The following is a 57,671-nucleotide window of genomic DNA, read 5'->3' on the forward strand; positions in this document are numbered from 1 at the left end:
TTTCAGCCGCTTCTTCAGAGAAGTTATCAAGGGCTTGTACCACTAGCGACCAATTTTCCTTGCCTAAGTGCTCATAGCTTTCAAAGGGGCCAAAAGCCGCTTGCCATTGGCCGTCTTTTTTATGAACCAAACGAGACTCAATTTGTTCTTCCATCGCCAGACCGGCCAATTCGTCCGCTGTAATCGGGTCGACAAAGTCTTTAAACCCTTGGCGAATGACCACGGGCTTTTTTTGCCAGTATTGATCGAGGAATTCTTGTTGACTCATTTGCTTTAAATTTAAGGTATACATAGTACTCTCATTTTTCATTTAGTTATTATTGCTATTTCAGTGATTTAAACTAACGCTAAGCCACCGACATGCCGTCAATTTTATGCCAAAATCCATGATACTCATTTATACCATCAAGCTCTTTTCTCATAGGCTTAACGAGTTGTTCTCTGAAGTTATCAAGCTGAGTAAAAGCATCAGTGCTATCGGCACGAATTCGGACAGTATCAACCCCATTACATCTAGGGCTGGCATTTCATTGATGAGATTATACTGGTAACCCGACAAAGTTTGAATACCATTAAAAAGAAAACTTATTCGGCATCACAGATTTTATTAAATTATATTTTAACCAATCACCACTCCGCTCTACTGGCATTAACTAACGGGTCATGCCTTGTTTTAGGAAAACTATAAAGGTTGATAAATAATAGTCATTAATGGCGCCCCGGCGACAAAGGGCATTTTCAGCGCATACATAATTTGCACAGCAATTAAGTCATGAGTTACAACGAAAAATTTATCCTTATCCTTTTTCGCCGAATTATAGACGTTCTTACTGCCTTCACAGACATAATTGCATGGCCAGTATTATCCAGCGGAACATGCTATTCCGTGAAATAACATGTTCCGATAAAAGTCATCTCGCTTGTTTCATCACGTTAATTTTTAAAGGTATATTTGATAGAAGTGGAGCTATAGTTTACAGTGTTGTTACGGAATAACTCATCGGGGTTATCATCCACTATGCAATAATAAAACAGTGCTAGCATTAATCCGTAAGGGATATATCGGATTGAATAAGTAAGCTGGATAAACGCTATAATTAAAGGTTAGTCATCTTAATGAATTTATCCCAATTTGAAATAAAAAACATCATCTATTCTTACGGAGAGACTGTTGTGGCTCGTGCTATCCCTAACGATGACGAGTTTGGCGCTTCTTCCGTTATTATTAAATATCAAAATACTGATTATCCTTCTGCAGAGTTAGACTCTCGCTGGAAAAATGAATTTAAGATCTTACGTTCTATCAATTCTAAATGGGTCATTAATGCACATGCTTTAATGAGACAGAAGAATTGCCATATTTTAATATTAGAAGATTTTTCGTCAACAACCTTAAGTAACCTCATTGCGACAAACGCCTTAACTTTTACTCAACGTTTACATATCGCATGCCAGTTAACCTCAGCCTTAGCAGATGTTCACCATTTTCAATTAATCCATAGAAATCTTAACCCTAGTAACATTTTAATAGACCCCACAACACTGCAATTAAAACTGTGTGATTTTTCCTTAGCCACTCGCCTTAGTCATAAACAAATAAAATTACTGAATCAAGAGCTGTGGGGGAAATTTGAATATATCTCACCAGAACAAACAGGACGTACCAATATAAAGGTAGATTATCGTAGCGACTTTTATTCGTTAGGTGTCACCTTGTATGAATTGTTCAGCGGACGTTTACCTTTTACTTCGCAAAACGCGATGACTTTACTACATTCCCATATTGCTCGAACACCCGCACCGTTAACAGAAATAAAACCAGGTATCCCATCGGTAATTGCCGCGATAATCACTAAACTCATGGATAAATCTCCAGAGAATCGCTACCAAAGTGCTTATGGTTTACAAGCTGATTTAGACAAATGTCTAGAGAAATGGCAGAAAAACAACGCAATTGACAATTTCACTTTAGCGGCAGCAGATGTTTCTCTTCATTTTAATCTATCTAATAAACTCTATGGCCGTGAAAATGAGCTGGCAACTATTTTAACTGCCTATCAACGCGCCTGCACAGGACATACCGAAATAGCGATGGTGAGCGGTTATTCCGGTGTCGGTAAATCAGCGTTAGTACATGAATTTCAAAAAAATATTATTGCCACCGATGGTTTATTTATCATGGGTAAATGTGATCAATACAACCGTGGACAACCTTTTTTAGTAATAATTGAAGCACTACAACAATTACTACAACACTTGTTAAGTGAAAATAGTGAAAAACTCGGCCAATGGCGGACCAAATTGCAAGTCGCCCTTGGTAATAATGCCGCCATTATTACTGAATTATTACCCGATTTAGCTTTAATTATCGGCCCTGCCCCGACACTAACCGTATTACCACCAGCAGAAGCTGAAATACGCTTAAACATGGTCTTTATTGATTTTGTTAATGTGCTGTATTCTAAAGAACAACCACTGGTTATATTTCTTGATGACTTGCAGTGGGTGGATATGCCGACATTAACCTTATTGCAACAACAAGTGAATGAAAGTAATAAAAAGGGCTTATATATCATTGGTGCCTACCGTGATAATGAAGTGGATGAGGCACATCCACTTACTATTGCCTTACAAAAAATAGAGCAAGCAAACGCATTAACAAAAATACATCTCTCTCCGTTAAAACTAAAACACGTGCAGAGATTGCTGTGTAATACACTGCAGTGCGATTTCGACCATGTATCGGCATTGGCTGAGATATGTTTCAAAAAAACACAGGGTAACCCCTTTTTCTTCAACCAATTATTATTGTCAATGTATCAAGAAAACACCATTAGTTATAACCATAAAAAAGGCAATTGGCAGTGGGATATTGAAGAAATAAAAAAACACTCAATGACTGATAATGTTGTTGATTTAATGATTGATAAATTTAAACAACTTAATAGTAAAACACAGTTACTTGCGTCTATCGCCTCACATCTTGGCCATAACTTTAGCCTCCGACAATTATCTTCAGCATGTAAATACGACACGTTTACCACAGCAAAAATATTATGGCCATTACTCGATGCGGGTTTTATATTGCCACAAGATGAGCATTATCAATATACAGAAGATGAAGCTAGCCTAAATCAATCTCACTATTGCTTTTTACACGATAAAGTACAACAAGCCGCTTATCAACTTACACCAGAAGAAGGTCGCGAACAATTATTATTGCATATAGGTAAACATTGGCTTGCAAACATTACTGAAGAAGAGTTAGAAGCTAATCTATTCACTTTACTGCGTGTACTTAATGGTGCCATCAATATCATCGATAATAATGATGACTTAAAAAAAATAGTCACCTTAAATTTAAGGGCTGGATTAAAAAGTAAAGATGCCGCGACTTACGATACAGCGGCCAGTTATTTACGTATTGCTAAGGCGTATTTACCCATTGATGCATGGCAAGATAATCCTCAGCAAACATTAGCCGTAGAGAAAAGCTTAATCGAAACTGAATTTTTAACTGGAAACATAGATACCGCAAGAACTTTATACCTTAACAGTGTTATCAGTGCCCCGACAAATAAAGAAAAAATAGCCTTTATTTTGGTACAAGCAGACCAATTTCAATCGAGAGGAAGTTTTATTGATGCCATTGAAGTCTTAATGGGCGGCTTAGCCATATTGAATGTTGACTTTCCATTAAACGAAACTGATGCCGAAAAACAGTTAGACGCTACGTTTAGCACGACACAAAAATTGCGTAACCAATATACTGATGGACAATTATTAACCGCAGAAAAAATGACTGATGAGCATTGTTTACTGCGCATGGAAATACATAATGCTTTATCCACCGCTTTTTACTTATCTGGCTTCGCCCGTTCATACGCCACTAACGCCTGTAATATGGTGCAATTAACCTTAGAGTACGGCCAATGTGAACTTAGCTCGATTGGTTATGCCGCTTATGCCACAGCAATGTCAATGATGGGTGAAAAGTACCCAGTTTGCTACCAAATGAGTAAACTGTCAAAAAGTGTTTCAGACTTATGGGCAAGTAAATATCACCGTGCAACCATTTATCAATATTTTGCTTCAAGTTATCAACATTGGTGTGAGCCGATTGAAAATACTTATGCTTTTCAAGAACAAGTTATTACGTGGGGCGAAGAAGGCACCAACCTTGTTTTTGCTGGTTACTGTGTTTTATTTAAGGCCTGCAATAAATTTATTAAAGGCGTACAGCTAGAAGTATTACAAAAAGATATTGAATATGGTTTAGCTTTTTTACATAAAAAACAACAACCTGCAACAGTGAATTTTTTACTATTAGGAGCTTATCAATCGTTATTAGCTTTGCAAGGAAAAACACTTGCACCCAATTCATTAAACAGTGAATCGTTCAATATAAATCAATATTTCAATGATAATTTCCATGCCCCTTCAATGGACATAGCCTTTTATACTTGTGCAACTCTTCGTTATGCTTACCTTATGAATGACAAAGTATTACAAGCGCAATGTCTTAAAAATATTGATATTGTCTGCACGTTTTTGCCAGACACGCCAATAATGACAGAAAGCTTGTTTTACCAGGCTTTAATTTTACTGGATGACACTAGTGCTAAAGATAACGCTAAAGGTGTTATTAAAAGTAAACAAAACGAAGAGAACCTAGTCAAAGCACAAAAAATTTGTGACCACTTTCAAACATGGTCAATAGATAGTAGCAAAAACTATCAGCACAAATACCTGCTAATCGCAGCGGAAATAGCAAGAGTAAAAGGCCAAGATAGTTTAGCAACAGAGCTTTACACTAAAGCACTGGATGCCGTTGAAATCGCCAATTTCATTCATTGTGAAGCCCTTATTAACGAACGTTACGCAAAATATTGGGCTGATTTAGGACAAAAACGTATCGCCGCACATTGTATAAAAGATGCATACTATCTTTATGCTCGTTGGGGAGCTACGGCAAAATGTAACCAGTTAGAAGTTCAATGGCCACAACAACGTTTCAATTTAATCAATGGTACTTTTGGCTCTGGTGGTAGTTTACCATATTCAATACAAAGCACATTCGCTGAGCAGACTCGATCAATTGATTTAAACTCACTGCTAGAAGCTAATCAACTTTTATCTAAAGAAATTTATGTCCATTCTTTATTAGAAAAGATGATGTATGTACTGATGGAAAATGCCGGCGCACAGACAGGTGCGATTATTATTAACGAAGAAGAGCAGTTGCAGCTTGAAATAATTGGCTCTATCAAAGATTCTTCAGCCTGTATTGACAGCCAATTATATAATATTAACCTTGATGATGTTGATGCCGCAGAACAACCATTATTACCCGATACTATAATTCGTTATACGCAAAAAACGATGAAAACGCTGATCATAGATAACCCTGGCGCAGATCCTCGCTTTATTAATAATCGTTACTTACGAATGAATAAGCCAAAATCGGTACTGTGCTTACCTATTACTGGCCAAGGTAGGTTAATCGCTATCGTTTATTTGGAAAACAATCTCATAGAACACGCTTTTACTAAAAAACATAAAGATACCGTTGAGCTTATTTCAGCACAAGCCGCTGTTTCCTTAATTAATGCCAGACATTATGAAACGTTGGAAAATAAAGTCGCTCAACGTACTAAAGAATTACAAATGTTGGCGATTAAAGATGGTCTTACCGGTATTTTTAATCGCCGTGAATTTGATACCACCCTAGACAAAGAATGGGGTCGTGCTTCTCGAGAGTTTGGTTCATTATCATTGATGATGATTGATATAGATAACTTTAAAGCCTATAACGATAATTTCGGTCATCTTGAGGGTGATACCTGTATAAAGTTAATTGCTCAAGCGTTAAGTTCAGTAGTCGCGCGTAAAAATGATTTTGTCGCTCGTTATGGTGGTGAAGAGTTTGTTATTTTAATGACAACATCAGATCAAAACGAGGTTGAAAATCTTGCTCAACGTTGTATGAAAAAAATTAGGGCTTTAGCCATTCCTCACCAGTTTTCAGACACTGCCGAACATGTCACCATTAGTATTGGTATCGCGACGATAAATGTATTACCGGATGTACATGCCACTACGTTAATAAAACTAGCAGATTTAGCCTTGTACCAATCAAAAGAAAATGGTCGTGATCAATATAGCTTTTCTTCAGTACCATCAATGCTGGTTTAAGCTGATTTTAGTTGCTAGTACTAAATAACCTGAACTCTGGATAAGCAGCAGTAATCTAAGTTATTAAGCTTCTTTCTGCCAGTACCAAGGTGCTGGCAGAAAAATACAAATATATTAGTCGCATCCCAATAACCAGTGATAGCTCAATTGAGGTCCTTATAGCAATTTGACTAACTAGATGATTATTCCTACTAATTAGTCAAGTTGCTATTAAATACTTGTCCTACACACCAAGACTAGATACTGGTACTATTTGGGATCATAGAGGGTAGCTGGAAAGTATAAGGCATTGCCCGCGTCTTATTACGTTTGCAGATCTCTATTTCAATACTTGCCAATTCGCACTGAAAATCTGCCACAGCCTCTGCCACGTTTATATCCTTAAAATAGGCAATCCGAGGATCTTCATTATATTTGCCAAACACATCATACTGGACACCGCTTAACAAGTATTCAAAAGACAAGGTATATAAAGCAATATCAAGCGGAGGACACCAGGCTAATAAGTCATCAGCCGTATTCATTTCAGTATCTTTACCTGGCGGCTTTTGGTAAAGACAGCCTGTGACACTTGGTGCAAAAGACATCAATGGATATTGAGCATAGTTTACTGCGGCGTGTTGAGGTCCAGCAAGGTAGATAATATGCGAAACCAACTCGACTAGGTAATCAAAACTATCAATTTTATAAGGCTGTTCGCTATTACCTGTGGCGGTTAAACCATCCAAACCTTTAAAGTTTGCGTACTTAGGAGAGACCAAGGCTGAAATAAATGCCTGTAACTCAGTATCATTGGCGACGGAGCTATCATCATTTTTATAATATACCGTTAAATATTCACCAACAAAGTTCTTAATTGCTTTCCATAGAAGTAAGGTATCGTCACGGAATTCAAAGGCTGGCAAGCTGTTTTCATCAACACCACGGTCTTTAAATAACTGTGCTGGACTTTGAGCATCCCAATGCCACGCTTTTCTTGCTTCAGCGATCATATCAAAAGATGACTCTGGCGTTAAACCAACATTACAAGCGGTAACGCCACCTGGAATAATTAAACTATGCAAAGCATCGTTATTAATATTAAGGGTAAAACGGAAATGTGGTATCAATAACGTTAGCAATGGATGCTGTTTTGATAATTCCCGATGAGCAGCAATAATAATGCTATCCATGATCAAATGACATGCGCCAAGGTGGGCAACATTTTCATGTTGTATGGCGCTACAAATATTAACGATTTGTTTGGCTACCTGCCATTTAAGGCCATTTATGTCATTAACATCACTACAATCATTAGGGGTAAAAATAGGGGTATTTATCGTGTCATGTTTTTGGTCTAATTGAAGAGCGATGGGTCGCATAAAACCGTCAGTTTCAGGATAACCTTCGGCACTGGTATTACTCCAATAAAAAACAGCAATGGGTGCGGTTACGTAGCGCTGTTTACCGTGTAGTACATTACTTTTCTTGCCAATTAACATAGTATAATCACAGACGTACAGTCTTTTTTCTGCTACCGCAGTCTGTAAATTAATGCTGCTATCACCTATTACTGACTGTAATATACTGTCAGTAAGTGGCATTTTTTCAACTAATGAGGTTAACGATATTGAACTTTTTGTCGGAGAGTTATCATCACGTACCGCTATTAAATTAGTCGTATTAAAGCCTGCAGTTTGTAAATAACCAAAAAACCAATCTTGCTGGTAAGGCTCTTTATCACTTGCCATCCAAGGCTTATTTTTAATTGAAACCGTTAATGGCGGTGTTTCAAATGATTGATAAAGATCGCGATAATCCTCGATAGCGGTAGCTTCAAGGTGGTCGCGTTTCCCGCTCTTGTTTAATAATTCATACAAGGCAGATTTCAACAATGCGGTTGGCCCATCCACTTTAACCTGCTGCATAACCTCCTCTATGCCCTTGACCATTTTTATCAAGTCTTTAGGTATATTCACTGCTCCTTCTATGGCAACAGGCAATTTACTCAAACTGTGCATAAAACTTTTTAAGTTCTTATTATCTTGCTCAGGATGAAAAACACTCATCTCTGTTTCTAACCTGGTATAACTTTCCTGTATTTCTTTAAAAACATCGGTATCAACATCACCAATTAATTCCTTTTCCAGCAGCTGGAGAACATTCGTTTTAAAGTTTTCCGTAAGTTTCAAAACAACCAATAACACACCTGCTGTATATTTAAGTGAAAATTCTTCACCCTTAGGAACATCAGCAGAAAGTGGTACGCCTTCAAGATATGAAGTCATATAATTATATTTAGTACGTGCTATAGAAAGTTGAAATTTTCGTTGCTCTTTTAACTCAAGTGAATCATGTTGAGGTAGGCTAGGTAGGGTTAAAATCGACATTATGCATCCTTGTTTTTATTTTACTTTCGTTTTAGGTTTTAATCTGCACTATACAAATTATATGAACTTTATGATAAAAACAAATATATTATGAGGTTGGCGGCATTAAGTCATTTAATATAAAGAAGTGACCACATAGAATGACATGGTCAAATTAAACTCATATATACCCGTTACCATTCAAAATGCAGGATTTTAGTGGCCATTAAAATGACTTTAGACAAGGAATATGATTTAAACAAAGTCATGCTATGCTTTGATTATTTAACGCCGTATAAAGTCATGGTAAACCCATCGAAGAAGGGGTTGAGCAACATCACTTTATCGTTGCTGTGATTTATAAGGACGCTACATGAATGGAGCCTACTAGAGAATGCAGACGGTTCAGGAGGTACCTTATTAGATAATGCAGGAGCAATTATCCTGAGCATATTCTCCTGAATAACCATTATTTCATCACAGCGCCTTGAATTTAAATTGCTCAAGCACTCTGAAACATGCATATTGAATAGTAACGGGTATCAGTTATGCCAAGCTAGCGGCATATGCCCGGGCTTTGGCTAAATCATCTGGGGTATCAACACCCTCAACCGGTACATGGCTATTGGCTACCGCCACGTGAATTTTCTCCCCTTGATAAAGCACTCTAAGTTGCTCAAGGGCTTCAACTTGCTCCAATTCACTGGTTGGCCAATTAACATAATCCTTAATAAAACCGGCACGATAAGCATAGATACCGACATGTCTTAGATAAAAATCGCCGATGGCACGAATGTTTTCCTCGGTACTGGCATTAGCCGTTAAAAAGCGCTCTCTATCATAAGGGATAGTTGCCCGCGAAAAGTATAAGGCATAGCCGTCTTTATCAACTAGTACTTTAACCGCATTGGGGTTAAACGCTTCCTCAACGCTGTCAATCTTAATAGCCAAAGTCGACATACGAGCAACATGACGATTTTGTTGCTGGTTTGCTAAGTTATTGGCTACTTGGGCAATATTTTCTGGAGGAATAAAAGGTTCATCACCTTGCACATTGACGATGATTTCATCATCACTAAACTGGTATTGTTGCATAACTTCAGCCAGGCGCTCAGTGCCCGATTGATGATCGGCACGTGTTTTACACACTTCACCACCAAAGCTGCGAACGACGGCAGCAACTTCATCATTGTCCGTAGCAACAATTACCTTGCTGGCACCACTTAATTTTGCTTTTTCCACAACCCACTGGATCATAGGTTTACCATGAATATCCGCTAACACCTTGCCCGGTAAACGCGAAGATTGGTATCTGGCTGGAATGACCACGATAAAGTCAACCTTGGTTGGCGTATTGTGCGGTGAACCGTCACAAACAGACATGGCTAATTACCTTGCTCTGTTTGCTGGTCGGTTTTAATTTCGCGGGCTTCGCCTTCCAGTAGCACAGGGATATCTTTATCGATGCGATAAGCAAGTCGGTCAAAATGACAAATAAGCTCTTGCGCTGCTTTATCATAATCCAACTTACCTTTACACACTGGACAGGCAAGAATTTCCATTAATTTAGTATCAAAAGCCATGTTAATTTCTCTTTGGTTAATTATTTAATAGATGAACAACGCTTATAGTAGCGGCTATAGTAACGGCTATAATAGCGCTTTAATTTTATCGGTGAGCAAACCTCGGTCGACGTCACTAAAGGTGGCGTCAACAGGTAAATACCACCAATGACTCTGACAAAAACCTTGGCATTTAACCGCATCTTTTTCAGTCATTATTAGCGCTATAGTATCATCAAAGTCACTAAAGTCAGCTAGGCTAAAACTATGATGGTCAACAAAACCTTGCTGCTTGTTCACCTTGAACTCGTTTGTTTTTAGGGTATCAAAAAAGCGTTGCGGCGAGCCAATGCCAGCAATAGCATTGACTATTGGATTTAACTTAATAAAATCTGACAAATTAATGCACTGGCCCGATTGCAAGTTACCAACTTCAGTGGCAGCCAAAGTCATTGCTAAGGCTTGATTAGTATTACCCTTTTTTCTTGCCGCCTTACCATTGTAAATAACTAAATCGCTTGTTGATAAGCGCCACTGTCCTTCTCGTAAAGGACCTGCTGGTAATAATAAACCATTACCAAATAAGCGTTGGCCATCAACGACAATCAATTCAAGGTCACGGTCTAAGCGATAATGCTGCAAGCCATCATCACTAATAATAATATCGCAGCCTTGCGCAATAAGCAGCTCAGCACTGGCAATACGATCGCTCCCCACAGCTACAGCGACCTGACAACGTTGCTGAATAAGTACGGGCTCATCACCCGCCTCTAAGGCGGTTGACTCGGCGGTAACTAAATAAGGGTATTGTGGTGCCTGCCCGCCATAACCACGTGAGATAACCCCTGGGGTTAAACCCAATGAACGGGTAAGTTCAACCAAGTAAATAACCACTGGGGTTTTACCATTACCACCGACACCGATATTACCGACGACAATGACAGGTTTAGTTAATTTCACCGACTGAGTTAAGCCGACGTTAAAGCTAAGTCGTCTTAGCGTACTGAGTAACCAAAAAAGTCCGGATAAAGGCAGTAATAACGGCATCAGCAAGTACTTGGCGGGATGGTTGTTAAACCAAACCTTTTCAATTAAGCGCATAACATACCGGCCCTACTCAAACTGAAAACTATGCAATTTCGCATAGGCACCTTTTTTCGCTATTAAGCTTTGATGATTACCTTGTTCAACAATTTGACCTTGCTCCATGACAATAATTTTATCGGCATTTTCAATGGTCGATAAACGATGGGCAATTACTATTGAGGTTCTGTTTTTCTGTAAAGCTTGTAAGGCATCTTGAATATGACGCTCAGATTCTGTATCGAGAGCACTGGTCGCTTCATCCAAAATTAAAAAGGGTGCATCACACAACAAAGCACGAGCAATGGCTACGCGTTGTCTTTGCCCACCAGACAGTAAGGCACCATTTTCACCAATATTAGTATCAAGGCCATGTGCCATATGGTCAGCAAACTCCATCACATGAGCACTTTTTGCAGCCGCAATGATTTCAGCGGCACTTGCCTCAGGTTTACCATAAGCAATATTATTGGCCAAGGTATCATTAAACAAGACAACCTGTTGAGATACATAGGAAAACTGTTTACGTAAGTCCTTTAATTTAAACTGTTCAATATTAGTATTATCTATTAAAATCTCACCACTAGTGGCATCATAGAAGCGTAATAATAATGCACTAGCTGTTGATTTTCCACTGCCTGAACGACCAACTAAGGCTAAGGTTTCCCCTGGAGCTAGGTCGAAGGTGAGATCGCTTAAGGCGAGTTTACTCTCTTGCCCTTTTTCACCACCACTTATACTGTGGTTATTGTCATAAGAAAAATCAACATGGCTAAAAGACAAGGAGCCTGAAGCTCTTATCAGCGTTTTATCACCATTGTCTTTTTCTTTTTCCTGATCGAGTATCGAAAAGATACTGACACAAGCTGCCATGCCTTGTTGAAATTCGCTATTGACATTTGTGAGCATTTTTAATGGTCTTAACAACATAGTCATATAGGCAATAACACTGACAAATGTACCTGGCGAGATAGTGTCACTTAAGCTATCAGAAGTGATGGCATAAAAGACAAAAGCTAAAGCAAAAGAAGCGATAACTTGAATAATGGGTACACTAGCCGATTTTGTCGCTTGCATTTTCATGCGTTGCTGACGATTATGTTTATTGATTTTGGCAAAACGAGCAAACTCCCGTTGCTGACCACCAAAAGTTAATACCACTTTATGGCCATTAAAAGTTTGCTCTGCCACCGTGGTAACCTCCCCCATAGCGCCTTGTATATTTTTACTGACTTTACGAAAGCGTTTTGATACCACACTAACAATCACGGCAATAGCAGGGGTTATTAATAAAAATATCAAGGATAATTGCCAGCTCATATAAAACATCAAGCCCAATAAACCCAGCACAAAAGCGCTTTGTTGCACCATAACTAAAATAGATTTACTAACAGAATTTAACACTTGCTCAGTATCAAAAGTTATTTTTGAAATTAACGAGCCGGTTGATTGTTTATCATGAAAAGCCACCGGCATAGCCATGATATGTTCAAAAAGTTGTTGCCTTAAATCAGCGACGACATTATTACCGACCCAAGCAAGGCAATAATTGGCAATAAAATGAGCGATACCACGAATAACAAAAGCGCAGACGATAAATAAAGGCGCCCACTTCATAAAATCAGCATTTTCCCCCGCAAGACCTTCATCCACTAAGGGTTGTAATTTTGATAAAAAATAGACATCAATAGAGGCGTAAGCAAGCATACCAATAATCGCCACAACAAAACCGAGTTTATAAGGTTTAGCGTAACTAACCAGACGTTTAAAGTTTTGCCAAGTAGTGGCCTTGCTTGGTGCAATAGCTGAGGGTAAGGCACTTGTTTTTACAGATGATGGCATTAGTTCTTATTACTCGAGTAGGTTAATTGCCTAAAGGGAAAATTGATAAACATTAACCATAAATACTTCTGTCATACGTACATGGTCGATACTTACAGTGACGAAATAGTATTTTACCGTGAATCGACGTGACAACCAACAAAAACTATAGCCATAACAATAACAAAGTGAGTACGCAGGATATGACCAGACAGCTGAGCTAGTTAAAGTCGCGAGCTAACGACATTAGTGGCTAAACCAAAATGGCCGTAAATCGTCAACATAGCTCTGTTTACTTATGCCTTGTTCATCGATGGTGACAATGATCTGGCCTAAATCAGCGCTATTTAATAAGACAATATTGCCATCAAGATAACGTTGGCTAACACTCGCTACTGGCATATGCCAACGATTTAAGTAACCGGCACTGACGAGGGCAATTTGTGGCGATAACTGATAAAGAAAGGCCTGACTCGATGACGTTTTAGAGCCGTGGTGCGGTACTTGTAATATATCAACCTTGAGCTGAGGATAAAGCTTAAGGAGTTGGCGCTCCACTTTTGCGGATATATCTCCAGTCAACAACAGTTTATTGCCGGTCGAATCCGTAATTAAAATGACACAAGAATCATCATTTTTTTGCCTGCCAATATTTTTTTTGCCAGCCTTACTGGCGCCATCCGCAGAATACATCGGCGTAAGCGGCCATAAGATGTCAAACGCTAAACCTTGCCAAGTAAAACTCTGACTTGGTTGGCACGGAATCAGTGGCGTATTGCTCAGGGTTGCCTTAGTGCTAGTTAGATTAATCGTAGCCGAGTTATTGGCAGTGGTAATAGCCAGAGTAGCCTTAATCATGCTGGCATCATTACTGATAACTTCATCAATCCTTATATTCTCTAGCAGATTTTTTAACCCACCAGCATGATCGTTATCACTATGACTTAAGATGACTTTATCAAGTTTTTTAATAGCGACATATTGCAGATATGGCAGTATTACCGCTTCGCTGAGGGTAAAACCACTGGGGTAAGCCGCGCCAGTATCATATAAAATGGCCCGTTTATTACGCTGTATTAACACCGACAATCCCTGACCGACATCAAAAAAAACCACTTGCCAGGGGGTGAAATTAGGGTTTTTAGGTAAGACAATGCCATTATCTTGGCCGCTTTGCTCTGCCAGTAAAAAGGGTACTTGTAACAGTGTATGACTTACCGAGTGTGATCTTAACATCGCTAAACTCAATACTAAAACAAGCACTGAAACAAGCACTATAGCTATGCCTTGCTTAACTCGCCTAGACCAATAAAAGCTTGACAGGTAGATGATAAAAAAACCTAGCATAGCGAGTAACAAGATAAACATTTGTTGGGAAAATGATAAAGAAATAAGGGCATAAGGCTGCTTACTAAGCAGCTCAAGGTAAGACCAAAGCCAAGTTAATGACTGCAACGATATCATCATAAACCATAGTGACAATTGTTCACTTAATGGCATCAGCATTACCGATATAAGCGCACTAGGTATACTAAAAAGGCTCATCCAAGGCACGGCAATTATATTGGCCAGTAGACTCACCAATGATATCTGCTGAAAAAACAAAGCGCTAATGGGCATTAACATAACCGTTAGGGCTAGTTGAATAACAAAGAGCCCTTTAAAAAAGCGCCACGGTGCTGTTCCCTTAGTTAGCCGCGATTTAAATCGCCATAGTGAGACAAAAATAATAGCCACAGCATAAAAAGATAACCAGAAGCTGGCTGTGAATAAACTAAAGGGGCTGACAATCAACAGAACAAAAAGTGTGACTAACATTAGCCGTTTCGCCGATAATTTTATCCCAACTAAACGACTAAACCAGTACAGATTTAACATGATCAAAGCACGTTGTGTCGGCAAGGAAAAACCCGCCAAATAGGCATATATAGCCGCCAACAAGACACTCATGGCAATAGCAATATAGCGAATGTTTAGCCCTTGCCAACGAGAATGTTGCAAAGGCAGATAGTGAAAAAAAAACATCACTAGAAAAAAAGCGCTACCGGCGAGTAAGCCAATATGTAAACCAGAAATAGCAATAAGGTGACTGGTACCCGTCGCTTGTAACACCTGCCAATGTTCGGGGTTGAGTAAACTTCGCTCACCAAAAGCTAATGCCAATAAAATAGGGGTGAGTTGATGTTTCGGCGTTAGACTTTGATATTGCTGAAATAGCTGTTGCCTGATAGTGACATCTTTCAAAACTAGCTGATTTTTAGTCGCGTTATTTAAACGCTTTATGCCGTTTTTGCTACTTTTTCTCGGCTTAACGACATAGCCGGTAGCAACAATATTGTTAGCTTTGAGCCAGCTTAAGTAATTAAATGTCCCTATATTGGCTAAACCATGAGCAGGTTTGAGCTTAACGTTAAGTATGAGCTTTTGTCCTTGAGCGACTGCTATAGTCGGTTTTTGCCAACTTAGCCGGATAATGAAGGGATCGCTAAGCTGCTGTTGATTTATTTTACTGACACGAAAATTAAAGCGCGTAGTCAAAGCCGTTATTTGCTGAGTTGACGTTGCCGCTATCGTTTCATGCAGGTTTTCAGTGGTTTTAACCTGTAAAGTAAGCACTTGACCCGCAACAACAAATAACTGTTTTTTTTGCATTTGCTCAATCAAATCGTTTGGTAACTGATGATGATAGAGGTAAGCTTGCCCCAAGAGCCAGCAAGCTCCAAACCATACTCCAGAGCTAGAACGTATTTTTTTTACGCTATAAAAGCCAATTGCGAGAAAAAGAAGTAAAAATAGCTGAAAAATATCTGGCACTTCCGGTAAAAATAGGGACAATATAGCACCAAGAAAAAATGTCAGTAGCCACCAATCCATAGTGATAAAAAATCCTTTTATGTTTTGCCGTTAAATCCTGGTGCTAACGCCTTACTGACATTCGTGCTTGCTATACTTAGCCGTTAAAAAGTGTAGTGAACAGATTAACTAAACAGAGTAAATACATTATTTACCACACTACTTTTTAGTCAGGGACCTGTAGACGTATATGCCAAAAAAAACCATTAAACGTATGATGCCAGATCATCAAACGATCAAAGATAACAAATACCTAAAGATTTTTGGCAACTTACTGCACAATGCTAACCTTTGGCATTTAAATCGTCATTCAGTAGCCAAAGCCTTTGCTGTAGGTTTATTTTTTGCTTTTATCCCAGTACCTTTTCAAATGGTATTAGCAGCCGGTGCTGCCATTGTTGTTCATGCGAACTTGCCCTTAGCCATCGCTTTAGTATGGCTGACAAATCCTCTAACCATGCCATTTATTTTTTATGCTTGTTACTTAGTGGGTACTTGGGTATTAGCCGAGCCTGAGCAGGCGTTTGCTTTTCAAGCAAATTGGCAATGGGTTATTGATAGTTTATCAACCATAGGGCCAGCTTTTTTAGTAGGCTGTGGTGTCCTTGCCGTTACTTTTTCTATTTTAGGCTATTTAGGTATTCAAGCCTTGTGGCGTTACCAAACTATTAAAGCCTGGAAAAGTAGACCTCACCGTTAATTAAGCCTATGGCTAATTAAAAAATGCCCGCTAGATGCTGGCATTTTTAGGCGTGATATTTTATAGATAAAAACAGCGCTACTCAACTGGCTCTTTGGTAAGGCCAAAGTGTTGATAGGCTCTATCAGTAACAATACGCCCGCGTGGTGTGCGCTGTAAAAAACCTTGCTGAATTAAAAAAGGCTCGATCACATCTTCAATGGTTTCCCGCTCTTCACCAATGGCAGCCGCTACATTATCTAAACCAACCGGCCCACCCATAAACTTATCAATAATAGCGTGTAGTAGCTTTCTATCCATGATATCAAAGCCTTCACTGTCAACTTCGAGCATATCTAAGGCCGCCGCCGCAACGTCTTGGTTAACTATACCGTGAGATTTGACATCGGCATAATCACGTACTCGGCGTAATAAACGGTTGGCAATACGTGGTGTGCCACGAGAGCGGCGCGCCACTTCAAATGCGCCTTGCTCGTCTATGGTTAAATTCAAAAAGTGTGCCGAACGCCGAACAATAGTTGCTAAGTCAGTAACATTATAAAACTCTAGTCGCTGGACAATGCCAAACCGATCACGTAATGGTGAGGTTAATGCCCCTGCCCTAGTTGTCGCGCCTATCAGGGTAAATGCCGGTAAATCTAATTTAATTGAGCGAGCAGCTGGCCCTTCACCAATCATAATATCTAATTGGTAGTCTTCCATCGCTGGATACAGTATTTCTTCAACCACAGGGCTTAACCGGTGAATTTCATCAATAAACAGAATGTCATTTTCTTCTAGGTTAGTTAATAGCGCGGCTAAATCTCCGGCTTTTTCTAACACAGGTCCTGAGGTAGTACGTATATTCACGCCCATTTCATTGGCAACGATATTGGCTAAGGTGGTTTTACCTAAACCTGGCGGGCCAAAAATAAGCAAATGATCTAAGGGCTCACCACGATTTTTAGCGGCCGGAATAAAGATTTCCATTTGTGCTTTGATATGCTGTTGACCGGTATAGTCTTTTAGCATTTTAGGGCGAATAGCGCGATCACCCCTTTCATCTTCTACCGATGCAATGGGTTCAATTAAGCGATCTGCTTCTATCATAAGTTACCTAAGTTCTAAAGTGTATTAGCGCATCATTCAAATGCGCTAAAGCTAAAAGATGATCAATCTGCCGAGTAAATCATTCTGCTAATCCTTGCTAGAAAGTACACATGGATTCCCGACTAAACCATCACGGGAATGACGCTAACACATATACACGGCAAACTGAGACATCACGGGCTAATGTTACACCATTGACTTCAACGCATCGCGAATAATATCTTCACTAGACATGCCGCGATTATATACCGATTTAACCGCTTTATCTGCTTGTACTTGTTTATAACCAAGCGATAACAAGGCATCAATAGCATCGCCTTTATTATCGCTAATAAAGGTAGTATCTTGGCTAAGATCAGCGGATAACTGCTCGGGTATGACACCATCATTACTGACTAATTGCACCGGTTGTTGTGCCTGCCAATCTTTTAGACGGTCACGCATTTCAATGAGTAAACGTTCTGCTGTTTTTTTACCGACACCAGGGATTTTTACAATGGCGGCAATATCATCATGACGAACACAAGCCACAAATTGATCCGCAGACATGTTAGACAATACCGCTAGCGCTAATTTTGGGCCAACACCATTAACTTTTATCAATAAACGAAATAATTTTCGCTCAACTTTATTGGTAAAACCATACAGTAATTGCGCATCTTCACGAACGACAAAATGAGTATAGATAATCGCTTGTTGCTCAAGTTCAGGTAAGGCATAAATACTGGTTATTGGCATGGTGACTTCATAACCGACACCAGCACATTCAATTAATATTTCAGGGGAATTTTTTTCGACAAGCATGCCACGTAAACGACCAATCACAGCAAGTACCAAGGACTATTATTAAGGAAATAAATAATACCACTATATATTTATACAGTAAAGCATTCGCTAAGTGATAAAACGCCTTGGCCTTATTTGGCAAAACTCTTATAAAATCATTTAGCGTAAACGTCCTCTCACTGTTTTACTGGCTTGGCCAGCTAATCTGGCAATAGTGGTATGACTATGAGCATGACATATAGCCACAGCTAAGGCATCAGCCGCATCGGCTTGTGGTGTCCCTGGCAGCTTTAACAGAGTTTTTACCATATGCTGTACTTGACTTTTATCTGCCGCACCTGTGCCCACTACCGCTTGCTTAATTTGCCTGGCTGAATATTCACTAATGGTTAAACCGGTATTGGTTGCGGCAACGATGGCGGCACCCCGTGCTTGGCCAAGTTTCAACGCGCCACCTGGGTTTACCCCCATAAAAACTTGCTCTATGGCAAACATGTCTGGTTTAAATTGAATAATTATCTCAGAGATACCGGCAAATATAGTTTGTAGCCGTGAAGCTAACTCATCGCCCTGGCTGAGCGCCTTAATACAGCCACTGCCCAGATAAGTTAGCTGTCGATTTTCTTGTTTGATAACGCCATAGCCGGTAAAACGTGAACCGGGATCTATACCTAGAATAATGGTCAATGGCTCGCCTCTTAATTAATATGTTTGTATGATTTTTTTATGAAGGTAATGTTACGATATTTTAACGTATACAGTTAATACCATAAAAAATGCAGCTAAAACATAGGCTCTAGCTGCATTGTTATAACGTTAACACACAAGTTAATTACCCTAGACGATAGTTGTTAGGTATCGAATGATAAATATTGCTAACGGCTAATGCTTACTCTGCGTCTTTCTTTTCTTCAACAAGTGTGGCTATACCCAGCTCTTTAAGTTGCTCTGGATTTGCTTTACCGGGTGCATTGGTTAATGGACAAGCGGCGGTCGTGGTTTTAGGGAAAGCCATTACCTCACGGATTGAACTGGCACCTGTCATTAACATCACTAAGCGGTCTAAACCAAACGCTAAACCAGCATGTGGCGGCGCACCGTATTGTAACGCTTCAAGTAAGAAGCCGAATTTTTCTTGTGCTTCTTCATCACTAATACCTAAAATTCTAAAGACCGTTGCTTGCATATCTTGCTTATGAATACGTACCGAGCCACCGCCAAGTTCACAGCCATTCAATACCATGTCATAGGCATCTGATAATGCGTCGACTGGATTGGCTGCTAACTCTTCAGGAGTTAAGTTCATCGGTGCGGTAAATGGGTGATGAATAGCGTGCATTCCGCCATCTACTTCTTCAAACATGGGGAAGTCAACAACCCATAGTGGTTTCCACTCACCTTGCAGTAAATCAAGCTCTTCACCCAGTTTAAGGCGAAGTGCACCTAAAGATTCAGTAACAACATTATACTTATCAGCACCGAAGAAGATGATATCGCCTGTTTTTGCGTTAACACGTTTTAATAGGGCGATGGCTACATCACTGGATAAGAATTTTAAAATCGGTGATTGTAAACCGTCAACACCCGTGGCAAGGGCAGCATCAATATCTTTAACTTTTAACCAAGGCATACCTTTTGCGCCGTAAATGCCAACAAATTTAGTTAAATCGTCAAGGCCCTTACGTGAGAACTTAGCTGCGCCTTGTGGTAAACAAATAACCGCCACACGTCCTTTTTCATCGTTAGCCGGTCCTGAGAATACTTTAAATTCAACATCTTTTAAAATATCAGCAACATCGATTAGCTCTAATGGATTACGTAAGTCAGGTTTATCACTACCAAAGCGAGTCATTGCTTCATGGTAAGACATACGTGGGAACTCACCTAAATCAACATCTAACATGGTTTTAAATAAATCACGGATCAAAGTTTCGGCAATAGCCATTACCTGATCACTGCTCATAAATGAGGTTTCAATATCTATTTGAGTGAATTCTGGTTGTCTATCAGCACGTAAATCTTCATCACGGAAACATTTAACGATTTGATAATAGCGTTCCATACCTGACATCATCAACAATTGTTTAAATAATTGTGGTGATTGCGGCAGCGCAAAAAACTGACCTTTATGAGTCCGACTTGGTACTAAGTAGTCTCGAGCTCCTTCAGGGGTTGCGGCAGTTAAAATTGGCGTTTCAATATCTAAAAAGCCTTCGGCTTCTAATGAACTTCGTACTGCTGAGGTGACTTTGGCACGAAAACGTAACCGTTCGGTCATTTCAACACGACGTAAATCAAGATAACGATACTTCAATCGTAACTCTTCTGAGTTAACTTGATTGGCATCTAATGGCAATGGCGCAGACTTATTCAAAATAGTCAGCTCTAAACCCAATACTTCGATAGCACCAGTTTTCATGTCTTTATTCACTTGACCGTCAGGACGCGCGCGAACTTTACCTTTAATTTGTACACAAAATTCATTGCGTAAAGTATTGGCTTTTTTGATTACTTCAGGTAAATCAGGATCATAAACAACTTGCACTAAGCCTTCACGGTCACGTAAATCTATAAAGATCACCGCGCCTAAATCACGACGTTTGTTAACCCAACCACATAAAGTTATTTCTTGCCCAATGTGAGACTCGTTTACTTCACCACAATAAATACTGCGCATGTATTTTGCCCTATACCAATTCTATTAAATTTATTAACAAGCACTAACTAGCGATTGTCAGGATAATTTTTGGCATATTATAAAGCAAAGATTGTTAATGTCACCTAGAACAAGCAGAAGCGCTAATTAAAGGCACAACAAGCGTATTTTATCGTTAAACCTTATGGATTCCCGACTAAACACGTCGGGAATAACGGTAGGGGTGGATTTGAGATTGGAGTATCAATGAAATAAATGAATGAATATTTAAAAGGTGAACTCGTCATCATCGAAGTATCCCGTTGAAGATCTATGAATTAAAAATATAGTGGCTTTTACCGGCCGCTTTTACCTTGTACATCATGGTATCAGCAATTTTCAGTAGCTCGGTATCGTTATCACCATCAGCGGGATACATGGCTATGCCTATGCTACAGCCGATAAATGCCTTGGTCTTTGATAGTTCAAACTCTTTTTGCATCAACCTTAATACTTTTTCAGCAACATAAGCGGCTTCATTGGGGCTATGCAAACCAGTGAGTAACAAGACAAATTCATCACCACCAAAGCGCACTACGGTATCGGAACTTCTCACACATCCTTGCAAACGCAGGGCAACTTGTTGCAACAGCTCATCTCCGACATCATGGCCATGAGTATCATTAATATTTTTAAAGCCATCTAGATCGATAAATAACACCGCCATTTTCAACGACTGACGTTGATGAAATGCTATTGCAGTGCTTAACCTATCTTTTAATAACACTCGATTAGCAAGACCCGTTAACTCATCATGGGTTGCCATATGCTTCATTATTTTTTCAAGCTGCTCACGATGTTTAATTTCAACTTGCAAGCGTCTATTCCACATAACAATAACGCCAAGCACCAATAGAATGATAACACCTATTTGTGCAGCAACTTGTAAGACAACATTTTTATCAAGGCCGGTTTTAATTGCTAACGTAAACCAATTGTCGTAAATGCTTTGTTTTTCTTTTTCAGTGATCGACAATAAACCTTTATTAATAATACTTTTCAATAAAGGCAACTCTTTGTTAATACCAAAATGACTTTTATCTAAGCTGACATCTTCCATCATAGATATCATCAAGGTAACTATATTTTCTTGCTTTAGTAAGTGTGTCGCCGAAGCCATAGTCGTGATAAAACCATTAACACGCTCTTGCTGAAGTGCAGCTAATGCTTGCTCCCTATTATCAACTAATTTAAAAGTGATTAAGGGGTGTTTCTTTCTCAACAGGGCTATTAAATAATAGCCCTTAACAATAGCCACTTGTTTGCCATAGAAATCCTCAAGTTTTGTTTGTCGACCATAATATTGTGGATGCACCATGACCCAAGGCATTTGCCAGTAGCTTTCTGTAAATAACACCAGCTTTTCACGTTCTGCCGTGGGCGTAATACTGCCAAGCATATCTATTTTATTCGTTAATAATGCTTTATATAATTTCTGCCAACTATCAAAAACCACGTAATTAAAATCAACCCCGGTTCTATCACTAATTAAGTTAATAATATCGCTATTAATACCCGAAAAGTCTCCCTGTTCGTCAATAAACTCGACGGGTGATAAGTTCTTAACAATACCTAAGTTAATTTTTCCACGCGACGCTAAAAAGGCTAATTCATCATTATGCAAACTGATTTTTTGTGCTTGTTTTTTATAATAATATTCACCCGTATTACCGTTCAACCACCTTGCTTCAATTTGAATAAGGCTATTAATATCTAATTCGTTGAAGCCTTTATTAATGATTTGCATTAACTTAGTATTTTTCTTATGGATGACCGGCGATAAATTCAAGGTGATAACAGGGCTGTCTAGGCGATAGAAAAGCGCTTGCAAATTACTTTGCACTAACTTGGCATTAATTAAATCAACTAAGCCCACAATGCCAGATATTTCACCCTGATCAGCGGCATTAAGCATAGTACTGAGACTACTAAAATAGCGGATATTTATCTGCGGGTATTGGGCAATAAATTGTTCTTTAAAAGTAGCACCTTGCCAAATACCAATAATAGCTTGACTAAAATGTTGAGCAAATTGTTCGAGGGAATGTATCTTTTTACCTTCGCTATTTTTAAGGGCTTTATTAACAAATACTTGAACATTTGATAAATATATAGGTTTGGCAAATAAAGTATGTTCCAGTGCCTTAACATGATCGGGATATACTAAAAGTATATCCGCTTTTTGCTCAGCAATAAGGTCTAACCCCTCGGCCATATCACGGGCGACAAATTCAACATTTATGCCAACACTTTTAGACCATAAACGCCACACATCTATCAGTAACCCTTGCGGTTCTCCCGACGGACTAACCCCCATGTAAGGTGGGTAATGTGATGAAAATGCAACAAGTAAGCTATCCTTTTGTTTATCTAAGCCTAGCCATTTACGCTCAATGGCAGCCCTTTCTTTTCTGGATATTTCCCTAAAACCTTGTTCGATAAAACTAAGTAAACTAGCGTTATTTTTAGCGACCGCAACACCGTAATCTCCTTGCTGATAGCGTAAAACTTTATGCACAGGAAAGCGTTGCCGTAAACGTTCATAATCAGGAAAATTATCTGCTAGCTTCTCTAAACCGCTAAAAACTAAAATCTCGTTATTTAAAGCCGCTCGGTATAAGTCATGACGATTATCATAGGTTTTCAAGGCTAAATCAGGATAAAATTTTTGCAATTTTTCAATATGAGCGGAGCCGGTAACGACACCAATACTATAGGGTTTTAAATCGGCAAGGCTATCAACGCTATTAAGTTGCTGATGCACATAAAGATGGCTATAAACATGAAAAAGTGAGGCTGAAAAATCAAGAGTATCACGACGTGAATCTATAATACTTAAACCACCATGAATATCGACACTGCCTTTAGCGACTTGGCTAAGTGTTTCCAGCCATGGCAGCACAACAAACTGGATATCAACATGTTGTTTTTTTGCCCATAAACGCCACATATCAGCCATCAAACCAATGACATTGCCTTGTTCATCAATCGCATGATAGGGGAAAGACGTTTCATTAATGGCAATCGTTAACGGTTGCTTAATCGACAAAGTCACCGGGGTTAACTTTTTTTCAAGCGCAATAACAGGCTTTGCTGCCAAGGTAGTTAGGCTAATAATGCTTAAGAAAAAGACAATAACAATGAAATGTCTGGTCTGTTGGTAAAAAAAATTCAAAAAAATTCCCTATAAATATAGCGTTGCTAACGAGATCGGTTAAAATAAGCCTTTATTTACCCGCTAGTCATCAAGATACCTGTTGCAGAGTACTTTGACTGCTAACGAGTATAGATACTCACAACCTTAACATAATAGAGAATATAGCAAAGCTAATGCATAACTCTGATACCGATTTAATTTACTCACAAGCGCATAAGCACGTTAAAAACTTTACCTTTGATGCTCAAGTCGTTGAAGTTTTCCCTGACATGATTTCTCGCTCTGTGCCAGGCTATAACACTATTATTGACACTATAGGCCGACTTAGCCAACAGTTTGTCCAAGAAAACAGTAATATTTATGATCTCGGTTGTTCTTTAGGGGCGGCTACCTTGGCGATGCGCAAAGCCATTACCGCTAAAGGGTGCAAAATCATTGGTGTCGATAATTCTAGCGACATGGTCAAACGCTGTAAAATGCATATTAATGCTTTTAAAGGCAATACTCCCGTTACTATTATTGAAGGGAATATTCAAGATATGGTGATAGAAAATGCGTCCATGGTGGTATTGAATTTCACTTTACAATTTATAGAAAAATCACAGCGCCAAGCATTACTGAATAAAATTGCTCAAGGTTTAAAACCTGGCGGTTTATTGGTGCTTTCAGAAAAAATCAGCGCTGAAGACCCAGCCATTGATAAAGTGTTAATTGAGTTACACCATAGCTTCAAACGAGATAATGGCTACAGTGAATTAGAAGTTGCCCAAAAGCGTAGCGCTTTAGAAAAAGTCATGTTAACCGACTCACTTGATGTACATAAACAGCGTTTAGATCAAGCCGGTTTTAGTCATAGTTCCTTGTGGTTTCAATGTTTTAATTTTAGCTCGATCATTGCCATCAAATAAGCGAATACACCACCTTCAAAAATACTAATTAGAATCCTATGAAACAGTTCAACCACTTTTACCAACAAATCGCCGCTAACCGTTTAAGCCATTGGTTAAATACCTTACCTGGACAATTAACGCATTGGCATGAAAATAATTTACACGGTGATTTCAAACATTGGCAAAAAACATTAGACGCCTTGCCAAGTGTTGAAGGTAAGTCAGCCATTGAGCTAATAAATAGTGTCAAGGTGGGTGAGCTAGGTGACTTAAATAACGGCGAATTTAAACGCCTTGAAAACTTAATGAAAAAATTTAAACCGTGGCGCAAAGGTCCCTACCATATTCATGGTTTACATATAGATACCGAATGGCGCAGTGACTTTAAATGGGATAGATTAGCGCAGCATATCAGCGACTTATCAGGTAAGTATGTATTAGACATAGGTTGCGGTAGTGGCTATCACCTATGGAGGATGCGCGGCGCTGGTGCTAAATTTGTGGTGGGTATTGACCCTACGCAACTATTTTTAATGCAGTTTAATGCGATAAAACACTTTATTAATGATGACCAGGTACATTTATTACCCTTAGGTGTTGAGCAACTACCCGAATTAAAGGCTTTTGATACCGTATTTGCTATGGGGGTACTTTATCACCGTAGATCACCCATTGATTTCCTCTACCAATTAAAAGCACAACTGGTCAAAGGCGGTGAATTAGTGTTAGAAACGCTCATTGTTGATGGTGATGAAAACACGGTATTGGTACCAGGTGAGCGTTATGCCAAAATGCGTAACGTGTGGTTTTTACCCAGTGAACAAGCCATGTGTGCCTGGTTAGAGCGTTGTGGTTTTAACAATGTTCGTGTGGTAAATACGGATATCACTGCCTTAGATGAACAAAGAAAAACCGAGTGGATAAATACTGAATCACTACAAGACTTTCTTGACCCTAATGATAGCAGCAAAACCATTGAGGGTTACCCAGCGCCAAAACGTGCCATATTTATTGCGAATGCCTAACTATTAATAGCTAACTAATTGGTGTAACTTATAAAAATAGCACTAAAGCTAAAGTGAGCAATAAAACTATAGCTATAATAAGTAATCAATTAAAGTAAGGCACACTATGAATGATGTTTGGTTAGCAAGACGTCTGACAAAAGTTACCAACAGGCAGCAAGATCACCGAGACCCTTTTCAGCGCGATAGAGCTCGGGTATTACATTCTGCCTCTTTTCGTCGTTTGCAAGCTAAAACCCAAGTCATGGGCAGCGGAAAAAGTGATTTTTATCGCACGCGCTTAACCCATTCATTAGAAGCGGCGCAAATCGGCTCGGGCATAACGGCGCAGTTACGCGGAAAATACCCAGAGCTATGTGCAGCGCATTTTCCTAAAAGTGATAGTTTAATAGAAACAATTTGCTTAGCTCATGATATTGGCCATCCGCCCTTTGGCCATGGTGGTGAAACCGCGTTAAATTATATGATGCGAGATCATGGTGGTTTTGAAGGTAACGGCCAAACTCTCCGTATAGTGGCGCGCTTAGAAACCTTTAGTGAACACTTTGGGATGAATTTAACCAGAAGAACACTACTGGGTTTAATGAAATACCCACAGTTAATAAATAGCCTGAGCCGAAAAACCAAGCCAGAGTATGTTGAAAGTTTTCGACAACTCAAAGCCGATGACTGGCACCCTGCCAAGGGTTTATACAGCGACGATCAAGATATTATTGACTGGGTACTTGAGCCACTATCAAGCGCTGATCGTACCTTATTCCAAAGTATGAGCGGTCAAAGCGAAAACATGCCCACTAATAACCAACATAATAAAACCCGTTTCAAATCCCTAGATTGCTCCATTATGGAGCTAGCCGATGATATTGCTTACAGTATTCATGATCTCGAAGATGCCATAGTAACCAACGTGGTCAATCGCACTGATTTTGACCGAGAAGTAATAGACAAGCTGCAACAAATTGACGACCCTTGGCTACAAGAATATAGCAAGACCTTAACGGATAAGCTTTTTAGTGATCACCATCACTTACAAAAAGATGCCATTGGCGGTTTAGTCAATTATTTGATTACCGCGATAAAGCTAAGCGATTTAAATGAGCAAGATGAGTTGAATTTTGCTGAGCCGCTACTGCGCTATAATGCCACCTTACCGGCATCGACAGCACAAGCACTAAAGATATTTAAAGATTTTGTTTACTTTTATGTCATCAAATTAACTAGCTTGCAACGCCTAGAGTATAGAGGTCAACAAATAGTGATGGAGCTTTTTCAAGCGCTCTCATCAGACCCTATACGTTTACTACCAAGTAATAGCGCTAAGCGCTGGCAACTAGCCTTTGATAACAAGCAAAACCCACAGCGAGTGATTGCGGATTATATTGCTGGCATGACCGATGATTACGCCACTCGCCTTTATCAAACCCTGTTTAATGCCCATGGCGCGTCCGACTACCGGTTAAACTAAGGTGTTAGATAATTAACCAAACATGAGAATATTGCAGCAATGCTAGAAATATACGCCGGAAAAAACGCCTTAAAGACCATACAAGAGCAAGGCTTTAAACAAGAACTTTTCACTAATTTCCTTGGCGCTAGTGGCGGCCCTAAATGGTTTACCCTGTTTGGTTTAGATAAATACCTTTTTGGTGAGTTTTTCAACGGCCGCAGCTCAGAGCTAAATCTAATCGGCTCTAGTGCCGGTGCCTTTCGCGCGGCATGTTTAACCCAAAATAACCCGGTACAAGCCATAGAGCGTTTAGCACATAATTATGCCCATACTGTTTATTCAAAAAAACCGAGTGCCGAGGAAATAGCAAGTACAGCGGTGGACATAGTTGACCAGCTATTTTCGACTAATGGCGCCGTTGAGGTTATCAACAATAAAGTATTTAAAGCCCACTTTCTGGTATCTAAATGCCATGGCTTAACCGCTTTTGATAATAAGCTATTGCAAGGTGCTGGTTTAATTAAAAGTATCTTGCTAAATAAAGTAGCTAGAAGGTTACTTAACAAACAATACCAACGATATATATTCAAACAGCCAAGCAGCACCTTAGCAATAAATGACCCGTATAATTTCAGTAATGTTTATCAAAACTTAACCCGCGATAACATTAAAAGTGCCCTACTCGCTTCCGGTTCAATCCCTATGGTGATGTCGGGCATCAAACATATTGCTGGTTCAGCTAAAGGCACCTACCGAGATGGTGGCATTATCGATTATCACTTTGACTTTTCCTTGCGCAATGATACTCAAAATCATAATTCCGATAATTACAAGGTCGATAAAGACAGTCAAGAAGTTGTAATTGCTGGGAAAAACGACGGTTTAACCCTATATCCGCACTTTTGCTCAGCACCAAAAGCGGGATGGTTTGATAAAAACTCAACTCGTCAGGTACTCACCAGCAGTTATGAAAATACTGTACTGTTAGCTCCTTCAGCGAAGTTTATACAATCACTGCCTTTTAAAAAGATCCCCGATAGAACTGACTTTACCGAACTAGACTCTTCAACTCGAATTAAGTATTGGTTAAAGGTATTAGAACAAACAGATAGGCTAGCAGAATGTTTTAATGAGTTTGTGATGAAGCAAGATATAACAAAGATAAAGGCATTTCAGCCATAGTGAGCCGGTTCCTCATCCTTGAAATCGTCATTCCCGAAGTGTTTAGTCAGACGTGGCATGGATGCTACTTATTAGAGAATGCAGGACGCACATTCTCCTGAATCCATTACTTATTTCATCACTTAATCACCAGTCAATTCTCTGTGGTGAAAATTACTAGTGTCTTTAATACCAATGTCGCTGAAAACAGAAACCCTAACCTTTCACTATCTCTTGCAAATAAGCTCGAAAATCATCGCCCAACTCTGGATGACGTAAAGCGTACTCAACATTCGCCTTCATATAACCCAGCTTAGAACCGCAATCATGTGACTTACCCGTCATATGAAACGCTTCAACGGTTTCGATTTTCATTAAACTGGCAATAGCATCGGTCAATTGAATTTCATCACCGGCACCAGGCGGCGTAAACTCGAGCATGTCCCAAATTTTCTCTGATAGCACATAACGACCAACCACAGCTAAATTTGACGGTGCTTCATCCATAGGTGGTTTCTCAACAATGGCAGTCATCGCTTTAGATTCACCGGCAGCAAGTTGGTGCCCTGCACAATCAGCTACACCATAATTACTGACCATGTCCATAGGAACAGGCTCAACCATTATTTGACTATGCCCTACTTCGTTATAACGCTTTAACATAGCCGCTAAGTTTTCAGTTTTTAAATCTGCTGACGCATCATCTAAAATAACATCAGGTAAAACCACCACAAAAGGCGAATCGCCAATAATAGGTCGCGCCTTTAGCACCGCATGACCTAAGCCTTTAGCTTCACCTTGACGGACATGCATGATAGTAACGCCTTTAGGGCAAATAGCCTGAATTTCTGCTAAAAGTTGACGCTTTACACGATTCTCTAAAGTAGTTTCAAGTTCAAAAGATTTATCAAAGTGATTTTCTATAGCATTTTTAGACGAATGAGTTACCAGTACTATTTCTTTAATACCCGCAGCCACACACTCATCAATAATATATTGAATCATGGGTTTATCGACTATTGGCAACATTTCTTTGGGTATGGCTTTTGTGGCAGGTAACATTCTTGTGCCTAAGCCTGCTACGGGGATCACTGCTTTTGTAATTTTATTATTCAAGATTCACTTCCATTTATTATTTATATATTAATACTATTGCTATTAGTCATTACCGAAAAGGTCACGGGTATAAACTTTATCAATTACATCTGCTAAATTATCACACATACGGTTAGAAACAATGACATCAGATATCTCTTTAAACTCGGCCAAATCTGTAATTACGCGAGAATGGAAAAACTCAGCCTCATTAAGCTCAGGCTCATAAACAACAACTTCAATACCCTTAGCTTTAATACGCTTCATAATGCCTTGAATACTAGACGCCCTAAAATTATCTGAGCCACTTTTCATAATAAGACGATAGACACCTACAATTTTTGGATTTTTCTTCACAATAGCCGCTGCTACGTGATCCTTGCGGGTAGTATTAGCATCAACAATCGCGCTAATTAACGAGTTAGGAACATCTTTATAGTTCGCTCGCAGTTGTTTTGTATCTTTAGGTAAACAATAACCACCATAACCAAACGAAGGGTTATTATAATGATTGCCAATACGAGGATCTAAGCCAACCCCTTCAATGATGTGTTTAGTATCTAAGCCATGAGTTTCAGCATAGGTGTCTAATTCATTAAAATAAGCGACCCGCATGGCTAAATAAGTATTAGAGAAAAGTTTAACCGCTTCAGCTTCGGTAGAGTCAGTAAACAAAATATCAATATTTTCTTTAACCGCGCCCTGCGCTAATAAATTAGCGAATACTTTGGCTCGTTCCGACTGCTCACCGACAATAATTCTTGAAGGATGCAAATTATCATAAAGCGCTTTGCCTTCACGTAAAAACTCGGGTGAAAAAATGATGTTGTCACAGCTAAGTTCTTTTTTAATACGCTCAGTATAACCAACGGGTACGGTTGATTTAATTATCATAACCGCTGTCGGGTTAATTGCCATAACCGCTTTAATTACCGATTCTACTGACGAAGTATTAAAATAATTGGTGTCGGGATCGTAATCGGTTGGTGTTGCTATTATCACGTAATCAGCATTTGAGTATGCTAGTTTTTGATCAAGCGTCGCTGTTAGGTTAAGCGGCTTATTCACTAAAAAATCTTCGATTTCGCTATCAGCTACGGTTGATCTTTTATCGTTAATTAAATTAACACGTTCTTCATTAATATCTACAGCTATGACTTCGTTATGTTGAGCTAGTAATACTGCGTTTGAAAGGCCAACGTAGCCTGTTCCTGCTATTGTGATTTTCATTTGTTATCCATTTACTATAAGTTAATTACTTTTAAATATAAACTGAGGGATTTTAGATAAATTTTCCCTCAAAATAGCTTTTACTAAGGGAATTTTATTATTTGATAACGCATTTATATCTTCTTTGGTTTTTTGAATAATATTTTTAAAACTTCGGTTACTCACACCACCAACTGGCATTTTTATAAGCACTTATGGTAAATAACTCATTTCTACTTTATTAGTCCAAAGATAACGTAGCAAAGAGTCGTAATCAGCGGCTATTGTAAAACTTAAATCAAACAAGCCATATTTTTTATAGAGTTTGCGTTTCATATAAAAAGTGGGGTGTGGAGGCATCCAACCATTTTTAAGTTTTTGCTTTGAATAGTCGCCTGATTTCCATAATCGCACAATATTATTAGTATTGTCTTTTGATACATATTCGATATCAGCATAAATCGCTTCACAGTTATTAGCGTTAAAAGTATCAACAATATCTTTGACTGCATCAGAGTAGGTAAATAAATCATCTGAATGTAAGAAACCAACAATATCACCTGTTGCGGTGATAATGCTAACTTTCATTATTCATGAACCTTTTTCATTTAAAAAATCAACTGTATTTTGCACACCCTGCTCTAACGATATATTATCAAAAATATTAATATCATTTACAGGTAATGGATCATAAACATTATTTGTCATCATATTCTTTAACCTAAAAGAGGTTAAAGGAAATTTAACCCCTATTATTTTCAAAAAACCACCAAGAAACGCTGCCAATTTAATCGGTGTTTTTCAAGGTAGTTGTCGCCTAAATTGTTAAGCAGCTTCTTTGTATTGCTCTGGATTTAACTCCACAGCGCCTATTGGCTGCCAGTTTCTTTCACTTTTTGACCATCGTTCAGGATGCTCATTTCTTTATGTCTGATATAACCCTTTTCGCTTCGCCAGTATCCCAACATCAAGACCATCGTGTCTCTGGCATGGCGTGACAAACTTGATCCTGCTATGGCGATGCTCATTGTTATACCAAGACACAAATTCTTTTACCTATTTTCGCGCTTCATCTAAGGGTTTAAAACCCTCCGAAGGCCAACGTGGATGGTATTTCACCGTTCTGAACAGTGACTCTGAGTACGGTTTATCATTACTCACCCTGGGGCGATTGCGTGAGGTAACAACACCTAAATCAACCATTTTAGCTCGCATGGTTAAGCTTTTCATCGGCGCTCCATTATCCGAGTGCAAGACTAACTCTGTTTTTGAGCATTTCTCTGTCCATACACTTCGCTCAAGTAACGCTGCCGCTTGCTCACCTGTTTCATTGTGGTGGACTTCCCAACCAACCACTTTTCGGCTGTAAATGTCTTCAATCATATACAGGTAATAGTGTTTTCCTATCACGGTTGTCGGCATGTAGCTGATATCCCAACGCCACACCTCATTCGCTTTTTTAGCCGTGTAGCTCGTCGGTTTTTTATGGGGATTTCTTGGCTTAGCTTTCCCTCTATGGTGCAGCATATTCTCAGCTTTTAATTGGCGATAAAAACTTGACTCAGAAGCAATATATTCACCTCTGTCTGCCAGTATTGGTACTATCTGGCTTGGTGGTAATGGGGAAAACTCTTCGCTGTTACAAACATCAATCACTGCTTGCCTTTCAGCTTTACCCAGTTTGTTCCCAGGCTCCGGCCTTGTTGCTCTTGGCCTTTTATCTGCGCCAATTTTCCCCGTCTATTCGCCAACGCTGTAAGGTTCTTGTTGAGAAACCAATAATCTCACAGGCCTTATCTTGCCTCGCACCTGACTCGATTGCTGTGCTGACCAACTGTGCATGCTTCTGCCTATCGGTCAGAAAAATTAGCTGTCCTCTTTTTCCTTCCAATAGGCATCGAACTTTTTCCTAATACAAGCAATGCGCGGTTTCTGCTAAGGCTTTGTCTTTTCGGCGCAGCTCTCGCTCTAATGCTTTTGTGCGTTGCTTGTCAGATTTTTGTTCTAGCGTTTGTTTTACTCTTTTTTCGGCTTTGTTGTGTTACCTGCGATACAAGCTAGTTCCCAAGATTCATCTGCTCTGGATATAAACCTTTAACTCGACAATACTCACTTAACTCAACTTCCGACAATGTGGATGTTTCGAGCACAACAGCAAACTTCTCTTCACTTGACCACTCATCTGACGAACTAACTTTTGACACTTTTAAACCTGAGACATTGAATTGCTTTTGCCAACTATACAGGGTTGAAATATTTATACCTTCTTGCTCTACAAACTTTTTGACCGACAAGCCTCTTTGACTCAGTTTATTTAATATTGCTTCTTTAAACTGGCTTGAATACCTTTGATAATCCACTAACTTAAACTTACCGCACCCTGTTTATTTATAAAATCAATTGAGGCGACAACAACCCTGACACAGGGGGTCGTTTCAAAACTAAACGGTTTAAATTCATCACTCAATTTTTAAAGTTCTGCACATAACCTTATATTGTATTGATGAATTAACATAACAACACTATGTTTGCTATTTTTTAGAACTCCATAAAGGTGTCATAAAAACATAATTTCATGACCACCAAATATTTTGGATTCATCAATATATAAAACAGTCATTTAGCTACTTCATGACTGTTTAAAACAAAAGAAATGGGGCTATTAAGTTGAGATCTAATTCGAAAGTATCCATAAATAACACAGGACATCATAAAGTAATGATATTTATAAAAATAAAGTAAGTTACTAAATAATCCTGTGAATACAAACCCTGAAAAAACAAATTTCCCATACCCTTTGAATTTGTATGTAAAAAATACTATAAATGATATAAACAATCATGGGAAAAAAGCCCAATTCTAAACCTATACTTAATACCGCATTATGTGCTGGATAAGATAACCCTGTAGCGCTTTGTAAAATGTTAGTCTGCTCCCCAATTCCATAACCAAATAAATCATCACCAATCAACGATATCGCGGCTGAATATATTGAGTACCTATTCGAAGATAATTCAATTAAAAATTCAAAGTTACTAATAGCTAATAAAATCCCCCAGAAAACACAAAAGATGGAAGTAAAAATAAGAATTCCTTTCCGATGGATATTTCTTTTATAAAAAAACACAATCATTGAAATTAACAAAAGAGCTATTAATGCATTTTTCGCAATCAATAAAACTAATACCATTAAAGAAATACAAATAGAGATACAGTACCTTTTTTTATTTGTATGCTGAAAAAGAAAATATGAAATTAATATTGACGACATTTGAATTACAGCAATGGAGTTAATATGGACTGAAAAGACCTCTTCATTGTGATACATAAAATAATCTTTCGCATGATATTGAAACGATAGCAAAAAATTACTAAATTCAAAATAACTAAGTAAATAATATAAAAAAAAAAGAGATAATAAAATGAACCTAACAGATATCCTTTAAAAACATCTAAACGAAACTGAACCATTCCTTTACACAAAACGATTATCAATGCGCATTGAACCACTCGCACAACAATTTTAATTTTTTCAGGACTAAAATCACTATTAAGCAATGAAAATAAAAAAACTTATAAGTGTTAAAGACATTAGAAGTGGTTTTGTTGCTATTTTAGAGTCTTTTATATAAATAAGGCTAATAATTATCATTAACAATAAATCATCTATTTTCAGAAAACCCAGTTTAGGAAACATACCTAAAGGAAGTGCAAAGAAAGAAAGACCACAAAAAGACCAGTTTACGTATCAACATCTATTACATACCTGTATAAAACAAATATTAAACATTTATTTCAATTCGGAATTAAGATAAATGAGATTAAATAATTTTTTAATCTCAACTCTGTTTAAAATTAGGATGAAAAATAATAACAGAATCCACAGTAAAATAAATAATCCCGAATATTCATCACCATAAACCATAAATCCAATAGCCAAAAGGAAATAGCGGTAGAGACTGCTGCTCCATATTTGGGTACTAGCAGTAATTACCTATAAGGTTAAATACAAAAGCCAACACCGATGCTAGCATGCTTAATTTACTGTTTCGGGTTATTACCTAAACCCACCATCGTTATTTCGGATGAAGTGCACGTGACAACGGCCATAATCGCCTTCCGCTGCCACCAGACATAATTACTGGTAATATCATTAATAAACTCTTTAATTCAAAATTTAAAACATACTTTTATCGCATTAAATTTTCTTTGTAATAACTCGGATAGTAGAAACATAAAGAAAAAACATCACTAAAAATCCTATCAGCATTACACTTTCAGCAACTTGAAAATACTCACCTGCCAATCCAATTACCGACATAATGACAGCGATTGTTGATATAGCAACTAAGGTTTGACGTGAGGATAAACCAGCACGTTGTAATATATGATGTAGATGGTCTCTGTCAGGTTTAAACGGTGATTTACCATTTTTATAACGTCTAACTACAATGGCTAACATATCCATTAGTGGGATTGCACAAATCCACAGGGCTGTTATAGGACGAAATGAAGCTTGTTCACCTTGAGTACCCATGGTTAACAACCAAATAACACTTAGACCAACAAACATACTGCCCGCATCACCCATAAATATCTTTTTGGCTTTTTTATTAAAAAACTTTTCAAAAAAACCCAAGTTATACATTAAATAAGGTACTGTTGCCGTTGCTAGTATCAAGGGGTAACTTAAATAATTTTTTTGTCCGCTCATAATAAATAAAATGGCGATTGAAGTGAAAGTGTTAATACTTAGGCTACCAATCAGACCATCAATACCGTCAATCATGTTGTAAGCGTTGATAACGACGATAATACCGACATAAGTGAAGATTATACCCAAGGGGCCTAACGTCACATCACCAAAACCAAAGATGTTACCTAAGTTTGAAATATAGCCACCAACACCATAGATCATTAAACTGGCAATAATAATCTGGCCAACTATGCGTACACGTACACGTAGATCAAACTTATCATCAAGGGCGCCAATAAAGACCATCATTGCCGAAGCAATAAGGTACATACGCAGTTCTAATGTGTTAGGTAACCATAATAGGCTGGCAGCGAGTACCGCTATGAATATTGAAATACCACCAATAAGGGGAATATGTCCGGAGTGCTGTTTGCGCTCACAAGGCTTATCAACTAAGCCGATTTCTATTGCTACTGGGTTAAAAAATTTAATCGCTAAAAACGCAAAAATGAATGCGGTAGTAGCTGTAGCAAGAATATACATAGTTAAGTTCCGATAGTATTAGCTAAAAATCGCCCTAAAGGCTCAAAGTAATTGAAAATTAATTTCAAAGGGGATAAGAAAAAACAACAAAAGAATATAAAGCTATTGTTTATTAAATCAATCAACTACCTTGTTTTTATTTCATTATATATTAGTGAGTTTTCTAACGGGCAGAGTATACTTGAGTTAATACACTATTGCAGCAAGAAAGTGTTTATTATTGTAACCTTAATCTATACCCAAGGTTAATAATGAAACATTAACAGCCCAAGATATTTATTCCCCCTAGCTAGTTTAATTCTCTGCTATAAGCAATAATTACTGACCCTGCCCTTTAGGATTACATAAGTTACTTATCTTTTCGGCTAAAGTATCGAATTAATACGATTAGTACTGATAGTATGCCACCAAGCATAGTACCTAATACCACAATTAACGCGCGTTTTGGTTTATCTTTGGTATCAGGGACTTGTGCAGGGTCTATAGTTTTAAGCACATATTCTTTTTTAACCATAGTTAACATCATGTTTTTTAGTTTGCTCTTCAATTAGCTGGTAAAACACCATTTCCATGGAGGCAATTTTAATATTAGCTAACTGATTAGTTAAATAATCAATGGACGCTTTTGTTTCAACTTTATCTTGCTCGCGCATATACTCATTAATATCTTTAACCAACCACGTTAGCCACTGTTTTGCAAGTATCGGTGAATAGAATTCAATATCTATATTTACCATTGACGTACTTTTATCTTGAGCAACGGTTACTAATCCGGAGAATGCTTGATATGCTTCCCATGAATATGGCTGAGGCTTTTTCGGTACTTTAACAACTTTCAACCATTTTTTATTTACCGCATCATACATTTCTTCATTTAAGATTAAAGTATCACTTGCCCTATCCCGTTTTTTGCTGCCATCAATGGCACCAATAACTCATGTTTACTGATAAATGCTTCAATAAATGAACGTGACTTTAAGATCTCTAACGCTAACGCCGTTTTATCAACCCCAACGCCACCAAGGTTAATACCTGCAAAACTAGCTAAACCACCAAGTTGACCTGCCATTGCGTTAATTCCACCTCCGCCCTCACTGGATGCAGGAGCTAATATTGCGGATGCTTTATAAATGTCAGGTTTAGACAGGGCGAAGAAAACAGAAGCAACAGCAAATATCATACTGATAGTAAAATTACCCTCCCAAATAGCGTGCCAAAGTTCAGCTAGATCAATTTCATCATCTTGGTTTTGAGTATTTTGTAGCAGTAGTTGTTGCTGAAGTAACTGCTATTGCAACAATTGCACATTGGCATCATTTGGCATTGCTTGAGAGTTTTTGATTGAACTTTCGACTGACTTATCTTCTGAATGAGCTACTGATTTTGACACTTTTCACCATATCCACTTGGCATATATTACTCGTATTCGCTTTATTAGCTTAACGAACGACAATAAAATTTCACGCATTATGCGAAGAATCAAAACAAAGTCAAAGGGGGAAAGTGCTTGGTGTTGTTAATAATAAAAATTAAAAAACAACCAGAACAAACATTCCCACTACAGAGGACACCGAGGCTACGCTGCACCGAGCAACGAAAAATAGATTCCCGACCAATAACTTCGGGAATGACGGCAATGACGTAAACTTATTCACCTCTGAGGACACAGGGCCATTTTTACTATACAGGAGAAGTGAGCTAAAGTTTTTTTATACCTTTTCCGCGCTTGTTAATAAATCAGCCAAACGCGCTATTTTAATATTACTCAGTTGACGGTAATCAAAGTATGGACAAACAATAAGTTTATTCTGGCTATCAATAGCAAATTCATCATCTAACCACACTAAATTAGTCTTGAGTTTACCATTACTGATTAACGCTTTGGCATGGCCTTTACCACAAATAATATGCACTATATCTTTGCTCGGCTCTATTTTCGGTGCCGAAAAGAGCAAGGCAGTTTTTCTTTGTGCTTGTAATAGGACTTTATCACGGTAGTCTTGCCAGGTTGGTGCTTGCGTTGAAAAGTTAAAATACTTTTTATCTAAAGCATAAAGCAACTTAGCATAGACATTAAATACTTTGCGCCAGCCATTGCCACACGATTGGTTAATCGCATTAATTTCACCTTCAACCAGTGGCATAACTGCATTTAAGCGCTGATACTCAAGCATATTTGGCTTGTTTGCTATATAAACAGCAAAGTTAAAAGCACTATCACCAAACCCTATATTAGTCATGTTTTCTGTTATCCCCTTTAATCATTTGGCTCATTAATATTTTACCTGCTTTAATCAAGCAATTCTGGCCAATTTATTTTTGCATTATCTAAAGAATTTTTACAGCTCATTGGCTCATCACCCTGATAATTTTGACAGCCCCAAAATTCACCATTTTTACTGGTACGAAAAACCATTTCAGCGTCACATTTATCACAAGTAGGGATCAGGCTTTTACATGAATAATTTAAGCAAAAGTTAAAGCCTGGATAACGTTTTCGTGTCATGGGGCTTGCACATTTTGCACAAGGTTTTTCTTTATGCTGACAACGAGGAAAGTGAGAGCAAGTATAGAAAACCCCATAGCGGCCGCTGCGTTTTTTTAATACGCCCGTATCACAAAGCTGACAATTTATATCCTCGACCACTGATTGACTAACCGTGCTGCAAAATTCATCTAGTTCAATTTGATGTTCATCCATCAGCTCTTGCACAAAGGGGCTAGCCGTTGTCATATCGGCAATGATATAAACTCGGTTTTTGGCTCTGGTAAGCGCGACATAAAATAATCGTCGTTCTTCGGCATAAGCAAAGGTTTCTTTTTTCGCCAGTAGCGCATCAACAAATGCTGGGGTTATTTTTTCAGCAGGAAAACCATGAGCCCCTTTTTTCAGCCCGACAATAATGACATAGTCTGCCTCTTGCCCTTTTGAGGCATGAAAAGATTGCGACGCTATCTTTAATAACGGGTATTGGCTATTCAATCGTTTAAGATCTATCTGGCTTGGCAAAAGAAACCCAAAACGCGCTAATAAGAACACGCTAACGGGCTGAGTTACTTTCCCTGAAATAGCCGCTAAAACATCATCAATGGCACCATTTGCCATTTCATCTGTGATATTTGATTTTTGTGAGCTGAAATTACTACTATCACGTTTGAGCAGTGATACCGCTGGCTCTTGCACTTGTTTCAACGATTTTATCGTTTTGGGTATTTGTGCAGGATTTTTACTGATAAAAGCTGTGGCGACTTCCCCTATTTTGTTATTAAATCTAAATGTCAGGTCTAATTCTGCTTGCGTGGTTTCGCCAAAGTAATGTGCAAACTCGGTAGTTAAGGTGATGTCAGCGCCACTAAAGCGATAAATCGCCTGCCAATCATCGCCTACTGCAAATACGGAACATGCTTTATTATTATCACGTAAAGCCTTGACTAAACGAGCCCGCGGCTCAGAGATATCTTGAAACTCATCTACCATAATAAAACGCCATGGCGAATGAAACTTTCCCGTTTGAACATACACTAACGCTTTATTAATCATATCGTCAAAATCAATCTCACCGTGAGACTTTAACTGCTGTTCATAAGCGCTTAAAATTGGCTTAAGTAACGCTAAAGCCTTTTCTGTCTGTTTTGGCTGCGCTGAGTTAGCGATAACTGTATCGGTTAAAGTGCGGTCTAAACCAGCCGCTTTATAGAGTCCAACAAGCTGAGCAAATGTTTTGGCAAGCTCGGCTATTCTGCCACTTTCTTTTAGCCTTGCCAGTATAAGCTCGGTTGATAATAATTCGAATTGAATTTTTTGAGCCGTCAATGACGTCATTAAGGCGCCAAGCAAGGTACCTTGTTTATGCTGAGCATAAGTAAACTCTAAACATTGAGTGTTAAATTTTTCATGAGTATTTCGTCGCCATTTAATAGCCTGATGATATTCGTCTTTATCGATATACGCGGCGGTATCGCCATGCTCATCTAGCCCATAATATTCAATATAGTGATTTAGCTCAGGTAAGAAAAAAACTGGCTGATATTGTTTACCACCTAGCGTTTTCGCTTCATAAGCATAGTCAGCTTGATACTGATATTCGATACCATGAGAAAATAACCAATTGGCAATATTTAGCTCAGCAAAACTTTCCACCTGTTCGCCTTTAAAGGTGCGAATATCATTATCGGTTAAATATTGGTAATACTCGCCAAGGCTATCAAAATCAAAGTTGTTACGCTCAAGGTAATAATATTGACTGCAATATTCGAGCACAAGCTGGCGATAATGGCCATATTCATTAATTAGCTGGTCAAAATAACGTTGAATCCATTGAAGCTTTGCTTTTTCATCTTGTGCAAATACAGATAATTTCGGTTTAGCTCCTTCGACCTGGGCGATAATACTCAGTCCTAAGCTATGAAAAGTAGTCGCACTGATTTTATCAGTCGATAACTTGTCTTTTATCCTTTCATCCATTTCATCAGCCGCTTTACGACCATAGGCTAATAATAATATTTCGCCCTTACCAGCCTGCTGGCTAGTTAATAAATAACCTGCGCGACCAACCATAACACTGGTTTTACCCGTGCCCGCGCCAGCTAGTAATAGATTATTATCATTATCGATAATACATGCCCGGCGCTGACGTGGTGTTAACGGATTAGACTCAACCGTATCAAAAAAACGTTTATAGATTTGAAGTTGTTTATTGATATAACGTTCACGACACTCAGCTATGCCCTGCTCTGTCCAACATTGGTAATAAGATAACAGTTGCAGTTTTTCAGCAACCTCGACCATTGCTTTACTAGCATTACTTAACTGGCTTAACTTGCTTGAGTTAAGCCAAGGGAACCAACGTTTACCTTCTTCATGTGCCGATAATTGCATACGTTCAATGCTTGATTGGCGTAAGTAGCGATTAGTAGTGATTTTTTTTATCGCCGTTAATAACGTGTCAACACGGTTAATATTGGCTAATGCCCACAGCATTTCAACGTTACTCTTTTGCCTGCGCTTAGCATTATACGCAAGCATGGTAAACACATAGTTTTTGTTTGCCGTTTTAAAGGAAATAATTTGCCCGAAGAAACTCAGGTGAAATTCAGGGGGTACTAGCAACTCTTGCCATTGAATGGTGAGTAAGCGCTGGTCAACGTCAATAACTAAGCCACTTTCACTGATCTTTATTACCGTTGAGAGACCAATAAATCGGCCAAAAAAACTTGAAGAGATACATTTCATTGACAATAAAAACCCAAATACAAAAAGAGAAAACACCAGAATGATTATTCTATCATTAGTGCTGTGTTCAGGTACAAATGAAGTGATAATCAAAGTAGATAGCCTTAATACACTCATTAAATTCATCATCAAAAACAGAAAGTATTTATAAAGATGTCAGTTAGCACTTTTGGCTACTGTAAAAATTTAACTCTTAAGAATTAAATGCAAAATATTAAAACGCAACTAAGATTAGTTGTATAAGTTTAAAAGGATAAAACAGATCAGGAGAAACAAATGAAATCCATTAGAGTAGCGGATTACATGAACAAACACCCTGTAACCTTTAATATTAATATGTCAGTTGCAGAAGCTTCAGAAAAATTAATTCACTCCCCTCAAAACGGTGCACCGGTACTCGATGTTTACCAACATGTTATCGGTTTTGTATCAGAGCAAGAGTGCTTAATTCACCTGCTTGAAGATACCTATTTAAGTGAGCCCCACACGACTGTGGCAGATATGATGCGAACCGATGTCCTAACGGTAGGTTGTGAACACTCTGTTGTAGATTTAGCACAACAAATGACTAAAAACAAACCAAAGCTTTACCCTGTTGTTGATGAGAATAAACGCTTATTAGGCATAATTACCCGCAGTGATATTTTAAACGCTATCGATATTCACCTTCGCTCATTTTATGAAAAAGGCCATGGTCGCTTGGTATAAATAGCGGCCAAAATACTTAAACACACTCGTTTTAGGTATCTAGATAAGTTATGGCTATAAAATTTTTACGCAAGTAAAAGTACGTTCAGTGCTGTGTTTACATGAATGTGCGATAGCGCAGTCTATATTTCCAACAAATGCTCAATTCTGGCTTTATTTAAGCCTTATTTGTTGGGCCTTTTTCTTTAAAAAAAGCACCTGTTTTAAAACAAAACACCGTTAAAAATTCATAGATAAAAAACTTTATTCAGCCTTGGTTTGTGTAAAATATATACTATGCTTTTACCAAGTGCTGTAACTTCCTCATATTTAATTGATTTTCAGTTGATTTTAACTAATAAAGAAAATAAAGGTTAAGGTGACTTATGCTTTCAACCAGTTTTATAGTTTATTTTATCGCCACTATATTATTAACCATCACCATGTTATTGGTGTCTCATTTACTCAACCCTAAAGTAGCCACAAGAACCAATAATGAGCCCTTCGAGTCCGGCATCGTTGGTCAAGGAAGTACTGATATTCGATGGAATATAAATTACTTTTTAGTGGCTATCTCGTTTGTGATTTTTGATATAGAAGCAGTCTTTTTGTATGTTTGGTCAATCGTGGTGATGGAAGCTGGTTGGCATGGTTTTTTTATCACTTCTTTTTTTATATTCATATTACTAACCGCCCTACTCTATGAAATCAAACAAGGCGCCTTTCTCTGGGGTGAGAAAATTCCCGTTAAAACTGTGCACAACCCGTTAAGTAGAGAGGCTTAAAATGCGTTGGCAATTAACTAAACCCGAGCAAGTAATCGATACTCAAGTTGCGGGTATTGAAGACCTCACCGAGAAAAATTTACTTTTAGCTAAATTAGATGACTTAGTGGCTTGGGGTAGAGGAAATTCCCTTTGGCCTTTTAATTTTGGTTTATCCTGCTGTTACGTTGAAATGGCAACCTCTTTTACCAGTCGTCATGATATCGCCCGTTTTGGCTCCGAGGTAATACGTGCTACTCCTAGAGAAGCTGATTTAATTGTCATCTCTGGTACTGTTTTTTTAAAAATGGCCCCCGTTATACAATACCTTTATGAGCAAATGCTTGAGCCTAAATGGGTGATTTGCATGGGTTCATGTGCTAATTCTGGTGGCATGTATGATGTTTATAGTGTTGTACAAGGCGCAGATCGTTTTTTACCGGTTGATGTCTATGTACCTGGCTGCCCGCCTCGCCCTGAAGCCTTAATGTACGGCTTAACCTTATTACAACAAGCCATCAAGGAAGGTTACTCAAAACAAAAAAGGCCGCTTAATCGCATTATCACCGCTGAAGAAATTGAAAAATTTGCCACCCGTAATCTAAGAGATGAAAAAAACGCCTCTCGTATGGCCGTCACAACACTTCGAACTCCCGATGGGGTCTAGTTTATGACATCAGAGCATAATAATAAGATAACCGATGAGCTAATAGCGCAAATTCCTGAACTGTTTAAGCAATTCAATAAAGAGCATTTTGCCCCTCAAACTACCTGTGACGACATAGTGACTTTATGGGTTTCAAGTAAAAGGATAATTGCAATTTTATCCTTTATGAAAAGCATCACTGACCCCTTTGATATGTTATACGATTTATATGCTGTTGATGAAAGGCTACGTTTAGATAAACACCAGTACCCTATTTTAGATTTCACTGTGGTATATCAGCTGTTATCAATAAACAGAAATAAACACATTAGATTTAAAGTTGCCCTAGAGGAAGCACAGCTACACATACCAACCATCACGCACATATTTAAAAATGCCAACTGGTATGAAAGAGAAGCATGGGATCTGTTTGGCGTAACCTTCATTGATCACCCACTGTTAACCCGAATTTTATTACCGCCAACATTTAAGGGCCATCCATTACGTAAAGAGTTTCCTTGTCGAGCAACAGAGCAAGACCCTTTTACTTTAGATGAACAAAAACTACAAAAGGAACAACAAGCACTAAAATTTATTCCTGAGCAATGGGGCATGAAAAAAAGTAACGATGATAACGACTATATGTTCCTTAACTTAGGACCAAACCACCCGAGTGTTCATGGTGTCTTTCGCATCGCCTTACAGCTCGATGGTGAACGTGTTATCGATGCCGTACCCGATATTGGCTTTCATCATCGCGGCGCTGAAAAAATAGCAGAACGCCAAACCTGGCATGGTTTTATTCCCTACACAGATCGCATCGACTATTTAGGCGGAGTGATGAATAACTTCCCTTATATTTTAGCCATTGAAAAATTAGCCGGTATTGAAGTCTCTGAGCGGGTTAAGTGCATTCGCGTAATGTTGTCTGAATGTTTTCGAATATTAAGTCATATGTTGTTTTTTGGTACCTTTGCCCAAGATATAGGTCAGTTGTCACCTATATTTTATTTATTTATCGATAGAGAAAAATTATTTGCCATTATTGAAGCCATAACAGGGGCAAGAATGCACCCCAGCTGGTTTCGTATCGGCGGTTTAGCTCAAGACCTACCCCAAGGTTGGGATAAAATGATGCTTGAATTCACTGATTATTTTCCAAAAAAGTTAGATGAATACGAGGTCATGGTGATGCAAAATAGCATTATTAAAAAACGTAGCATAGGTATAGGTCAATATACCAAAAAACAAGCCATTGACTGGGGTGTAACTGGGCCTGGTTTACGCGCGACCGGCTGTGATTATGACTTAAGAAAAGTATCGCCTTATAGCGGCTATGAAAATTACGATTTTACCGTACCACTCGATGATCAAGGTGATGCCTATGCTCGCTGTAAACTTCGGGTAGAAGAAATGCGCCAGAGTATCCGTATTATTAAGCAATGCATTAAACATATGCCTCAAGGTCCATATAAAGCCGAACACCCATGCACAACACCCCCGATGAATAACCTCAGTAAAAATGATATCGAAACACAAATTCAGCATTTTTTAAATACCAGTTGGGGTGCTGTTATGCCAAATGGTGAATCATCTTTTGCCGTTGAAGCCACTAAAGGTATCAACAGTTATAGCATTATCAGTGATGGTACCAGCTCAAGTTATCGTACGCGCATCAGAACCCCTTCTTTTCCACATTTACAAATGATCCCAGAAATATCAAAAGGTTTAATGCTTGCCGATTTAATCGTCATTATAGCCAGCATAGATTTTGTCATGGCTGATGTAGATAGATGATGTTGATATTTGAAGTAAAAATAGACTAGGAGATGCTCTATGACATTAGCCAACGAGATCCCAACAAATGAAACCGTTGAGCTCAGTGATGTTGAAAAAGCCCAAATTGATACCTTGTTACTTAAAACTCCCTATGCCTCTGGGGCGAGTATTGATGCCTTAAAAATAATACAAAACCATCGCGGCTGGGTTAGCGATGCCAGCCTGTTAGCTTTAGCGCTTTATTTAAATTTACCCTTAGCCGATCTAGATTCCGTAGCCACTTTTTATAACCTTATTTTTCGCCAGCCGGTCGGAAAAGTTGTCTTGCATCCCTGTGATGGCATTAGTTGCGATCTTATGGGTGGCCAAAAAATCAGACAGTGCCTAAACAAACAGCTAAAAATATCCAATGGCCAAACCACAGATGATAATCAATTTACCCTGATCCCGCTGCCCTGTTTAGGTGCATGTGATAAAGCGCCAGTAATGATAGCCAATGAAACACTTTTTGAGCTAATACAAGCAGAAAATTTGCCCTTGATTTTAAATAACTTAATCGAGGAAAAGTCTACATGAATACTGAGCAAAGTAGCGAGCAAAGTACTTATCCGAGCAAGCCTTTAACCCGTTTTATCACCGATAAGGCTAACTGCTGGCAGTTAAAAGAATATCAAGACTTAGGCGGTTATGATGGCTTTAAACGCGCTTTAACCGTATCGAGAGCCGCGGTACTAGATGAAATAAAGGCATCCAATCTCAGAGGCCGAGGCGGAGCGGGTTTTCCTACCGGATTAAAATGGAGTTTTGTGCCGCAAGGTGATGATGCCCCTCACCCAAAATACCTAATAGTTAATGCCGATGAAATGGAACCCGGCGCATTTAAAGACAGATTATTATTAGAAAAAACACCACATCAAATCATAGAAGGCTTACTTATCGGGGGTTATACCTTAGATGCCGACATAGGCTATATTTTTATTCGAGGTGATTATTATAGCGCTATCCAACATATCGAAATAGCACTGCAAGAATGCTACGACAATAACCTCTTAGGTAAAGATATTCTTGGCAGTGGTTTTAATTTTGAAATACATATCCATACCAGTGCTGGACGCTATATTTGCGGCGAAGAAACCGCTTTAATCAATGCCCTTGAAGGCAAACGTGCCATCCCCAGAGCAAAACCGCCCTTTCCACAAGTGGCCGGTTTATGGGGTAAACCTACCATAGTAAATAATGTCGAAACTTTTTGTAATTTACCTCATATTTTAAATTTTGGAGCCGATTGGTTTAAATCTTTGGGACGGTTTAAAGATGCTGGAACAAAAATATTTGGTGTTAGTGGCAGGGTTAAAAACCCTGGCTTATGGGAGTTACCTATGGGTACACCCATTGGTGAAATTATTGAGCATTACGCCGGCGGAATGTCCGATGGTTATAAGTTAAAAGGCTATCTACCAGGAGGTGGTTCAACGGATTTTTTATTAGCGAAGCACTTCGATACCCCGATGGATTATGACGAAATAGGCAAACAAAGAAGCCGTATGGGCACAGGCACCATTATTGTCTTAGATGATAAGTACTGTCCTGTGGCTATGGTATTAAATTTAGTTAAATTTTTCGCTCAAGAATCCTGTGGTTGGTGCACGCCATGCAGGGATGGTTTACCTTGGGCTGCGGTATTACTTGAGAAAATTGAACAAGGTAAAGGTGAGTTAGCTGACATTAAGCAGCTGGAAGATTTATGTAAATTTGCCGCCCCCGGCAATACTTTTTGTGCCCTTGCCCCTGGTGCGGTTGAACCATTGCAAAGTGCCCTCAATTATTTTAGAGATGATTTTGAAAAACATATAACACAAAAGTCATGTCCTTATTGCGAACCAATCCATTCGGAGACAACTCATGACTAACATGGTCACTATCTATATCGATAACTTAGCTCATCAAGTAGCTGATGATATTAACTTGCTGCAAGCTTGTTTGAGTTTAAAGTTAGATATCCCCTATTTTTGTTGGCACCCTGCGATGGGCTCGGTCGGTGCTTGTCGACAATGTGCGGTTATGCAATATCAAAATGAAGCAGATACCCGAGGCCGATTAGTGATGTCTTGTATGACGCCTGTATCTGAGGGCATGCGCATATCATTTAACCATGAAAAAGCCGAAACTTTTCGTGCCACCAATATAGAAGCCATGATGACCAATCATCCTCATGATTGTCCGGTCTGTGAAGAGGGTGGCGACTGTCACTTACAAGATATGACGTTGCTCACTGGCCATATAACACGCCGTTATCCTGGCACAAAACGTACTCATAATAATCAATACCTAGGGCCTTTTTTAAACCATGAAATGAATCGCTGCATAGGATGTTATCGCTGCGTACGATTTTACCGTGATTATTGTGGCGGTAATGATTTAAATGTTTTCTCTTCAAAAAACAACATTTTTTTTGGGCGTGCTGAACCGGGGAATTTAGAAAATGAATTTAGTGGTAATTTGGCTGAAGTATGCCCAACAGGGGTATTTACCGATAAGCCGTTTAGCCAACACTACATTCGCAAATGGGACCTTCAATCAGCACCGTCAATTTGTACTCATTGTAGTGTCGGCTGTAATACTTATGTCACTGAACGTGGCGGTATCATCCGCAAGATCAACAATCGATATAATGCAGCAATAAATGGTCATTTTTTATGTGACCGTGGCAGATTTGCTTATCAACATGTCAATCATGACAATAAATTAACCCAGGTATGGTCTCGTACTCAGCAAAACTCTCAACAAGAGAATCAACAAAAGAATCAAAGCCAAATAACTCATGTTTTGGATAATGAGCAAGCTCATAGTCAATTATCACAATGGCTCAATGAAACTGATGCACAAGTATTAGGCATTGGCTCTGCCCGCTCCTCCCTTGAAAATAATGCCGCATTACATAAGTTAGTTGGTGGCAATAATTTTTATGCCGGCATAGCCAATAATGAATTAAAGCAACTGCAGTTATTAATTAAAACCTATCAAAGTAAGCAAGTGGCTTTAGTTTCTCTTAGCCAAATAGAACAAAGTGATGCGGTACTTTTAGTGGGTGAAGATGTAACACAAACTGCACCTAGATTAGCCTTATCGATAAGACAAATGACTAAAAATGCTGGCATTGCTAAAGCCGCTAAACTGGGGATAAAACCATGGCAAGATGAAGCCGTGAGAAATATAAGCCAAGAGAGTAAATCACCGCTTATTATTATCAATACTGATGAAACTAAATTAGCTGATGTGGCAAAATATAACCTAAACCTAGCCCCGAATAAACAGCTTGAGCTGCTTGTAGAGATTGAAGCTTATCTAACCTGTAAATATGCGCCAACACCTTCTGCTGAAACGTTTTCTGACCTCGCCATCGCTATCGCCGATGAATTACTTGCCGCAAATAACCCGGTACTGATCACTGGCACCCATAGTTTTGATATTGCCTTATTATCAGCATGCTTGAGGCTGAGTATTTTATTAAGAAAACATAAAAAAAACTCAGGTTTTTATTGTGCAACATCATCGATTAATGCCTTAGGACTGTCTTTATTAGCACAGCCTGAACATGATATTGACAATTTACTACGCTCGATAAAAGCTACCCCGCCGACCCTACTTATCATCATGGAAACGGATTTATACCGGTATTGCGCCAATGAAAAACTAAGTGAATATTTAGATAACATTAAACACATTGTTGTTATTGAACAAATAATGAACGATACCGTAAAAATGGCAGATTTAGTATTGCCAGCGGCCTCTTTTGCTGAACAACATAGCAGCTGGTTAAATAATGAGGGTAGATTACAACGCGCTTATGCCGTTATGCCAGCAAGTGATATGAGACAAACGCCAGTGCAATGGCTAGCACAACATAATGCACTTGATGATGGACAAAACCTTTATCGCTACATGCAAACTATCACGCCTCTTTTACAACCGATAATGCAACTTGTAACGACTGATAAAAGTGACTTTCCCGTCGCTCGCCAACCAATGCGTTCATCAGCTCGAACGGCTTTTTTTGCTAATATAGATGTTAAAGAATATGCGCCAAAACGTGATGAAAAATCCAATTTAACCTTTACTATGGAAGGCGTTGCTGGCTTTAGGCAACAAACACTCGATAATAGCCAGCATAAAATAACCACGCCAGTAACTGGTGTCTGGTCACCTAAATGGAATTCAAATCAAGCCCTGAGTAAAAGCTTAAGTAACACCTTAAATGACTCAAGCGTTCAAGATGAAGCGGACTCAAACTTAGGCTTAAAAATATTTGACCGTATCAATAGACAAGAGTTTACAGTGCCTGCTGCGCAAATATATTCACCAAGTCAGCCATTAAATAACCTAAGTATTTGTCCTCAACATCATATTTATAGCAATGACGAGCTTGCCGATTATTCGTCAAGCATTCAACAACTAAGACCTGAGCCGGTAATTTCACTTAATCAACAGCAAGCAAAACATTTATCCCTTAAATCAGGTGAAAATATCACTATCAGCTCTGATGATTATAATATCTCTTTGCCCTGTTTTATTAGCAAGACTCTAGCAGATCAAGTTGTTTTAGTACCCTTTACCGAGTTTCTTCGCTTAGGAACTAACATGCATGTTGCAACTAAGCACTCTGCTGGCAATGCTGATGGAGATGCCAATGAATAGCAGTTCCCCCCCATTAATCATATTAATTGCTTGGCTCTTCATGTTAGCTGCTTGGTCTACATTGCTAGAACGTAGAGTGCTGTCTTTCTGGCAAGTGACTAAACATATCCAGCTTTCGTTAAATAACCTTGATGGAGAATGTAATGACTAGCTGGTTAACACCCTTAATCATTTTAATCGTCTTGCTCTTCATGTTAGCTGCTTGGTCTACGCCGCTAGTGCATAGATTTATATCTTTATGGCAAGTGACTAAACATATCCAGCCTTCGTTAAATAACCTTGATGGAGAATGTAATGACTAGCTGGTTAACACCATTGATCATTTTAATCGTCTTGCTCTTCATGTTAGCTGCTTGGTCTACGCCGCTAGTGCATAGATTTATATCCTTATGGCAAGCGACTAAAAATATCCAGCCTTCGTTAAATAACCTTGATGGAGATGCAAAATGGATAGCTGGTTAACACCCTTAATCATATTAGTTGTACTGCTACTATTAGGAGCTTGGTCTATTTGGCTAGAACGCAGAGTGCTGGCTTTATGGCAAGACCGATTAGGACCAAATCGTGTTGGCCCCTTTGGTTTATTGCAAGTTGTTGCCGATATGATAAAGATTTTCACCAAAGAAGATTGGGTGCCACCCTTTGCTGATAAAGTGCTCTTTATCATCTCGCCTATGATAGTCATGATCATGACACTGTTAGGCTTTGCCATTATTCCCTTTGCGCCGAATATACAAATTGCCCAATTTGATCATGCCTTATTATTTTTATTAGCCATCAGTTCATTATCTGTTTACAGCATCATGCTAGCGGGATTTTCATCTAATAGTAAATATGCGCTGTTAGGGGCTATGCGCACCGCAGCTCAAATGATCAGCTATGAAGTATTTATGGGGTTAGCGTTAATGGGCGTGGTGATTTTAGCCGATGACTTTAGTTTATCAGCCATCGTTGCAGCACAAGCAGATGTTTGGTTTATTTGTTATCAGCCATTAGGCTTCGTGCTATTTTTCATTGCCGGTATAGCAGAAATTCATCGTGCGCCGTTTGATTTACCTGAAGCGGAAACAGAAATCGTCGCAGGTTTTCATACCGAGTATTCCAGTATGAAATTTGGCATGTTTTTCATCGGTGAATATTTAGGCGTGATATTAATTTCCAGCTTAATCACTACCTTGTATTTTGGTGGCTGGCAAGGCCCTTTCTTACCGCCTTTATTATGGTTTATCTTAAAAACTGGATTTTTCATACTGTTCTTTATTCTTTTACGAGCGGCAATACCAAGACCTAGATACGACCAATTAATGGTATTCGCTTGGTATATTCTATTACCTTTGTCTTTACTGAACCTATTAGTCACAGGTGCGGTTAAGTTAAGTCTTTTAGGCTAACAGGAGCATTTATTATGATGAGCCAAATTAGAACCTTATTAAAAGTACTCAAACATACTTTTACTAAAGCTGACACGGTGCAATATCCAGAGCAACAGCCCTATTTATCGCCCAGGTATAGAGGTCGTATCGTGTTAACGCGCGATCCCAATGGCGATGAGCGCTGTGTCGCCTGTAACTTGTGTTCAGTAGCCTGTCCTGTTGATTGTATTTTCGTTGAAAAAGATGAAACTCAAGGTGGCCGCTGGCAAGCAAAAACATTCAGAATCAATTTTTCACGGTGCATTATGTGTGGCTTTTGTGAAGAAGCCTGCCCAACACACGCCATACAACTTACGCCTGATTTTGAAATGGCTGAATATGATAGGCAAAACCTAGTATACGAAAAAGAACATTTATTGATTGACGGACCTGGAAAGTATCGTGATTACAATTTTTATCAGGTGTGTGGTAAAGCCATTGAAGGAAAAGCCAAAGGGCAAGCAAATAACGAAGCACCTCCGATAGATATTAAAAGTTTATTACCCTGAAATAAAAGGTTTACTTGTTATGTTAGATGATATGTTAAACACCATTTTCATTATTACTGCGGCCATCATTTTAATCAGTGCGCTGTTAACTATCACTGCGCATAACGTCGTACATGCCTTGTTATATTTAGTTGTCACTATGTTAGCCGTTTCTTTAATATTTTTTATTTTAGGCGCATCATTTGCCGCCGCTTTGCAAATTATTATCTATGCGGGTGCCATTATGGTGTTGTTCATCTTTGTCACCATGATGCTGCATCAAGGCGAAAAGTCTTTAGCGCAAGAGCGACATTTATTTAACTTTTCCACCTCAATAACCGCTTTATTTTTATCTAGCATGTTATTTTTTGAATTGATTTTCATGTTGTTTTTAACGCCTGCTGATAGCGCTAACAGGTTGGTAACGGCGCCATCATCCGCAATTATCACCGTGAAAGATATAGGGACACAATTGTATGGCCCGTATTCATTGCTCGTGGTGATCAGCGCTTTAATGCTGCTTAGTGCATTGATCACCGCCATTCATATCAGTAAAAGCCCAGTCACTAGTGAGATAAAAACAAAGGCAGATAATTTATGATCCCTATTTCTTGGGTTTTCTTGCTCAGTTTAAGTTTATTTGTTATTGGACTTTTTGGCGTTCTTGCTAGACGAAACCTGTTATTTATATTGATTTCTTTAGAGTTAATGTTAAATGCGGTCGTCATCTTGTTTATTGCGGCCAGTCGCTATCACTCAGCGTCGATGGCAAATAGTGATGGCCAAATAATGTATTTGTTAATACTGACCTTAGCGGCATCTGAGATTGCCGTTGGATTAAGTCTAGTGGTCCATATGTACCGTCAACATCATCACTTAGATATAGATAAACTCAATAAGTTAAGGGATTAATATGACGGATTATTCAAGTTTATTAGCGCTTGTGCCACTGCTGCCACTTTTTAGTGCCCTTATTTTATTATTTTCCAAGTTACCTAAATTATGGATTTCAATTTTCGCGGTAGGCTCTGTTGCCAGCGTTGCTTTAATCAGCTTATTTTTAAATGTTATATTTTGGCAACAAAGCGATTTTGTTCTTACCTCCAGTTTAGGCACTTGGATTAACCTTGCACAATTAAATATAAACTTTGGTTTATATTTAGATCCCTTATCTTTGGTGATGATCACCATTGTATCGGGCGTGGGTGCATTAATACATCTGTATTCAACTGGATTTATGTACCAAGATAGTGATTTTAAACGCTATTTCACTTATTTGAATTTATTTATTTCTGCCATGCTCTTTTTAGTACTCGCAGATAATCTTTTACTGCTGTATTTAGGTTGGGAAGGTGTTGGTTTATGTAGCTACTTACTCATTGGCTTTTGGTATCAAGATCGAAAAAACAACTTAGCGGCCAATAAAGCCTTTTTAATGACAAGAATTGGCGATACCGCCATGGCTATTGGCTTATTTTTATTGTTCACGCAATTGGGTACATTAGATATACAAGAAATTCAAATTAAAGCGCACGCTGTTTGGTCACTTACTAATGATAATAATAACAATACAATGGCAAGCTTATGTTGCTTATTATTATTAGGTGGCGCGGTGGGCAAATCAGCGCAGTTACCTTTACAAAACTGGTTACCCGATGCGATGGCAGGCCCCACGCCTGTGAGTGCCTTGATCCATGCCGCCACTATGGTTACCGCCGGAATTTATTTGATAGCACGCAATAGTCAATTATTTCAACTGGCTCCCGATGTGCTTTATCTCGTTGCCCTTATTGGTACTTTCACTTTATTGCTCGGTGCCAGTGCCGCTATGGTGCAAACTGATTTAAAACGCATCTTAGCTTATTCAACCATTAGTCAATTAGGCTATATGTTTTTAGCTTTAGGTGTTGGCGCGGGGGCCAGTGCCGTTTTTCACTTAATGACCCATGCGTTTTTTAAAGCCCTACTCTTTTTAGCCGCGGGCGCGCTTATTTATAGCCTACACCATGAACATAATATTTTTAAAATGGGCGGCTTGCTTAAAAAACTTCCTGTTGTAGCGGTGTCATTTGCCATTGGCTGTGCTGCATTGGCTTCATTACCCTTCACTGCCGGCTTTTTCAGTAAAGAATTAATCTTAGCGCAAGTAATTGCTTCCGGTCATAGCGGGTTATGGTGGGCGGCAATATTAGGTGCCTTTTTCACAGCATTTTACAGTGCCCGATTATTTTTTGTCGTATTTTTAGGTCCAACACAGTTATCGCCTAATGCAAAGCCAACAAAGTCGATGAGCCTAGCTTTGGTTATTTTATCGGTATTGTCATTATTTGGTGGCATACATCCTGAAGGCTTAAAAAACTTAATGCCGCAACTAGATACTGACGGCTTAAGCACTTTACAACATTGGTTGCCTATTCTTTTACCCTTTATTGCTATTTCATTGGCGTGGTGGCTGTTCAAAACAAAGCGCTTTGGCAAACCAGTACCTACTTTTATGCAAGGTGTTCATCAGTTAGTTAAAAGTGGCTGGGCCTTTGATCACCTTTATCAAACAATTTTTGTCTCGCCTTTTAAATATTTATGCCAAGTAAACAAAGGTGATTTTATTGATTTATTTTATCGTTTAATAGAAAAAACCAGTGGTAGATTACATATGGCTTTTAGCCAATTTCAAAATGGACAATTAAGACGTTATAACGCCAGCCTGGTCATATTTTGTATTTTAGCTTTTGCCTGGTTTATCCGTGGGGAGTTAATGCTATGACCTTATTTATACTTTTATTAATGCCTTTATTGGGCGGACTACTTGCTTGGTATAGCGAAAGGTTTGACGCTGGTTTACCCAAAAAAATTGCTTTGCTATCTTTACTTCTGTGCTGGTTACCTTTAATTCCTTTACTTAGTAGCATGCCGTTTGATGCCAGTTCATTACCGAGATCACAGTGGCTTATAGATGAATCTTATCCTTGGATACCATTCTTTAATATCAACGCCCATTTAGCACTAGATGGCCTAAGTTTATTATTAATTTTACTGACGCTGTTAATGGGCTTAGTCGCTCTGTCTTCAGCTTGGCATGAAATTACCAAGCGAACAGGGCTATTTTATTTAAACCTACTTTGGACCTTGGCCGGTGTCTTAGGGGTATTCTTAGCGATTGACCTGTTTCTGTTCTTTGTATTTTGGGAAGTCATGTTAGTACCTATGTACTTTTTGATCTCAATTTGGGGCTACGAACAGCGCCACTATGCGGCAGTTAAGTTTTTTATCTTCACTCAAGCGGGAGGACTATTAATGCTAATCAGCCTATGCGCATTAGTGGGTATTCACTACCAGCAAACCGGCATATTAACCTTTGACTATCTTATTTTAATACAAAACCCCATTAGCGGTGACTTAGCCTTTTGGGTCGCACTGGGCTTTACCATCGCATTCTTAGTAAAATTACCGGCATTACCTTTTCATTCTTGGTTAGCCGATGCCCATACTCAAGCCCCCACCGCCGCTAGCATCATACTCGCGGCGGTATTATTAAAAACCGGTGGTTATGGCATTATTCGATTTGTGCTGCCGTTATTTCCACAGGCATCGATACAACTAGCGCCCTTTATGATGTTGTTAGGCGTAATTGGCATCATCTATGGCGCTATGATGGCTTTTGTGCAAACTGACTTAAAACGTTTAGTGGCCTATTCAAGTGTCAGTCATATGGGTTTTGTTTTATTAGGCTGTTTTGCTTTTAATATTTATGCCCTGCAAGGGGCTGTTATGCAAATGTTAGCCCACGGCATCAGTACCTCGGCACTATTTGTTTTGGTTGGCATGATACAACATAGATACCACACCAGAGATCTCAATGAGTTAGGCGGCTTATGGCTTAATTTACCTAAACTCAGTGCTTTTGGCTTGTTTTTTGGTATTGCTTCTTTAGGTATGCCTGGTTTAGGTAACTTTGTCGCTGAATTCTTGATATTAATTGGCAGTTTTGCACAATACCCTAAACTTACTATATTGGCGGCATCAGGTTTAATCTTAGCGGCGGTGTATTCATTATTATTAATTTATAAAACCTTTTTTGGCCAAACAAAGCGTCCGCACGACAGTAAAATAGCAGACACCAATACCAAAGAGTGGTGCACCCTTATCTCTATGTGTTTTATTCTCATTTATTTAGGCTTACACCCGCAACCATTTTTTGATTTGGTGCCGATTACCTTGATGAAACTGAGCTTTATAGCCGATGATATTGGAGCTTTATTATGAATGTAAATTATTACCCTGCATTCATTTTAATGTGTGGTGCCTTGATGATATTAATTCAGCTGTGCTTTAAAAGAAGCCATATCACCAGCTATTTAATTTCAGGACTCAGCTTATTTCTTGCCTTATTAACGCAGTTTTATTTACAAAACCATGCTGATACTAGCGATGTTTTATTTGTTTTGAATGCCCAAACAAGCTTTGTCTCGCTGTTATTATTAATGGTGGTCGGCTTAATTTGGGCGCAACTTTATCATTGGCTTAAAACCATAAACGAGCAAAAAGAGGAATATTATTTACTGTTTTTATTAACCACCATCGGTGGTTTGATCATGGTTTCGAGTCATCATTTTGCCAGTTTTTTTCTCGGCTTAGAATTAATGAGCCTGTCGTTTATTGGCTTAATTGCTTATTGTGGCCCTGATCAAAAAGCACAAGAAGCAGGCATTAAATATTTAATTTTATCAGCCCTCGCATCCGCCTTTATTTTAATGGGCGCGGCTATTTTATATCTTCAATTTGGCTCTTTATCTTTTTCAAACTTGCTGCCAAATACTTCGAGCCAAATTTTACCTCCGTGGGCTATTATAACGGCGATCATTTTTATTTTTACCGGGCTATTTTTTAAACTTTCATTAGTGCCCTGTCATTTATGGGTTGCTGACTTATTTGAAGGTGCACCGCTGGTGACTGCGGCTATGTTAGCAACTTTATCAAAGTTAGCGGCGTTCATTATATTATGGCGCTTAGTCACTTTAGGACATTGGCAACAATATCCACTCATTATAGATATTTTATCTATGGTAGCGATTGCCTCTATGTTTATCGGTAACTTCTTAGGCTTATTACAAAAAAACCTATTACGTTTAATGGCTTACTCTTCTATCGCACACTTTGGTTATTTATTAATAGTTTTGTTATTAATCAATAACAATGCCATTGAATTTTCCAGCCAAAGCTTTAATACCCAAACCCTATTTTTTTATTTAGTGGCCTATTTATTTACCCTAGTCGGTGTTTTTTCTATCTTTATGCAATTGCCAAAAATAAAAACACTCGATGATTTAGCCGGTTTATTCTGGCACCACCCAGTTATCGCCATCACGTTAATGCTGTTAATGCTTTCATTAGCGGGTATCCCCTTAACCTTAGGTTTTATGGCGAAATTCTATTTGATCATGGCCGCCGTCAGTCAACAATTATGGCTGGTATTATCTGCGTTAGTGCTCAGCAGTATTATTGGTTTATTCTATTATTTAAGAGTGATTATGGCGATGTTAAAAACACCCGCAGATGAATTGATATTTAAGGATATTAATTCATCTGGCAGTAGCCTATCACTTAATATACTT

At 38.7% G+C, this 57,671-nt stretch carries 47 protein-coding genes and 1 pseudogene (2 of these 48 cut by a window edge); 23 read left to right on the forward strand and 25 right to left on the reverse strand.

The window, feature by feature from the left end:
- On the reverse strand, positions 1-292 hold the beginning of the coding sequence (locus ASU03_RS09010) for a ribosomal protein uL16 3-hydroxylase (protein WP_057831641.1). Its footprint begins 860 nt before the window's first position; 292 of the gene's 1,152 nt are visible here — the first part of the coding sequence; it begins with the start codon at positions 290-292; the stop codon falls past the left edge of the window.
- 824 nt (positions 293-1,116) lie between these two features.
- Here ASU03_RS09010 and ASU03_RS09015 point away from each other — a divergent pair.
- Positions 1,117-6,195 carry a diguanylate cyclase gene (locus ASU03_RS09015; RefSeq protein ID WP_057831525.1) on the forward strand — a complete coding sequence of 1,693 codons (5,079 nt, stop codon included), beginning with the start codon at positions 1,117-1,119 and terminating at the stop codon, positions 6,193-6,195.
- A 236-nt stretch (positions 6,196-6,431) separates the two neighbouring features.
- Here ASU03_RS09015 and ASU03_RS09020 read toward each other — a convergent pair whose 3' ends face one another.
- From ASU03_RS09020 to ASU03_RS09045, 6 genes are all read right to left on the reverse strand, one after another.
- Complete coding sequence (locus ASU03_RS09020) at positions 6,432-8,564, reverse strand: lipoxygenase family protein (protein WP_057831526.1); 2,133 nt, start codon at positions 8,562-8,564, stop codon at positions 6,432-6,434.
- 525 nt (positions 8,565-9,089) lie between these two features.
- Positions 9,090-9,926 (reverse strand): 3-deoxy-manno-octulosonate cytidylyltransferase, encoded by an 837-nt coding sequence (kdsB, locus tag ASU03_RS09025; RefSeq protein WP_057831527.1) that lies wholly within the window; start codon positions 9,924-9,926, stop codon positions 9,090-9,092.
- Between the two features lie 2 nt (positions 9,927-9,928).
- Complete coding sequence (locus tag ASU03_RS09030; RefSeq protein ID WP_057181251.1) at positions 9,929-10,126, reverse strand: Trm112 family protein; 198 nt, start codon at positions 10,124-10,126, stop codon at positions 9,929-9,931.
- A 66-nt stretch (positions 10,127-10,192) separates the two neighbouring features.
- Positions 10,193-11,206: a tetraacyldisaccharide 4'-kinase gene (gene lpxK, locus ASU03_RS09035; RefSeq protein ID WP_057831528.1), complete on the reverse strand. Its 1,014-nt coding sequence runs from the start codon at positions 11,204-11,206 to the stop codon at positions 10,193-10,195.
- Between the two features lie 12 nt (positions 11,207-11,218).
- On the reverse strand, positions 11,219-13,030 hold the full coding sequence (gene msbA / locus ASU03_RS09040) for a lipid A export permease/ATP-binding protein MsbA (protein ID WP_082627225.1): 1,812 nt from the start codon (positions 13,028-13,030) through the stop codon (positions 11,219-11,221).
- A 225-nt stretch (positions 13,031-13,255) separates the two neighbouring features.
- Complete coding sequence (locus ASU03_RS09045) at positions 13,256-15,883, reverse strand: DNA internalization-related competence protein ComEC/Rec2 (protein WP_057831529.1); 2,628 nt, start codon at positions 15,881-15,883, stop codon at positions 13,256-13,258.
- A gap of 169 nt (positions 15,884-16,052) precedes the next feature.
- On the opposite strand from ASU03_RS09045, the gene ASU03_RS09050 reads away from it, so the two are divergent.
- On the forward strand, positions 16,053-16,562 hold the full coding sequence (locus tag ASU03_RS09050; protein ID WP_057831530.1) for a DUF2062 domain-containing protein: 510 nt from the start codon (positions 16,053-16,055) through the stop codon (positions 16,560-16,562).
- A 78-nt stretch (positions 16,563-16,640) separates the two neighbouring features.
- Here ASU03_RS09050 and ruvB read toward each other — a convergent pair whose 3' ends face one another.
- The 5 genes from ruvB to ASU03_RS09075 form a co-directional block, all read right to left on the reverse strand.
- Positions 16,641-17,651 (reverse strand): Holliday junction branch migration DNA helicase RuvB, encoded by a 1,011-nt coding sequence (ruvB, locus tag ASU03_RS09055; protein ID WP_057831531.1) that lies wholly within the window; start codon positions 17,649-17,651, stop codon positions 16,641-16,643.
- Positions 17,652-17,837: 186 nt separating this feature from the next.
- Entirely contained in the window at positions 17,838-18,476 is a 639-nt protein-coding gene (gene ruvA, locus ASU03_RS09060) for a Holliday junction branch migration protein RuvA (RefSeq protein WP_057831532.1), read from the reverse strand.
- A 120-nt stretch (positions 18,477-18,596) separates the two neighbouring features.
- Positions 18,597-19,124, reverse strand: a complete 528-nt coding sequence (gene ruvC, locus ASU03_RS09065) for a crossover junction endodeoxyribonuclease RuvC (protein ID WP_057831533.1) — start codon at positions 19,122-19,124, stop codon at positions 18,597-18,599.
- A 202-nt stretch (positions 19,125-19,326) separates the two neighbouring features.
- Entirely contained in the window at positions 19,327-21,114 is a 1,788-nt protein-coding gene (gene aspS, locus ASU03_RS09070; protein ID WP_057831534.1) for an aspartate--tRNA ligase, read from the reverse strand.
- A 289-nt stretch (positions 21,115-21,403) separates the two neighbouring features.
- Positions 21,404-24,307, reverse strand: a complete 2,904-nt coding sequence (locus tag ASU03_RS09075; RefSeq protein WP_057831535.1) for a transporter substrate-binding domain-containing protein — start codon at positions 24,305-24,307, stop codon at positions 21,404-21,406.
- 155 nt (positions 24,308-24,462) lie between these two features.
- Here ASU03_RS09075 and cmoA point away from each other — a divergent pair, with 155 nt between their 5' ends.
- The 4 genes from cmoA to ASU03_RS09095 all read left to right on the forward strand — a co-directional run bounded on the left by cmoA (position 24,463) and on the right by ASU03_RS09095 (position 28,833).
- Positions 24,463-25,197: a carboxy-S-adenosyl-L-methionine synthase CmoA gene (gene cmoA / locus ASU03_RS09080; RefSeq protein ID WP_057831536.1), complete on the forward strand. Its 735-nt coding sequence runs from the start codon at positions 24,463-24,465 to the stop codon at positions 25,195-25,197.
- 38 nt (positions 25,198-25,235) lie between these two features.
- The gene (gene cmoB / locus ASU03_RS09085; protein WP_057831537.1) at positions 25,236-26,204 is read left to right on the forward strand and encodes a tRNA 5-methoxyuridine(34)/uridine 5-oxyacetic acid(34) synthase CmoB; all 969 of its coding nucleotides are present in this window, start codon (positions 25,236-25,238) and stop codon (positions 26,202-26,204) included.
- A 106-nt stretch (positions 26,205-26,310) separates the two neighbouring features.
- Positions 26,311-27,669: an anti-phage deoxyguanosine triphosphatase gene (locus tag ASU03_RS09090; protein WP_057831538.1), complete on the forward strand. Its 1,359-nt coding sequence runs from the start codon at positions 26,311-26,313 to the stop codon at positions 27,667-27,669.
- 39 nt (positions 27,670-27,708) lie between these two features.
- Positions 27,709-28,833, forward strand: coding sequence for a patatin-like phospholipase family protein (locus ASU03_RS09095; protein WP_057831539.1), 1,125 nt, complete (start codon positions 27,709-27,711; stop codon positions 28,831-28,833).
- Positions 28,834-29,028: 195 nt separating this feature from the next.
- Here the strand turns inward: ASU03_RS09095 and galU are convergent, their stop codons facing one another.
- The 13 genes and pseudogenes from galU to ASU03_RS09145 all read right to left on the reverse strand — a co-directional run bounded on the left by galU (position 29,029) and on the right by ASU03_RS09145 (position 41,588).
- Positions 29,029-29,928: a UTP--glucose-1-phosphate uridylyltransferase GalU gene (galU, locus tag ASU03_RS09100; RefSeq protein WP_197411229.1), complete on the reverse strand. Its 900-nt coding sequence runs from the start codon at positions 29,926-29,928 to the stop codon at positions 29,029-29,031.
- A gap of 42 nt (positions 29,929-29,970) precedes the next feature.
- Entirely contained in the window at positions 29,971-31,137 is a 1,167-nt protein-coding gene (locus ASU03_RS09105) for a nucleotide sugar dehydrogenase (RefSeq protein ID WP_057831541.1), read from the reverse strand.
- 21 nt (positions 31,138-31,158) lie between these two features.
- Positions 31,159-31,317: a hypothetical protein gene (locus tag ASU03_RS21095; protein ID WP_197411230.1), complete on the reverse strand. Its 159-nt coding sequence runs from the start codon at positions 31,315-31,317 to the stop codon at positions 31,159-31,161.
- A gap of 12 nt (positions 31,318-31,329) precedes the next feature.
- Positions 31,330-31,704, reverse strand: coding sequence for a glycosyltransferase (locus tag ASU03_RS09110; protein WP_057831542.1), 375 nt, complete (start codon positions 31,702-31,704; stop codon positions 31,330-31,332).
- Between the two features lie 237 nt (positions 31,705-31,941).
- Positions 31,942-33,476, reverse strand: a pseudogene (locus ASU03_RS19865) (IS3 family transposase).
- 386 nt (positions 33,477-33,862) lie between these two features.
- A complete protein-coding gene (locus tag ASU03_RS09125; RefSeq protein WP_157465873.1) occupies positions 33,863-34,444 on the reverse strand; it encodes a hypothetical protein in 582 nt (193 codons plus the stop codon).
- 748 nt (positions 34,445-35,192) lie between these two features.
- The gene (locus ASU03_RS20700) at positions 35,193-35,270 is read right to left on the reverse strand and encodes a sugar phosphate nucleotidyltransferase (RefSeq protein WP_442855137.1); all 78 of its coding nucleotides are present in this window, start codon (positions 35,268-35,270) and stop codon (positions 35,193-35,195) included.
- Positions 35,271-35,314: 44 nt separating this feature from the next.
- Positions 35,315-36,355, reverse strand: a complete 1,041-nt coding sequence (gene wecA, locus ASU03_RS09130; RefSeq protein WP_057831544.1) for a UDP-N-acetylglucosamine--undecaprenyl-phosphate N-acetylglucosaminephosphotransferase — start codon at positions 36,353-36,355, stop codon at positions 35,315-35,317.
- Between the two features lie 349 nt (positions 36,356-36,704).
- A complete protein-coding gene (locus ASU03_RS21905) occupies positions 36,705-36,869 on the reverse strand; it encodes a GNVR domain-containing protein (RefSeq protein ID WP_331456665.1) in 165 nt (54 codons plus the stop codon).
- Entirely contained in the window at positions 36,862-37,221 is a 360-nt protein-coding gene (locus tag ASU03_RS21910) for a hypothetical protein (RefSeq protein WP_331456666.1), read from the reverse strand. Before ASU03_RS21910 ends, ASU03_RS21905 begins: the two co-directional genes overlap by 8 nt.
- Positions 37,222-37,235: 14 nt before the next feature.
- Positions 37,236-37,622: a Wzz/FepE/Etk N-terminal domain-containing protein gene (locus tag ASU03_RS21915; protein ID WP_331456669.1), complete on the reverse strand. Its 387-nt coding sequence runs from the start codon at positions 37,620-37,622 to the stop codon at positions 37,236-37,238.
- 442 nt (positions 37,623-38,064) lie between these two features.
- Positions 38,065-38,595, reverse strand: coding sequence for a DUF6942 family protein (locus ASU03_RS09140; RefSeq protein WP_057831545.1), 531 nt, complete (start codon positions 38,593-38,595; stop codon positions 38,065-38,067).
- A gap of 50 nt (positions 38,596-38,645) precedes the next feature.
- Positions 38,646-41,588 carry a UvrD-helicase domain-containing protein gene (locus tag ASU03_RS09145; RefSeq protein ID WP_057831546.1) on the reverse strand — a complete coding sequence of 981 codons (2,943 nt, stop codon included), beginning with the start codon at positions 41,586-41,588 and terminating at the stop codon, positions 38,646-38,648.
- A 276-nt stretch (positions 41,589-41,864) separates the two neighbouring features.
- Between ASU03_RS09145 and ASU03_RS09150 the strand changes: the two genes are divergently transcribed.
- The 17 genes from ASU03_RS09150 to ASU03_RS09215 form a co-directional block, all read left to right on the forward strand.
- Positions 41,865-42,296: a CBS domain-containing protein gene (locus ASU03_RS09150; RefSeq protein ID WP_057831547.1), complete on the forward strand. Its 432-nt coding sequence runs from the start codon at positions 41,865-41,867 to the stop codon at positions 42,294-42,296.
- A gap of 365 nt (positions 42,297-42,661) precedes the next feature.
- Positions 42,662-43,060, forward strand: coding sequence for an NADH-quinone oxidoreductase subunit A (locus ASU03_RS09155; protein WP_082627226.1), 399 nt, complete (start codon positions 42,662-42,664; stop codon positions 43,058-43,060).
- Position 43,061: 1 nt separating this feature from the next.
- On the forward strand, positions 43,062-43,706 hold the full coding sequence (locus tag ASU03_RS09160; RefSeq protein ID WP_057181284.1) for a NuoB/complex I 20 kDa subunit family protein: 645 nt from the start codon (positions 43,062-43,064) through the stop codon (positions 43,704-43,706).
- A gap of 3 nt (positions 43,707-43,709) precedes the next feature.
- Positions 43,710-45,482 (forward strand): NADH-quinone oxidoreductase subunit C/D, encoded by a 1,773-nt coding sequence (gene nuoC, locus ASU03_RS09165; RefSeq protein WP_057831548.1) that lies wholly within the window; start codon positions 43,710-43,712, stop codon positions 45,480-45,482.
- Positions 45,483-45,521: 39 nt separating this feature from the next.
- The gene (gene nuoE / locus ASU03_RS09170) at positions 45,522-46,040 is read left to right on the forward strand and encodes an NADH-quinone oxidoreductase subunit NuoE (RefSeq protein ID WP_057831549.1); all 519 of its coding nucleotides are present in this window, start codon (positions 45,522-45,524) and stop codon (positions 46,038-46,040) included.
- Positions 46,037-47,374 (forward strand): NADH-quinone oxidoreductase subunit NuoF, encoded by a 1,338-nt coding sequence (nuoF, locus tag ASU03_RS09175; RefSeq protein ID WP_057831550.1) that lies wholly within the window; start codon positions 46,037-46,039, stop codon positions 47,372-47,374. The genes nuoE and nuoF overlap by 4 nt, the downstream gene beginning before the upstream one ends.
- Positions 47,367-50,159, forward strand: coding sequence for an NADH-quinone oxidoreductase subunit NuoG (gene nuoG, locus ASU03_RS09180; RefSeq protein WP_057831551.1), 2,793 nt, complete (start codon positions 47,367-47,369; stop codon positions 50,157-50,159). The genes nuoF and nuoG overlap by 8 nt, the downstream gene beginning before the upstream one ends.
- A complete protein-coding gene (locus tag ASU03_RS20705) occupies positions 50,152-50,310 on the forward strand; it encodes a hypothetical protein (protein ID WP_157465874.1) in 159 nt (52 codons plus the stop codon). The genes nuoG and ASU03_RS20705 overlap by 8 nt, the downstream gene beginning before the upstream one ends.
- Positions 50,303-50,461, forward strand: coding sequence for a hypothetical protein (locus tag ASU03_RS20710; protein WP_157465875.1), 159 nt, complete (start codon positions 50,303-50,305; stop codon positions 50,459-50,461). Before ASU03_RS20705 ends, ASU03_RS20710 begins: the two co-directional genes overlap by 8 nt.
- The gene (locus ASU03_RS20715; RefSeq protein ID WP_157465876.1) at positions 50,454-50,621 is read left to right on the forward strand and encodes a hypothetical protein; all 168 of its coding nucleotides are present in this window, start codon (positions 50,454-50,456) and stop codon (positions 50,619-50,621) included. Before ASU03_RS20710 ends, ASU03_RS20715 begins: the two co-directional genes overlap by 8 nt.
- Positions 50,606-51,550, forward strand: coding sequence for an NADH-quinone oxidoreductase subunit NuoH (nuoH, locus tag ASU03_RS09185; RefSeq protein ID WP_057831552.1), 945 nt, complete (start codon positions 50,606-50,608; stop codon positions 51,548-51,550). The genes ASU03_RS20715 and nuoH overlap by 16 nt, the downstream gene beginning before the upstream one ends.
- A 14-nt stretch (positions 51,551-51,564) precedes the next feature.
- The gene (gene nuoI, locus ASU03_RS09190) at positions 51,565-52,080 is read left to right on the forward strand and encodes an NADH-quinone oxidoreductase subunit NuoI (RefSeq protein WP_057831553.1); all 516 of its coding nucleotides are present in this window, start codon (positions 51,565-51,567) and stop codon (positions 52,078-52,080) included.
- Between the two features lie 19 nt (positions 52,081-52,099).
- Positions 52,100-52,660, forward strand: coding sequence for an NADH-quinone oxidoreductase subunit J family protein (locus ASU03_RS09195; protein ID WP_197411231.1), 561 nt, complete (start codon positions 52,100-52,102; stop codon positions 52,658-52,660).
- Positions 52,657-52,971 carry an NADH-quinone oxidoreductase subunit NuoK gene (gene nuoK, locus ASU03_RS09200; protein ID WP_057831554.1) on the forward strand — a complete coding sequence of 105 codons (315 nt, stop codon included), beginning with the start codon at positions 52,657-52,659 and terminating at the stop codon, positions 52,969-52,971. The genes ASU03_RS09195 and nuoK overlap by 4 nt, the downstream gene beginning before the upstream one ends.
- A 1-nt stretch (position 52,972) precedes the next feature.
- Positions 52,973-54,823 carry an NADH-quinone oxidoreductase subunit L gene (nuoL, locus tag ASU03_RS09205; RefSeq protein WP_057831555.1) on the forward strand — a complete coding sequence of 617 codons (1,851 nt, stop codon included), beginning with the start codon at positions 52,973-52,975 and terminating at the stop codon, positions 54,821-54,823.
- Entirely contained in the window at positions 54,820-56,322 is a 1,503-nt protein-coding gene (locus tag ASU03_RS09210) for a complex I subunit 4 family protein (RefSeq protein WP_057831556.1), read from the forward strand. Before nuoL ends, ASU03_RS09210 begins: the two co-directional genes overlap by 4 nt.
- On the forward strand, positions 56,319-57,671 hold the 5' portion of the coding sequence (locus ASU03_RS09215; RefSeq protein WP_057831557.1) for an NADH-quinone oxidoreductase subunit N. Its footprint extends 75 nt past the window's final position; 1,353 of the gene's 1,428 nt are visible here — the first part of the coding sequence; the start codon lies at positions 56,319-56,321; its stop codon lies off the right edge, out of view. The genes ASU03_RS09210 and ASU03_RS09215 overlap by 4 nt, the downstream gene beginning before the upstream one ends.

The sequence above is a fragment of the Colwellia sp. TT2012 genome (assembly GCF_001440345.1).
Classification (GTDB): Bacteria; Pseudomonadota; Gammaproteobacteria; order Enterobacterales; family Alteromonadaceae; genus Colwellia.

Excerpts from the sequence above, each read along its gene's own strand:
- ASU03_RS09015 (WP_057831525.1), top strand. The coding sequence starts at position 1,117 with ATGAATTTATCCCAATTTGAAATAAAAAACATCATCTATTCTTACGGA.
- ASU03_RS09020 (WP_057831526.1), bottom strand. The coding sequence starts at position 8,564 with ATGTCGATTTTAACCCTACCTAGCCTACCTCAACATGATTCACTTGAG.
- kdsB (WP_057831527.1), bottom strand. The coding sequence starts at position 9,926 with ATGTCTGTTTGTGACGGTTCACCGCACAATACGCCAACCAAGGTTGAC.
- ASU03_RS09030 (WP_057181251.1), bottom strand. The coding sequence starts at position 10,126 with ATGGCTTTTGATACTAAATTAATGGAAATTCTTGCCTGTCCAGTGTGT.
- lpxK (WP_057831528.1), bottom strand. The coding sequence starts at position 11,206 with ATGCGCTTAATTGAAAAGGTTTGGTTTAACAACCATCCCGCCAAGTAC.
- msbA (WP_082627225.1), bottom strand. The coding sequence starts at position 13,030 with ATGCCATCATCTGTAAAAACAAGTGCCTTACCCTCAGCTATTGCACCA.
- ASU03_RS09045 (WP_057831529.1), bottom strand. The coding sequence starts at position 15,883 with ATGGATTGGTGGCTACTGACATTTTTTCTTGGTGCTATATTGTCCCTA.
- ASU03_RS09050 (WP_057831530.1), top strand. The coding sequence starts at position 16,053 with ATGCCAAAAAAAACCATTAAACGTATGATGCCAGATCATCAAACGATC.
- ruvB (WP_057831531.1), bottom strand. The coding sequence starts at position 17,651 with ATGATAGAAGCAGATCGCTTAATTGAACCCATTGCATCGGTAGAAGAT.
- aspS (WP_057831534.1), bottom strand. The coding sequence starts at position 21,114 with ATGCGCAGTATTTATTGTGGTGAAGTAAACGAGTCTCACATTGGGCAA.
- cmoA (WP_057831536.1), top strand. The coding sequence starts at position 24,463 with ATGCATAACTCTGATACCGATTTAATTTACTCACAAGCGCATAAGCAC.
- cmoB (WP_057831537.1), top strand. The coding sequence starts at position 25,236 with ATGAAACAGTTCAACCACTTTTACCAACAAATCGCCGCTAACCGTTTA.
- ASU03_RS09090 (WP_057831538.1), top strand. The coding sequence starts at position 26,311 with ATGAATGATGTTTGGTTAGCAAGACGTCTGACAAAAGTTACCAACAGG.
- ASU03_RS09095 (WP_057831539.1), top strand. The coding sequence starts at position 27,709 with ATGCTAGAAATATACGCCGGAAAAAACGCCTTAAAGACCATACAAGAG.
- ASU03_RS09105 (WP_057831541.1), bottom strand. The coding sequence starts at position 31,137 with ATGAAAATCACAATAGCAGGAACAGGCTACGTTGGCCTTTCAAACGCA.
- ASU03_RS21095 (WP_197411230.1), bottom strand. The coding sequence starts at position 31,317 with ATGCCAGTTGGTGGTGTGAGTAACCGAAGTTTTAAAAATATTATTCAA.
- ASU03_RS09110 (WP_057831542.1), bottom strand. The coding sequence starts at position 31,704 with ATGAAAGTTAGCATTATCACCGCAACAGGTGATATTGTTGGTTTCTTA.
- ASU03_RS09125 (WP_157465873.1), bottom strand. The coding sequence starts at position 34,444 with ATGTATCACAATGAAGAGGTCTTTTCAGTCCATATTAACTCCATTGCT.
- ASU03_RS20700 (WP_442855137.1), bottom strand. The coding sequence starts at position 35,270 with ATGATATTACCAGTAATTATGTCTGGTGGCAGCGGAAGGCGATTATGG.
- wecA (WP_057831544.1), bottom strand. The coding sequence starts at position 36,355 with ATGTATATTCTTGCTACAGCTACTACCGCATTCATTTTTGCGTTTTTA.
- ASU03_RS21905 (WP_331456665.1), bottom strand. The coding sequence starts at position 36,869 with ATGGTTAAAAAAGAATATGTGCTTAAAACTATAGACCCTGCACAAGTC.
- ASU03_RS21910 (WP_331456666.1), bottom strand. The coding sequence starts at position 37,221 with ATGTATGATGCGGTAAATAAAAAATGGTTGAAAGTTGTTAAAGTACCG.
- ASU03_RS09140 (WP_057831545.1), bottom strand. The coding sequence starts at position 38,595 with ATGACTAATATAGGGTTTGGTGATAGTGCTTTTAACTTTGCTGTTTAT.
- ASU03_RS09145 (WP_057831546.1), bottom strand. The coding sequence starts at position 41,588 with ATGAAATGTATCTCTTCAAGTTTTTTTGGCCGATTTATTGGTCTCTCA.
- ASU03_RS09150 (WP_057831547.1), top strand. The coding sequence starts at position 41,865 with ATGAAATCCATTAGAGTAGCGGATTACATGAACAAACACCCTGTAACC.
- ASU03_RS09155 (WP_082627226.1), top strand. The coding sequence starts at position 42,662 with ATGCTTTCAACCAGTTTTATAGTTTATTTTATCGCCACTATATTATTA.
- ASU03_RS09160 (WP_057181284.1), top strand. The coding sequence starts at position 43,062 with ATGCGTTGGCAATTAACTAAACCCGAGCAAGTAATCGATACTCAAGTT.
- nuoC (WP_057831548.1), top strand. The coding sequence starts at position 43,710 with ATGACATCAGAGCATAATAATAAGATAACCGATGAGCTAATAGCGCAA.
- nuoE (WP_057831549.1), top strand. The coding sequence starts at position 45,522 with ATGACATTAGCCAACGAGATCCCAACAAATGAAACCGTTGAGCTCAGT.
- nuoF (WP_057831550.1), top strand. The coding sequence starts at position 46,037 with ATGAATACTGAGCAAAGTAGCGAGCAAAGTACTTATCCGAGCAAGCCT.
- nuoG (WP_057831551.1), top strand. The coding sequence starts at position 47,367 with ATGACTAACATGGTCACTATCTATATCGATAACTTAGCTCATCAAGTA.
- ASU03_RS20705 (WP_157465874.1), top strand. The coding sequence starts at position 50,152 with ATGAATAGCAGTTCCCCCCCATTAATCATATTAATTGCTTGGCTCTTC.
- ASU03_RS20710 (WP_157465875.1), top strand. The coding sequence starts at position 50,303 with ATGACTAGCTGGTTAACACCCTTAATCATTTTAATCGTCTTGCTCTTC.
- ASU03_RS20715 (WP_157465876.1), top strand. The coding sequence starts at position 50,454 with ATGACTAGCTGGTTAACACCATTGATCATTTTAATCGTCTTGCTCTTC.
- nuoH (WP_057831552.1), top strand. The coding sequence starts at position 50,606 with ATGGATAGCTGGTTAACACCCTTAATCATATTAGTTGTACTGCTACTA.
- nuoI (WP_057831553.1), top strand. The coding sequence starts at position 51,565 with ATGATGAGCCAAATTAGAACCTTATTAAAAGTACTCAAACATACTTTT.
- ASU03_RS09195 (WP_197411231.1), top strand. The coding sequence starts at position 52,100 with ATGTTAGATGATATGTTAAACACCATTTTCATTATTACTGCGGCCATC.
- nuoK (WP_057831554.1), top strand. The coding sequence starts at position 52,657 with ATGATCCCTATTTCTTGGGTTTTCTTGCTCAGTTTAAGTTTATTTGTT.
- nuoL (WP_057831555.1), top strand. The coding sequence starts at position 52,973 with ATGACGGATTATTCAAGTTTATTAGCGCTTGTGCCACTGCTGCCACTT.
- ASU03_RS09210 (WP_057831556.1), top strand. The coding sequence starts at position 54,820 with ATGACCTTATTTATACTTTTATTAATGCCTTTATTGGGCGGACTACTT.